This window comes from Delftia tsuruhatensis NBRC 16741 (genome assembly GCF_001571325.1).
In the GTDB taxonomy this organism is placed as follows: domain Bacteria; phylum Pseudomonadota; class Gammaproteobacteria; order Burkholderiales; family Burkholderiaceae_C; genus Comamonas; species Comamonas tsuruhatensis.
This window is the reverse complement of sequence record NZ_BCTO01000019.1, coordinates 1-56420: the sequence shown is the minus strand read 5'-3', so window position 1 is coordinate 56420 and position 56420 is coordinate 1. Positions and strand designations below refer to the sequence as shown.

Annotated in this window: 53 protein-coding genes (1 of these 53 running past the window's edge); 26 read left to right on the top strand and 27 right to left on the bottom strand. The window is 66.8% G+C overall.

The window, feature by feature from the left end; genetic code table 11:
• Positions 1 to 635 carry the 5' portion of an outer membrane protein assembly factor BamD gene (locus tag DTS01S_RS08255; RefSeq protein ID WP_016454842.1) on the bottom strand. It extends 157 nt beyond the left edge of the window, so only the first 635 of its 792 coding nucleotides appear in the window; it begins with the start codon at positions 633 to 635; its stop codon lies off the left edge, out of view.
• Positions 636 to 847: 212 nt separating this feature from the next.
• Between DTS01S_RS08255 and dnaE the strand changes: the two genes are divergently transcribed.
• From dnaE to sbcB, 5 genes are all read left to right on the top strand, one after another.
• Positions 848 to 4381 carry a DNA polymerase III subunit alpha gene (dnaE, locus tag DTS01S_RS08250; protein ID WP_017404787.1) on the top strand — a complete coding sequence of 1178 codons (3534 nt, stop codon included), beginning with the start codon at positions 848 to 850 and terminating at the stop codon, positions 4379 to 4381.
• Positions 4382 to 4514: 133 nt separating this feature from the next.
• Positions 4515 to 4892, top strand: coding sequence for an ATP-dependent Clp protease adapter ClpS (gene clpS, locus DTS01S_RS08245; RefSeq protein ID WP_016454840.1), 378 nt, complete (start codon positions 4515 to 4517; stop codon positions 4890 to 4892).
• A gap of 63 nt (positions 4893 to 4955) precedes the next feature.
• Entirely contained in the window at positions 4956 to 7292 is a 2337-nt protein-coding gene (gene clpA, locus DTS01S_RS08240) for an ATP-dependent Clp protease ATP-binding subunit ClpA (RefSeq protein ID WP_017404789.1), read from the top strand.
• Between the two features lie 83 nt (positions 7293 to 7375).
• Positions 7376 to 8830 (top strand): cardiolipin synthase, encoded by a 1455-nt coding sequence (cls, locus tag DTS01S_RS08235; RefSeq protein ID WP_017404790.1) that lies wholly within the window; start codon positions 7376 to 7378, stop codon positions 8828 to 8830.
• A gap of 37 nt (positions 8831 to 8867) precedes the next feature.
• Entirely contained in the window at positions 8868 to 10307 is a 1440-nt protein-coding gene (gene sbcB, locus DTS01S_RS08230; RefSeq protein WP_017404791.1) for an exodeoxyribonuclease I, read from the top strand.
• A 133-nt stretch (positions 10308 to 10440) separates the two neighbouring features.
• On the opposite strand, the gene DTS01S_RS08225 is transcribed toward sbcB, so the two are convergent.
• Positions 10441 to 11670 (bottom strand): nucleoside recognition domain-containing protein, encoded by a 1230-nt coding sequence (locus tag DTS01S_RS08225; RefSeq protein WP_017404792.1) that lies wholly within the window; start codon positions 11668 to 11670, stop codon positions 10441 to 10443.
• 148 nt (positions 11671 to 11818) lie between these two features.
• On the opposite strand from DTS01S_RS08225, the gene DTS01S_RS08220 reads away from it, so the two are divergent.
• The gene (locus DTS01S_RS08220; protein WP_017404793.1) at positions 11819 to 12214 is read left to right on the top strand and encodes a VOC family protein; all 396 of its coding nucleotides are present in this window, start codon (positions 11819 to 11821) and stop codon (positions 12212 to 12214) included.
• Between the two features lie 19 nt (positions 12215 to 12233).
• On the opposite strand, the gene tam is transcribed toward DTS01S_RS08220, so the two are convergent.
• Positions 12234 to 13007 (bottom strand): trans-aconitate 2-methyltransferase, encoded by a 774-nt coding sequence (gene tam, locus DTS01S_RS08215; protein WP_026062216.1) that lies wholly within the window; start codon positions 13005 to 13007, stop codon positions 12234 to 12236.
• 107 nt (positions 13008 to 13114) lie between these two features.
• Between tam and DTS01S_RS08210 the strand changes: the two genes are divergently transcribed.
• Positions 13115 to 14023, top strand: coding sequence for a LysR family transcriptional regulator (locus tag DTS01S_RS08210; protein WP_189354043.1), 909 nt, complete (start codon positions 13115 to 13117; stop codon positions 14021 to 14023).
• A 9-nt stretch (positions 14024 to 14032) separates the two neighbouring features.
• Here DTS01S_RS08210 and DTS01S_RS08205 read toward each other — a convergent pair whose 3' ends face one another.
• Positions 14033 to 14950, bottom strand: a complete 918-nt coding sequence (locus tag DTS01S_RS08205) for a LysR family transcriptional regulator (protein ID WP_016446874.1) — start codon at positions 14948 to 14950, stop codon at positions 14033 to 14035.
• Between the two features lie 75 nt (positions 14951 to 15025).
• Here DTS01S_RS08205 and DTS01S_RS08200 point away from each other — a divergent pair, with 75 nt between their 5' ends.
• The 5 genes from DTS01S_RS08200 (at position 15026) to DTS01S_RS08180 (ending at position 20104) form a co-directional block, all read left to right on the top strand.
• Positions 15026 to 15895 carry an HpcH/HpaI aldolase/citrate lyase family protein gene (locus DTS01S_RS08200; protein ID WP_017404795.1) on the top strand — a complete coding sequence of 290 codons (870 nt, stop codon included), beginning with the start codon at positions 15026 to 15028 and terminating at the stop codon, positions 15893 to 15895.
• A gap of 81 nt (positions 15896 to 15976) precedes the next feature.
• Positions 15977 to 16981: a tripartite tricarboxylate transporter substrate binding protein gene (locus DTS01S_RS08195; protein ID WP_017404796.1), complete on the top strand. Its 1005-nt coding sequence runs from the start codon at positions 15977 to 15979 to the stop codon at positions 16979 to 16981.
• A 58-nt stretch (positions 16982 to 17039) separates the two neighbouring features.
• On the top strand, positions 17040 to 18203 hold the full coding sequence (locus DTS01S_RS08190; protein WP_017404797.1) for a CoA transferase: 1164 nt from the start codon (positions 17040 to 17042) through the stop codon (positions 18201 to 18203).
• On the top strand, positions 18203 to 19048 hold the full coding sequence (locus tag DTS01S_RS08185; protein ID WP_017404798.1) for an amidohydrolase family protein: 846 nt from the start codon (positions 18203 to 18205) through the stop codon (positions 19046 to 19048). The genes DTS01S_RS08190 and DTS01S_RS08185 overlap by 1 nt, the downstream gene beginning before the upstream one ends.
• 63 nt (positions 19049 to 19111) lie before the next feature.
• Positions 19112 to 20104 (top strand): tripartite tricarboxylate transporter substrate binding protein, encoded by a 993-nt coding sequence (locus tag DTS01S_RS08180; protein ID WP_082774886.1) that lies wholly within the window; start codon positions 19112 to 19114, stop codon positions 20102 to 20104.
• Positions 20105 to 20124: 20 nt separating this feature from the next.
• On the opposite strand, the gene DTS01S_RS08175 is transcribed toward DTS01S_RS08180, so the two are convergent.
• On the bottom strand, positions 20125 to 21267 hold the full coding sequence (locus tag DTS01S_RS08175; RefSeq protein WP_017404799.1) for a PQQ-dependent sugar dehydrogenase: 1143 nt from the start codon (positions 21265 to 21267) through the stop codon (positions 20125 to 20127).
• Between the two features lie 275 nt (positions 21268 to 21542).
• On the opposite strand from DTS01S_RS08175, the gene DTS01S_RS08170 reads away from it, so the two are divergent.
• Positions 21543 to 22244, top strand: a complete 702-nt coding sequence (locus DTS01S_RS08170; protein WP_016446881.1) for a YebC/PmpR family DNA-binding transcriptional regulator — start codon at positions 21543 to 21545, stop codon at positions 22242 to 22244.
• Positions 22245 to 22325: 81 nt separating this feature from the next.
• On the opposite strand, the gene upp is transcribed toward DTS01S_RS08170, so the two are convergent.
• The 3 genes from upp to DTS01S_RS08155 form a co-directional block, all read right to left on the bottom strand.
• The gene (upp, locus tag DTS01S_RS08165; RefSeq protein ID WP_012205354.1) at positions 22326 to 22955 is read right to left on the bottom strand and encodes a uracil phosphoribosyltransferase; all 630 of its coding nucleotides are present in this window, start codon (positions 22953 to 22955) and stop codon (positions 22326 to 22328) included.
• A gap of 56 nt (positions 22956 to 23011) precedes the next feature.
• On the bottom strand, positions 23012 to 23989 hold the full coding sequence (locus DTS01S_RS08160) for a threo-3-hydroxy-L-aspartate ammonia-lyase (RefSeq protein WP_026062217.1): 978 nt from the start codon (positions 23987 to 23989) through the stop codon (positions 23012 to 23014).
• A gap of 147 nt (positions 23990 to 24136) precedes the next feature.
• Positions 24137 to 25660, bottom strand: coding sequence for a helicase HerA-like domain-containing protein (locus tag DTS01S_RS08155; RefSeq protein ID WP_016446883.1), 1524 nt, complete (start codon positions 25658 to 25660; stop codon positions 24137 to 24139).
• 78 nt (positions 25661 to 25738) lie between these two features.
• Here DTS01S_RS08155 and DTS01S_RS08150 point away from each other — a divergent pair, with 78 nt between their 5' ends.
• From DTS01S_RS08150 to DTS01S_RS08110, 9 genes are all read left to right on the top strand, one after another.
• Positions 25739 to 26458: a YebC/PmpR family DNA-binding transcriptional regulator gene (locus DTS01S_RS08150; protein ID WP_012205357.1), complete on the top strand. Its 720-nt coding sequence runs from the start codon at positions 25739 to 25741 to the stop codon at positions 26456 to 26458.
• Positions 26455 to 27738, top strand: a complete 1284-nt coding sequence (gene purD / locus DTS01S_RS08145) for a phosphoribosylamine--glycine ligase (protein ID WP_012205358.1) — start codon at positions 26455 to 26457, stop codon at positions 27736 to 27738. The genes DTS01S_RS08150 and purD overlap by 4 nt, the downstream gene beginning before the upstream one ends.
• 4 nt (positions 27739 to 27742) lie before the next feature.
• Entirely contained in the window at positions 27743 to 28717 is a 975-nt protein-coding gene (gene hemF / locus DTS01S_RS08140) for an oxygen-dependent coproporphyrinogen oxidase (protein WP_016446884.1), read from the top strand.
• Positions 28718 to 28966: 249 nt separating this feature from the next.
• The gene (gene rsfS / locus DTS01S_RS08135; protein ID WP_016446885.1) at positions 28967 to 29734 is read left to right on the top strand and encodes a ribosome silencing factor; all 768 of its coding nucleotides are present in this window, start codon (positions 28967 to 28969) and stop codon (positions 29732 to 29734) included.
• Positions 29735 to 29755: 21 nt separating this feature from the next.
• Complete coding sequence (gene rlmH / locus DTS01S_RS08130; protein ID WP_012205361.1) at positions 29756 to 30223, top strand: 23S rRNA (pseudouridine(1915)-N(3))-methyltransferase RlmH; 468 nt, start codon at positions 29756 to 29758, stop codon at positions 30221 to 30223.
• A 104-nt stretch (positions 30224 to 30327) separates the two neighbouring features.
• A complete protein-coding gene (locus DTS01S_RS08125) occupies positions 30328 to 30942 on the top strand; it encodes a Maf family protein (RefSeq protein WP_017406836.1) in 615 nt (204 codons plus the stop codon).
• Between the two features lie 136 nt (positions 30943 to 31078).
• Complete coding sequence (rng, locus tag DTS01S_RS08120) at positions 31079 to 32566, top strand: ribonuclease G (protein ID WP_016453532.1); 1488 nt, start codon at positions 31079 to 31081, stop codon at positions 32564 to 32566.
• 179 nt (positions 32567 to 32745) lie between these two features.
• Complete coding sequence (locus DTS01S_RS08115; RefSeq protein ID WP_061287561.1) at positions 32746 to 34647, top strand: LodA/GoxA family CTQ-dependent oxidase; 1902 nt, start codon at positions 32746 to 32748, stop codon at positions 34645 to 34647.
• A gap of 9 nt (positions 34648 to 34656) precedes the next feature.
• Entirely contained in the window at positions 34657 to 35892 is a 1236-nt protein-coding gene (locus DTS01S_RS08110) for an NAD(P)/FAD-dependent oxidoreductase (protein ID WP_254787905.1), read from the top strand.
• Here DTS01S_RS08110 and DTS01S_RS08105 read toward each other — a convergent pair.
• The 8 genes from DTS01S_RS08105 to lptF all read right to left on the bottom strand — a co-directional run bounded on the left by DTS01S_RS08105 (position 35828) and on the right by lptF (position 45478).
• Entirely contained in the window at positions 35828 to 36823 is a 996-nt protein-coding gene (locus DTS01S_RS08105) for a Bug family tripartite tricarboxylate transporter substrate binding protein (protein WP_017407653.1), read from the bottom strand. The genes DTS01S_RS08110 and DTS01S_RS08105 overlap by 65 nt on opposite strands.
• 420 nt (positions 36824 to 37243) lie before the next feature.
• Positions 37244 to 39463, bottom strand: a complete 2220-nt coding sequence (gene fauA, locus DTS01S_RS08100; protein ID WP_254787903.1) for a TonB-dependent alcaligin siderophore receptor FauA — start codon at positions 39461 to 39463, stop codon at positions 37244 to 37246.
• 77 nt (positions 39464 to 39540) lie between these two features.
• Positions 39541 to 40503: a helix-turn-helix transcriptional regulator gene (locus tag DTS01S_RS08095; protein ID WP_017407655.1), complete on the bottom strand. Its 963-nt coding sequence runs from the start codon at positions 40501 to 40503 to the stop codon at positions 39541 to 39543.
• 83 nt (positions 40504 to 40586) lie between these two features.
• Positions 40587 to 41753: a pyridoxal phosphate-dependent aminotransferase gene (locus DTS01S_RS08090; protein ID WP_016453527.1), complete on the bottom strand. Its 1167-nt coding sequence runs from the start codon at positions 41751 to 41753 to the stop codon at positions 40587 to 40589.
• 58 nt (positions 41754 to 41811) lie between these two features.
• Positions 41812 to 42753, bottom strand: coding sequence for a CysB family HTH-type transcriptional regulator (locus DTS01S_RS08085; protein WP_016445880.1), 942 nt, complete (start codon positions 42751 to 42753; stop codon positions 41812 to 41814).
• A gap of 64 nt (positions 42754 to 42817) precedes the next feature.
• Positions 42818 to 43231 (bottom strand): sirohydrochlorin chelatase, encoded by a 414-nt coding sequence (locus DTS01S_RS08080; RefSeq protein ID WP_016445881.1) that lies wholly within the window; start codon positions 43229 to 43231, stop codon positions 42818 to 42820.
• Between the two features lie 10 nt (positions 43232 to 43241).
• Complete coding sequence (gene lptG / locus DTS01S_RS08075; RefSeq protein WP_017407657.1) at positions 43242 to 44351, bottom strand: LPS export ABC transporter permease LptG; 1110 nt, start codon at positions 44349 to 44351, stop codon at positions 43242 to 43244.
• Positions 44351 to 45478 (bottom strand): LPS export ABC transporter permease LptF, encoded by a 1128-nt coding sequence (gene lptF / locus DTS01S_RS08070; protein WP_016445883.1) that lies wholly within the window; start codon positions 45476 to 45478, stop codon positions 44351 to 44353. Before lptF ends, lptG begins: the two co-directional genes overlap by 1 nt.
• Before the next feature lie 23 nt (positions 45479 to 45501).
• Between lptF and DTS01S_RS08065 the strand changes: the two genes are divergently transcribed.
• The 3 genes from DTS01S_RS08065 to DTS01S_RS08055 are packed head-to-tail and all read left to right on the top strand — an operon-like array spanning position 45502 to position 48399.
• On the top strand, positions 45502 to 47103 hold the full coding sequence (locus DTS01S_RS08065; protein WP_026062599.1) for a leucyl aminopeptidase: 1602 nt from the start codon (positions 45502 to 45504) through the stop codon (positions 47101 to 47103).
• A gap of 45 nt (positions 47104 to 47148) precedes the next feature.
• Complete coding sequence (locus DTS01S_RS08060; protein ID WP_026062598.1) at positions 47149 to 47580, top strand: DNA polymerase III subunit chi; 432 nt, start codon at positions 47149 to 47151, stop codon at positions 47578 to 47580.
• Between the two features lie 3 nt (positions 47581 to 47583).
• Positions 47584 to 48399 carry a hypothetical protein gene (locus DTS01S_RS08055; RefSeq protein WP_017406251.1) on the top strand — a complete coding sequence of 272 codons (816 nt, stop codon included), beginning with the start codon at positions 47584 to 47586 and terminating at the stop codon, positions 48397 to 48399.
• A 53-nt stretch (positions 48400 to 48452) separates the two neighbouring features.
• Here the strand turns inward: DTS01S_RS08055 and DTS01S_RS08050 are convergent, their stop codons facing one another.
• Positions 48453 to 49469 (bottom strand): D-2-hydroxyacid dehydrogenase family protein, encoded by a 1017-nt coding sequence (locus DTS01S_RS08050; protein ID WP_017406250.1) that lies wholly within the window; start codon positions 49467 to 49469, stop codon positions 48453 to 48455.
• 188 nt (positions 49470 to 49657) lie between these two features.
• On the opposite strand from DTS01S_RS08050, the gene DTS01S_RS08045 reads away from it, so the two are divergent.
• The gene (locus DTS01S_RS08045; RefSeq protein ID WP_061287560.1) at positions 49658 to 50932 is read left to right on the top strand and encodes a tyrosine-type recombinase/integrase; all 1275 of its coding nucleotides are present in this window, start codon (positions 49658 to 49660) and stop codon (positions 50930 to 50932) included.
• Here the strand turns inward: DTS01S_RS08045 and DTS01S_RS08040 are convergent.
• The 10 genes from DTS01S_RS08040 to rdgC all read right to left on the bottom strand — a co-directional run.
• The gene (locus DTS01S_RS08040) at positions 50919 to 51164 is read right to left on the bottom strand and encodes a helix-turn-helix transcriptional regulator (RefSeq protein ID WP_012205378.1); all 246 of its coding nucleotides are present in this window, start codon (positions 51162 to 51164) and stop codon (positions 50919 to 50921) included. The genes DTS01S_RS08045 and DTS01S_RS08040 overlap by 14 nt on opposite strands.
• Before the next feature lie 112 nt (positions 51165 to 51276).
• Entirely contained in the window at positions 51277 to 51501 is a 225-nt protein-coding gene (locus DTS01S_RS08035) for a hypothetical protein (protein WP_061287559.1), read from the bottom strand.
• Positions 51498 to 51680 carry a hypothetical protein gene (locus DTS01S_RS08030; RefSeq protein ID WP_061287558.1) on the bottom strand — a complete coding sequence of 61 codons (183 nt, stop codon included), beginning with the start codon at positions 51678 to 51680 and terminating at the stop codon, positions 51498 to 51500. The genes DTS01S_RS08035 and DTS01S_RS08030 overlap by 4 nt, the downstream gene beginning before the upstream one ends.
• A gap of 52 nt (positions 51681 to 51732) precedes the next feature.
• Positions 51733 to 52026 (bottom strand): hypothetical protein, encoded by a 294-nt coding sequence (locus DTS01S_RS08025; RefSeq protein ID WP_061287557.1) that lies wholly within the window; start codon positions 52024 to 52026, stop codon positions 51733 to 51735.
• On the bottom strand, positions 52023 to 53777 hold the full coding sequence (locus DTS01S_RS31140) for a hypothetical protein (protein ID WP_061287556.1): 1755 nt from the start codon (positions 53775 to 53777) through the stop codon (positions 52023 to 52025). The genes DTS01S_RS08025 and DTS01S_RS31140 overlap by 4 nt, the downstream gene beginning before the upstream one ends.
• A 151-nt stretch (positions 53778 to 53928) precedes the next feature.
• Positions 53929 to 54939 (bottom strand): DNA-methyltransferase, encoded by a 1011-nt coding sequence (locus tag DTS01S_RS08015; protein WP_061287555.1) that lies wholly within the window; start codon positions 54937 to 54939, stop codon positions 53929 to 53931.
• 101 nt (positions 54940 to 55040) lie between these two features.
• Positions 55041 to 55325, bottom strand: coding sequence for an H-NS histone family protein (locus DTS01S_RS08010; RefSeq protein WP_061287554.1), 285 nt, complete (start codon positions 55323 to 55325; stop codon positions 55041 to 55043).
• A gap of 29 nt (positions 55326 to 55354) precedes the next feature.
• Entirely contained in the window at positions 55355 to 55537 is a 183-nt protein-coding gene (locus tag DTS01S_RS08005) for a hypothetical protein (protein ID WP_061287553.1), read from the bottom strand.
• Positions 55534 to 55764 (bottom strand): hypothetical protein, encoded by a 231-nt coding sequence (locus DTS01S_RS08000; protein WP_061287552.1) that lies wholly within the window; start codon positions 55762 to 55764, stop codon positions 55534 to 55536. The genes DTS01S_RS08005 and DTS01S_RS08000 overlap by 4 nt, the downstream gene beginning before the upstream one ends.
• A gap of 1 nt (position 55765) precedes the next feature.
• Positions 55766 to 56420: recombination-associated protein RdgC (gene rdgC, locus DTS01S_RS29445; RefSeq protein ID WP_169804691.1), on the bottom strand; the 655-nt coding region annotated here is incomplete at its 5' end.

The following is a 56420-nucleotide window of genomic DNA, read 5'->3' as shown; positions in this document are numbered from 1 at the left end:
GCGGGCACGCCCTGGTAGTCCTTGACGGCGGTCTGCGCACGTGCGATGGCGGCCACGTAGGCGCCGCGTCCGTAGTAGTAGCGGGCCACGTGGACTTCGTACTGCGCCAGCGAGTTGACGATGTACTGCATGCGCAGCCGCGAGTCTTCGGCGTAGCGCGACTCGGGGAAGCGCGTCACCAGCTCGCGGAATGACTCGAAGGAGTCCTTGGCGGCCTTCTGGTCGCGCTCGGACAGATCCTGGCGCGACAGCCAGGAGAACATGCCCAGGTTGTCATTGAAGTTGACCAGGCCCTTGAGGTACAGGGCGTAGTCGGTGGCGGGGCTGGCCGGGTGCAGCTTCAGGAAGCGGTCCAGCGTGGCCGTGGCCTGGACCTTGTCGCCGCTCTTGTACTGGGCATAGGCCTTGTCGAGCTGGGCCTGTTGGGCCAGGGGCGTGCCGGCGGCACGGCCTTCGAGCTTCTCGAACAGCGGAACGGCCTTGTCGAACGCACCGGACGCGGCTTCGTCGCGCGCCTCGGTATAGATGCGGTCCGGGGTCCACTTGGCAGTAGGGTCTTGTTGCGTACTGGAGCAGGCTGTCAGGACGCCTGCGACCAGCACGGCGGGAACGATGGACAGGGGAATACGCTGCATGGTGGACGTTTCTCGGGCAATCGAAGGGCGGTGAGAGGGTTGGCGGGCAGGGACGCGGGCCGCGCTGAGGGGCCGCATGAAGCCTGATTTTCCCGCAACCGGGCCGAGGCATTGTAACGGCCTGCGATGCCCGCCCCGCAGGCGGGGGCGGCGGCAAAGGCATGGCCGCGAACGGGTCCCGGCATTGCGGAGCTTTCTACAATGGCGCCCATATGTTTGTCCATTTGCGCCTGCACACCGAATTTTCCGTCGTGGACGGAACCAACCGCATCAACGCCATCGTCAAGGCCGCCGCCGAGGATGGGCAGGTCGCACTGGCCGTCACAGACTTCAACAACCTGTTTGGCGGCGTCAAGTTCTATCGCGAAGGCCGGGCCAAGGGCGTCAAGCCCGTGCTGGGCGCGGAAATCCAGATCGAGGGCGAAAACGGCGCCGCGATCTCGCGCATCATCGTGCTGGTGCAAAGCCCGCTGGGCTACCACAACCTGTCCGAGCTGCTGGCCCGGGGCTGGACCCGCAATGTGGTCAAGGGCCAGGCCGTGCACACATGGGCCTGGCTGCAGGAGCTGGGCGAAGGTCTGATCGTGCTGGCCGGCGCCCAGGCCGGCCCGGTGGGCCAGGCACTGATGCGCGGTGACGAGGCCGGCGCAGCAGCCGTCGCCCAGCGGCTGGCGAGCATGTTCCCGCACCGCTTCTTCATCGAGCTGCAGCGCGCAGGCCGGCCTGACGACGAAGCCCATGTGCTGGCCGCCGTGCAACTGGCCGATCGCCTGAACCTGCCCGTGGTCGCCACGCACCCCATACAGTTCTTCGGCCCCGACGACTACGAAGCGCACGAGGCGCGCGTGTGCATCGCCGAGGGCGAGATCCTGGCCAACCCCAAGCGTGTGCGCCGCTTCACGCGCGACCAGCATTTCAAGACCGTCGCGCAGATGCAGGCGCTGTTCGCCGACATTCCCAGCGCCATCGCCAACACCGTGGAAATCGCGCGTCGCTGCAGCCTGACGCTGGTGCTGGGCAAGCCGCAGCTGCCCAACTTCCCCGTGCCCGAAGGCATGACCATGGACGAGTTCTTCCGCCAGGAGTCCTTTGCGGGACTGGAGGAACGCCTGGTCCATCTCTATCCCGACCCCGCCAAGCGCGAGGCCCAGCGCGAACGCTATGTCGAGCGACTGGAGTTCGAGATCGGCACCATCCTCAAGATGGGCTTTCCGGGCTACTTCCTCATCGTGGGTGACTTCATCAAGTGGGCCAAGCTCAACGGCTGTCCCGTGGGTCCGGGCCGCGGATCGGGCGCCGGCTCGCTGGTGGCCTACGTGCTCAAGATCACGGACCTGGACCCGCTGGAATACAACCTGCTGTTCGAGCGTTTCCTCAATCCCGAGCGTGTGTCCATGCCCGACTTCGACGTGGACTTCTGCCAGGCCAACCGCGACCGCGTCATCGACTATGTGAAGCAGCTGTACGGCCGCGACGCCGTCAGCCAGATCGCCACCTTCGGCACCATGGCCGCGCGCGCGGCCATCCGCGACGTGGGCCGCGTGCTGGACATGAGCTACACCTTCTGCGATGGCATCTCCAAGCTCATTCCCAACAAGCCTGGCCTGCACGTCACGCTCAAGTACCCGCCCAACCCCAAGAAGGAGGGCGACAAGTACACCTACGCCATCGAGGCCGAGCCCATGTTGGCCGAGCGCATCGACAAAGAAGAAGACGTCAAGACACTGATTGAAATGGCCCAGAAGCTCGAAGGCATGACACGCAACATCGGCATGCACGCGGGCGGCGTGGTGATTGCCCCGGGCAAGCTGGCCGATTTCTGCCCGCTGTACCAGCAGCCGGGCAGCGACTCGGCCGTGGCCATGTACGACAAGGACGATGTGGAGGCCGTGGGCCTGGTGAAGTTCGACTTTCTGGGCCTGGCCACGCTGACCATCCTGGAGATTGCGCGCGAGTTCATCATCAAGCGCCACAAGGGCCAGGAGAACTTCGCATTCGAGAACATCCCGCTGGACGATGCGCGCACCTACCAGCTGTTTTCCGAGGGCAAGACCGAGGCCGTGTTCCAGTTTGAATCGCGCGGCATGCAGGGCATGCTGCGCGACGCCAAGCCCAGCCGGCTGGAAGACCTGATCGCCCTGAACGCCCTGTACCGCCCGGGACCCATGGACCTGATTCCCAGCTTCGTGGCGCGCAAGCACGGCAAGGAAGTGGTGGAGTATCCGCATCCGCTGGTCGAAAAGGTGCTGGCCGAAACCTACGGGATCATGGTCTACCAGGAGCAGGTGATGCAGACGGCCCAGGTGCTGGGCGGCTACTCGCTGGGCGGCGCCGACCTCTTGCGCCGTGCCATGGGCAAAAAGAAGGTCGAGGAAATGGTCATGCACCGCGGGATCTTCCGCGAGGGCGCGGCCAAGCAGGGCATCAGCGAGGAAAAGGCCGACGAGGTCTTCGACCTGATGGAGAAGTTCGCGGGCTACGGCTTCAACAAGTCGCACGCCGCCGCCTACTCGCTGCTGGCCTATCACACGGCCTGGCTGAAGGTGCACTACACGGCCGAGTTCTACTGCGGGAACATGACCGTGGAAATGGACAACACCGACAAGCTCAAGGTGCTGTACGAAGACGCGCTCAAGATGGGCATCAGCTTCGAGCCGCCGGATGTCAACCGCGGCATGTACCGCTTCGAGCCCGTCACCGACAAGGTCATACGCTATGGCCTGGGTGCCATCAAGGGCACGGGCCAGCAGGCCATCGAGGCCATCATCGCGGCCCGTGAAGGCCGCGGTGTGGGCCCGCGCGGCGCTGACAAGGGGCCGTTCAAGAGCCTGGCCGACTTCTGCGTGCGCGTGGACCGCACGCGCCTGAACAAGCGCACGCTGGAAGCCCTGATCAAGGGCGGTGCCTTCGATGCCATCGAACTGAACCGCGCGGCCCTGGTGGCCTCCATCGACCATGCCTTCGAGTTCGCCAACAAGACGCTGGCCAATGCCAACCAGGGCGGGCTGTTCGACATGATGGGCGAGGACGCCGTGGGCTCCAGCACCCAGGAGCCGCCCCTGGCCGATGCCTTGCCCTGGGGCGTGAAGGAGAGGCTGACCCAGGAAAAGACCGCCGTGGGCTTTTACCTGTCGGGCCATCTGTTCGACGAGGTCGAAAAGGAGGTGCGCCGCTTCGTGCGCACGCCGCTGGCCGAGCTGCGCGACAGCCGCGAGCCCCAGACCCTGGCCGGCATCATCAGCGACTTCCGCGCCATCAATGGCCAGCGCGGGCGGCTGGGCCTGTTCAAGATCGATGACGGCTCGGGCGTGATCGAGGCCTCGGTGGACGAGAACACGCTCAATACCTATCGCGATCTGCTCAAGGACGACGAATTCGTCGTCATCACCGGGCGCCTGCAGCTGGACCACTTCAGCGGTGGCCTGCGCATGAAGGCACAGCAGCTGTTCAACCTGGCCGATGCGCGCTGCCGCTTCGCGCGCTACCTGCAGGTCAGCGTGGGCGAGAAGATGCCCGACGTGGTCGGCCTGCTGCGCCAGTTTCCCGCCGTGGTGGAGCAGGGTGAGCATGGCGAGCTGCAGCGCGGCATGAAAGTGCGCCTGGGACTGGTCTGCGAGGACGAGCGCGGCTCGGCCAGCTGCGAGCTGGCCCTGGGCGACGGCAGCCGCTTCTATCCCAGCGACGCAGCCCTGGCCGCCTGGTATGCCCAGGCGGGCAGCGCCCAGGTCAAGGTGGTCTACGAATGACGCGCAAGGTGGCGCAGCGCCCGGTGGCGGCAGACAGGCACTGCTTTGGTGCGTGCTGGCCAGCCCGGGCAGGCGCCGCGCTTGAATTCTTCAGGCACGCCTCGCATATCCCTTCCGGAAAACAGTGGCTCCGATGGCTAGAATGATTTTCATGGCAACCCAACCCCCTTCGACCCCTCCTGCCATTCCCACAGTGCGGCCCGTGTCCGATGACGACGGCGCCGTGGTGCTGGAGCGGCGGCGCCAGCGCGTGCAGCCGCCGCAGATGTACCAGGTCGTGATGCTCAACGATGACTTCACGCCCATGGAATTCGTCATCATCGTCCTGCAGGAACTCTTCGGCAAGGACCGCGAAACGGCCACCCAGATCATGCTCAAGATCCATCTCGACGGCCGCGGCGTCTGCGGCGTGTACTCGCGCGATGTGGCGGCCACCAAGGTCGAGCAGGTGCTGCAGGCCGCCCAGAAAGCGGGCCATCCGTTGCAGGCCATGTTCGAGCCTGTTGAATAAACCCGGGCCGCCCTGATTTATGGTTGCAGTCAATAATCCCCAGCAAGCGAAAAGGAGTCATCAATGATCGCCCAGGAACTGGAAGTCAGCTTGCACATGGCCTTTGTCGAAGCACGCCAGCAGCGCCACGAGTTCATCACCGTGGAACACCTGCTGCTGGCCCTGCTGGACAACCCCAGTGCAGCGGAAGTGCTGCGCGCCTGCTCAGCCAACATCGATGACCTGCGCTCGGCCCTGTCCAACTTCATCAAGGACAACACGCCCCAGGTCGCGGGCACCGACGAAGTGGACACGCAGCCCACGCTGGGTTTCCAGCGTGTGATTCAGCGCGCCATCATGCATGTGCAATCGACCGGCAACGGCAAGAAGGAAGTCACGGGCGCCAACGTGCTCGTGGCCATCTTCGGTGAAAAGGACTCGCATGCCGTCTACTACCTGCACCAGCAGGGCGTGACGCGCCTGGACGTTGTCAATTTCATCGCCCACGGCATCAAGAAGGGCGAGCCGCCCGAGCCTGCGAAGGCGGAGAACCCTGCGGAATCCGAAGAGGGTGCCGGTGGCGAACGCAACGAAAAGGCTTCGCCCCTGGAGCAGTTCACGCTGAACCTCAACCAGGCGGCCAAGGACGGCAAGATCGATCCGCTGATCGGGCGCGACTACGAGGTCGAGCGCACCATCCAGATCCTGTGCCGCCGCCGCAAGAACAACCCGCTGCTGGTCGGCGAGGCCGGCGTGGGCAAGACCGCGATCGCCGAGGGCCTGGCCTGGCGCATCACCGAAGGCAAGGTGCCCGAGGTGCTGACCGAGGCCGTGGTCTATTCGCTGGACATGGGCGCGCTGCTGGCAGGCACCAAGTACCGTGGCGATTTCGAGCAGCGCCTCAAGGGCGTGCTCAAGTCGCTGAAGGACAAGCCCAACGCCATCCTGTTCATCGACGAGATCCACACGCTGATCGGCGCGGGCGCCGCTTCGGGCGGCACGCTGGACGCGTCCAACCTGCTCAAGCCGGCGCTGTCCAGCGGCCAGCTCAAGTGCATCGGCGCCACCACGTTCACCGAGTACCGCGGCATCTTCGAGAAGGACGCGGCCCTGTCGCGGCGCTTCCAGAAGGTGGATGTGGTCGAGCCCACGGTGGCCGAGACCGTTGACATCCTCAAGGGCCTGAAGTCGCGCTTCGAGGAACACCACAGCGTGCAGTACGCCGCTGCCGCCCTGCAGGCTGCGGCCGAGCTGTCGGCCAAGTACATCAATGACCGCCACCTGCCCGACAAGGCCATCGACGTGATCGACGAGGCCGGCGCCGCGCAGCGCATCATTCCGGTGGAGCAGCGCAAGCAGACCATCGACAAGGCCGAGATCGAGGCCATCGTGGCCAAGATCGCGCGCATTCCGCCTGCCAACGTGTCCAACGACGACCGCAGCAAGCTGCAGACGCTGGAGCGCGACCTCAAGAGCGTGGTCTTCGGCCAGGACAAGGCGCTGGAAGCGCTGGCCTCCTCGGTCAAGATGGCGCGCTCGGGCCTGGGCAAGCCGGACAAGCCGATCGGCTCCTTCCTGTTCTCGGGCCCCACCGGCGTGGGCAAGACGGAAGCGGCCAAGCAGCTGGCCTACATTTTGGGCGTGGACCTGATCCGCTTCGACATGTCGGAGTACATGGAGCGCCATGCCGTCAGCCGCCTGATCGGCGCGCCTCCGGGCTATGTGGGCTTTGACCAGGGCGGCCTGCTGACCGAGGCCGTGACCAAGAAGCCGCATTCGGTGCTGCTGCTCGACGAAATCGAGAAGGCGCATCCGGACATCTTCAACGTGCTGCTGCAGGTCATGGACCACGGCACGCTGACGGACAACAACGGGCGCAAGGCCGATTTCCGCAACGTGATCCTCATCATGACCACGAACGCGGGTGCAGAGACCATCAACAAGGCCTCGATCGGCTTCACCAACCCGCGCCAAGCCGGCGACGAAATGGGCGACATCAAGCGCCTGTTCACGCCGGAGTTCCGCAACCGTCTGGACGCCATCGTCAGCTTCAAGCCGCTGGACGAGCAGGTCATCCTGCGCGTGGTCGACAAGTTCCTGCTGCAGCTGGAGCAGCAGCTTGCCGAAAAGCGCGTGGAGGTCACCTTCACCGACGCGCTGCGCAAGCACCTGGCCAGGAAGGGCTTCGATCCGCTCATGGGCGCCCGTCCCATGCAGCGCCTGATCCAGGACACCATCCGGCGCTCGCTGGCCGACGAGCTGCTGTTCGGGCAGCTGGTCGACGGTGGCCGCCTGGAAGTGGACTGGGTGGCCGATGCCGACGATGCCGACAAGGGCGAAGTCAAGCTCGACATCACGCCCCAGCCCAAGCAGGACCCGGCTTCCGAGCCGGCCGAGCCCAAAGAGGCCACCGCCGACTGATGTGCATCGCCTGATGCCCATCGCGCAAGCCGACAGCCCCCCGGGCTGCCGGCTTTTTCTTTGATCCGCCCGAAGGAGTCTTTGTGGAGTGGCTTCGTCAGTACCTGACCCATGAGAATGCGCTGCTGCTGCTGTCGGTGACCTGGTCGGTCTATGTGGTGATCGTCGCGGTGTGGATCCTTTTGCAGCGCAGCGCACCCGTGGCCACGCTGAGCTGGCTGCTGTCCATGGCGGCGATTCCCGTGGGCGGGCTGGCCATCTACTATTTCTTCGGCCCGCAGCGGCTCAAGCGCCAGCGCATCAAGCGGCTGCGTGCGCGAAAGACATCGCGTGTGCGAACAGGCGTGCAGCGGCTGCGCGAGCGCATGCCCGGCAGTCCCGAGCGCCTGCACCAGGTCGCGCGTCTGGTGGCCGCCACCAGCGACTTTCCGGTGAGCACGGCCACCGACCTGCGGCTGCTGGTCGGTGGCGCGGCCACCTTCGACGCCATCATCGATGCGGTGAATGCCGCACGCCACCACATCCACCTCGAGTACTACATCTTCGAGCCCGACCAGACCGGCACGGCCCTGCGCGACCTGCTGATACAGCGGGCCCGCGCAGGCATACAGGTGCGCCTGCTGGTGGATGCCCTGGGCTCCAAGAAGCTGGGGCGGCGCTTTCTGCAGCCGCTGGAGGATGCGGGCGCCGAGGTCGCGCTGTTCCATGGCACCAAGATCGGCCGGCGGCTGCGCCCGGTCATCAACTTCCGCACCCACCGCAAGATCCTGGTGTGCGACGGCAAGGTGGGCTTCACGGGCGGCGTCAACGTGACCGACGAAGAGAACGCGCGTGTCATGCCCGATGCCTACCACGACGTGCACCTGCGCCTGGAGGGCGCCATCGTCAACTGGCTGCAGACCGTGTTCCTCGAGGACTGGGCCTACGCCCTCGAAAAGGACCCCAAGAGCGAGCCCGCCGACATCGACCTGCTGCTGCCGGACGCGCCCGAGGGCCCGCTGCCCGTGCAGGTCATCACCTCCGGCCCCGACAACGGCCTGCAGGCCATCTACCGCGCCCATCTTGCGGCCATCAACGCGGCCGAGGAGCGTGTCTGGCTGACCACGCCGTACTTCGTTCCCACGGAGGCCGCGCTGGCCGCGCTCACCAATGCATCGCTGCGCGGCGTGGATGTGCAGCTGCTGGTGCCGCGCCGCTCCGATTCGGCCCTTGTTACGGCGGCCGCGCGCTCCTACTACGACGAACTGATCCGCTGCGGCGTGCGCGTCTACGAATACAAGGCGCGCATGCTGCACTCCAAGACGCTGGTGGTGGACGGCAGCATCTCCATCATCGGCACGGCCAACTTCGACTACCGCAGCTTCTTCCTGAACTACGAAGTCTGCGCCATCGCCTACGGGCCCCAGCTCAATGGCGACCTGGCGCGCCAGTTCGAGCTGGACTTGGAGCAGGCGCAGCGCGTGCATTTCAAGCGCGACCTGGGCTTCGCACTGCGCCTGTTCGACTCCGGCGCGCGCCTTTGCTCACCCTTGCTGTGATGTCCGGACGCACTTTTTTCGCAGGCATACTCGCCCGATGGCCCATACCTTCTTCTGGCACGACTACGAGACCTTCGGCGCCCAGCCGCGCTATGACCGGCCCGCGCAATTCGCGGGCATCCGCACGGATGCGGAACTCAATGAAATCGGCGAGCCCGTCATGTGGTATTGCCAGCCGGCAGGCGACTACCTGCCCGATCCGCAGTCCTGCCTGATCACCGGCATCACGCCCCAGCAATGCCTGGAGCAGGGCATGCCCGAGGCCCAGTTCGCCGCCCGCATCGAGGCAGAACTGGCCCAGGCCGGCACCGTGGGCGTGGGCTACAACACCATCCGTTTTGACGACGAGATCACGCGCTTCATGTTCTGGCGCAACCTCATCGACCCCTATGCGCGCGAATGGCAAAACGGCTGCGGGCGCTGGGATCTGCTCGACGTGGTGCGCATGGTCTATGCGCTGCGCCCAGAAGGCATTGTCTGGCCGAAAAAGGAGGATGGATCTCCAAGCTTCAAGCTCGAGGACCTGGCCCGCGCCAACGGCCTGCTGCACGAGAAGGCGCACGATGCCCTGTCCGACGTGCGTGCCACCATCGGGCTGGCCCGATTGATCCGCAAGGTCCAGCCCAGATTGTTCGACTTCGCCTTCTCGCTGCACAAGAAGGACCGTGTGCTGCAGGAAATGGGCCTGCCGGCCGAGCCGGCGCATGCCAGGCCCTTCCTGCACGTCAGCGGCATGATCCGGCCCGAGCGCGGCTGCATCGCCGTCATGTGGCCGCTGGCCACGCACCCCACCAACAAGAACGAGATCATCTGCTGGGATCTGGCGCAGGACCCGTCCGAGCTGGCCTCCATCGACGTGGACACGCTGCGCCTGCGCCTGTTCTCGCGCGCGGCCGACCTGCCCGAAGGCATGCAGCGCCTGCCCATCAAGAGCATCCACGTCAACAAGTCGCCCATGGTGGTCGGCAGCCTCAAGACGCTGAGCCCGGCCATGGCCGCGCAATGGGGCATCGATGTGGAGCAGTGCATGGGCCATGCGGCCATTGCACGGGACCTGCCCGACATGAGCGCGCTGTGGCGTGCCGTTCACCAGCGCCCTGCGCAGGAAGGGCTGGATGCCGACCAGGACCTGTACGGCGGTTTCGTGGGCAATGAGGACCGGCGCCGCCTGAACCACCTGCGCAGCCTGTCCGCGCAGGAGCTGGCGCTGGACCGCACGGGCTTCGACGATGCACGCCTGACCGAGCTGCTGTTCCGCTACCGCGCCCGCAATTTCCCCGCCAGCCTGAACCCGGCCGAGCGCCAGCGCTGGCTGCAGCACTGCGCGGCCTGCCTGATCGAAGGCAAGGGCGGCGCACGCACGGCCGAGCAGATGTTTGCCATGGTCGATCAGCTATCGGAAACTGCCGACGAGCGCGGCGAGGAGATCCTGGGGGCGCTGTATGACTATGCCGAGGCGATCATGCCGGAACTTTAGTTCCCCCTGAGCCGCTGCGCGGCTTCTCCCGAGAGGTGCGACACCCTCGCGGCGGGGCGGCCGGCGTAGGCACTTGCTCGGTCTTCCTCGCCTTGGGCCGCGTCGGCTTCAGGCGCAGCGCCCATTTGTGCCTTCAGCCAAAGAACTTGTAGCAGACCACGATGGCCGCCACCACGCCGGCCAGTTCGGCGATGAGGGCGCAGGGCACGGCGTGGCGGGCACGCTGTATGCCCACGGCGCCGAAGTAGACGGCCAGGACGTAGAAGGTGGTTTCGGTGCTGCCCTGGATGGTGGCGGCCACCAGGGCGGCGAAGCTGTCCACGCCCTGGGTCTGCATGGTCTCGATCAGCATGGCGCGCGCCGCGCTGCCCGAGAAGGGTTTGACCAGGGCCGTGGGCAGGGCGTCCACGAAGCGGGCGTCCATGCCCATGGCATCGACCACCCAGCGTATGCCCGACAGCGCATACTCCAGCGCGCCCGATGCGCGGAACACGCCCACGGCGCAGAGCATGGCCACCAGGTAGGGCAGCAGGCCCTTGGCCACGTCAAAGCCTTCCTTGGCGCCCTCGATGAAGCTGTCGTAGACCGCGACCTTGCGCCAGGCGCCCAGGGTGACGAACAGCACGATCAGGGCAAACAGCGTCAGGTTGCCCAGCAGCGATGACAGCTGGGCCAGTGCGGCCGCCGACAGCGTGGCCAGAAAGGCCATGAAGCCCGCCAGCGCCAGGCCCAGCGGCAGCAGATAGCCCAGCACCACGGGGCTCCACAGCGGCAGCCTCTGCACGGCGGCCACGGCCAGCAGGCCGACCAGGGTCGAGGCCGAGGTGGCCAGCAAGATCGGCAGAAAGACCAGGGTGGGATCGGGCGCACCCTGCTGCATGCGGTACATGAAGATGGTCACGGGCAGCAAGGTCAGCGACGACGCATTGAGCACCAGGAACAGGATCTGCGCATTGGTGGCGGTGTCGGGCCGGGGATTGAGCTCCTGCAGCGAGCGCATGGCCTTCAGGCCCATGGGCGTGGCCGCGTTGTCCAGTCCCAGCCCGTTGGCCGCGAAGTTCAGCGTGATCAGGCCCAGGGCCGGATGGCCGCGCGGCACCTCGGGCATGAGCCTGGCGAACAACGGGCCCAGCACGCGCGCCAGCCACTCCACCACGCCGGCCTTCTCTGCGATGCGCAGAAAGCCCAGCCACAGCGTCAGCGTGCCGAACAGCAGCACCATGACCTCGACCGACAGCCTGGCCATGGCAAACAGCGCCTGCACCATGGCCGAGAAAATCCCGGCCTGGCCACCGACCAGCCATTGGGCCAGCGCAGCCACGGCCGCCACCAGAAAAAAGCCCAGCCACAAGGCATTCAGCATGGATTCCCGTCCCTCACGAGGCAATTGCAAGCCGCCATTGTGGGGCCAGCCGCAGGGCTTACGGGCCAGGGCGGCAGGGCATTGACAGGGCTCCGTTATCCTCGCGGCCCCGCGGTCCGAGGACCGCACCATTGCTGCAAAGGATTCCATGCCCCAGGTGATAGGACAGGTGAGCGTCGCCGTGCGCGACTATGACGAGGCGCTGCGCTTTTATGTGGGCGCGCTGGGCTTCGTGCTGATCGAGGACGCCGCCCTGTCCGAGGGCAAGCGCTGGGTCACCGTGGCTCCCGGTGGCGGCGGTGTGCGCCTGCTGCTGGCCCGCGCCACGAATGAGGAACAGGCCGCGCGCGTGGGCAACCAGGCGGGCGGGCGCGTGTTCCTGTTCCTGCAGACAGACGACTGCCTGCGCGACTTCGAGGCCTACCGCTCGCGCGGCGTGCGCTTTGTGCAGGATCCCCAGCGCAAGCCCCACGGCACCGTGGCCGTGTTCGAAGACCTCTACGGCAATCTGTGGGATCTCATCGAGTTGCATCCGGCGCGCTGAGGGCCGAAGGCGCGCTGCTTCAGCGGCTGGCCACGATGAACAGCCTGGGGAAGGGCAGCAGCACCGTGCCATCGTCCAGCGCGGGGTAGGCCTGGGAGATGGCCTGCAGATACGCTGCGTAGAAGCCGGCCTTTTGCTCCTCGTCCAGCGGCGCGACGAAGGGACGCAGCGCCGAACCCTTGAACCACTCAACCACCGCGGCATGGCCGCCCGCCAGCGGGTGGAAGTAGGTGGTGCGCCAGACATCGACGTTGCTGCAGTGCGGGCGAAGCAGGGCGTAGTAGAAGTCCGCGCTGTGACGTGCGGGGTGGCGCACATCGCCAATCGTGGCGGCCCAGGGGCCGCTGGCAGCCACTTCGCGCGCCAGCCGGTGGGCCGGTTCTTCCAGGTTGTCCGGTGTCTGCACGGCCAGGCTGCCACCGGGTGCCAGGTGGCTGACAAGGCGCGGGTAAAGCTGCTGGTGGTCGGGCAGCCACTGCAGCGAGGCATTGGCCAGGATCACGTCCTGCGGCTGGTCGGGCTGCCAGGTGGCGATGTCGGCCAGGCAGAAGGCCGTGCCCGGCAGCCGCTTGCGTGCGGCATCCAGCATGTCCTCGGAATTGTCCAGTCCCGTCACGGTGGCGCCGGGGAAGCGCTGGGCCAGGACCTCGGTGGAGTTGCCGGGGCCGCAGCCCAGGTCCACGGCCAGCCGCACGGCGTGGCCAGGCAGATCGGGAATGGCGGCCACCAGGTCGCGCACGGGGCGGGTGCGTTCCTGCTCGAACGTTGTGTACTGCTTTGCGGACCAGGTCATCGTGTTGCCTTTCAGGTAGGTGTGTTTGTGGGGCGCGAGCGTAAATCCGTCCATTCATGATTGCAAATGCCACAATCGAAGCCTTCCCATACCTTGAAAGTATTGATGTGCCCGAGCTTCGCCAACTGCGCGCCTTTGTCGCCATCGCCGAGGAAGGCCACATCACGCGTGCGGCCGAGCGCCTGGGCATGCAGCAGCCGCCGCTGACGCGATTGCTGCAGGGCCTTGAGCACGAATTGGGCGTGGAGCTGGTGCAGCGCCTGCCGCGCGGCGTGCGGCCCACGGCGGCGGGGCTGGCGCTGCTGGAAGAGGCCAGGGCGCTGCTTGCCCGCTCCGATGGGCTGGCCGAAGTGGTGGGCCGTGCCGCCCGCGGCGAGACGGGCCGGCTGGCCGTGGGTTTCACCAGCTCTGCCGCACTGCATCCCTTTGTGCCCGGCGTGCTGCGCATGTTCCGCCAGCAGGTGCCCGGCGTCGCGGTGGCGCTGGAGGAGGCGGGCACGGGCGAGCTCATGGATGCATTGCTGCAAGAGCGGCTGGACGCGGCCTTTGTGCGCTCGCCCCTGCATGGCAGCCAGGGGCTGCAGGCTGTGCCGATTCTGGAGGAGCCCATGCTGCTGGCCCTGCCTGCAGGGCATGCGCTGGCACGCCCATTGCGCCGGCCCGTGCCTTTGCCGCAGCTCGCCTCGGAGGATTTCGTGCTGTACCGGCGCAGGGTAGGGCAGGGCCTGTACGACGCCATTCTCAAGGCCTGCCTGGAGGCCGGTTTCAGCCCGCGCGTGGTGCAGGAGGCGCCGCGCATGACGGCGACGCTGAGCCTGGTCTCGGCAGGGCTGGGGCTGTCCATCGTGCCGGCCTCCATGCGGCGCCTGCGCAGCGACGGCATTGCCTACCGCACGCTGTCGCAATGCCCGGGGCTGGCCGCTCCGCTGCATCTGGCCACGCGCGTGGGCGATGCTTCTGCGGTGCTGCGCAGGTTCCAGGACCTGGTTGCCACGGCGGCCGTGGCGGAGTCCTGAAGGTGCGGACTATGGTGACCTGGTTGCTGCGCGTGCGGCAGCGCGAGGACCGCCGCGCTGCCTGACCACGGTGCGCGCGCATTCCACCAGCTTGTGGATCAGCGGCAGGCGTGCCGAAGAGCGCAGCCACATCACACCGAAGCGCCGCGACTGCGATTCCTCGGGCAGGGCCAGCCGCACCACGCCCTGGCCATCGGGCAGGTTCAGGGCCGTGTCGGGCACCAGGGAGACGCCCAGGCCCCTGTCCACCATCATGGCAATCGCCACCAGCGAGCTCAGTTCAAAGCGCTCCTGTGGAGCGATCTGCGCGGCGCGCAGGTAGCGCTCCACCATCTGGCCGCCGCCCAGGCTGCGGTCATAGCGGATCAGCGGCTGGGTGCGCAGCAGCGTGTGCGGGTCCAGGTGCGCCAGCTGGCGCGGCACCAGCAGCACCAGCGGCTCCTCGCGCAGCAGTGTCCAGTCGAAGGTCTTGGCCAGGGCGAACGAGGGGTGCAGGCAGACCGCCGCATCCAGCTCGCCCTGCCGCACGGCCTCGTACAGCTCGCGCGTGGTGGCCGACCGCAGGAACACCTTGGCGTCAGGGCACTTCTTCACGAAGCCGGCCAGGATGTCGGGCAGCAGGCTGTGCAGCGCCGTGTTGATGGTGCCTATGACCAGTTCCCCGGCCGTGCCTTCCTGGCTGACATGGGTCTTGGCATTGGCCAGTTCGCGCAGCAACTGCGGCGCGGATTGGGCCAGGCGGTGGCCGGCCGGGGTGGGCAGCACGGTGCGGCCTGCGCGGGCCAGCAGGGGTGCGTCGAACTCGCGCTCGAGGATGCGGATCTGCTGGGCCACGGCGGCGGCCGTGATATCCAGGCGCCGCGCGGCCTCGGCCATGGAGCCGGTCTCCACCACAAGCAGGAAGCTGTGCAGGTAGCTGGTTTCCATAAACAAAGAATTTGTGTGGTTTGAACAAATATTACATGTGTTTCTCTTGGCTTTCTGCCGCCCACAATGCGGGCCATGAGAAGCAAACTGTTTGTTCCCGCATCGCGTCCCGAGCTGTTCGCCAAGGCACTGGCCGGCGAGGCCGACGCGCTGTCCTTCGACCTGGAGGACGCGGTGGCCGAAGCCCGCAAGGACGAGGCGCGCGGCCTGCTGCGCAGCTTCCTGCTCAGCCCTGAAAGCCGGGGCCACGGCAAGACGCTGATCGTGCGTGTCAACGCCATGGATACGCCGCATTTCGGCGCCGACATCGCCGAGATGGTGCGCGACGGCGTGCACCTCATCAACCTGCCCAAGCCCGAGACCGTGCAGCAGGTGCGCGAGGCCGCACAGCGCATTGCCGAGGCGGCAGATGCCAACGGCGTGCCCCAGGCGCCTGGCCTGCTGCTCAACATCGAAACACCCCGCGCCCTGCGCTGCGCTGCCGAACTGGCCAGCGCCCACGCCAGCGTGGCCGGCCTGCAGATGGGGCTGGGCGACCTGTTCGAGCCCTTTGGCGTGAACCGGCGCGAGCCCGCCGCCATTGCCCAGGTGCTGCTTGCCGTGCGCATGGCCGCTGCCGAGGCAGGCATCTATGCCTATGACGGCGCCTTTGCCGACATCCGCGACAGCGACGGCTTCAGCGCCGAGGCGCGGCTGTCGCGCGGCCTGGGCTTTCTGGGCAAGACGTGCATACACCCCAGCCAGGTTGCGCTGGCCAATGCGGTCTACCAGCCGACCGAGCAGGAGATTTCCCACTCGCTGAAGGTGGTCCAGGCGGCCCGCGAGGCTGACGCCAATGCGCTGGGCGCCTATGTGGTGGACGGAAAGATGGTGGACAAGCCCTTTGTGCTGCGTGCCCAGGCCATCGTGGCTGCGGCGCATGCACAGGGGCTGCTGGTGGCCTGAATAGGGTTCTGGCATTCCGGTGTACCGGCGTCCTGCATGCCGGGCACCACAACGACAAGAAGCAGTACAGGAGACAAAGACATGAGCATTTCGCATTGCCGCACGCGGCGCAAGCTGGCGGCGCTGGCGGCCACGGCAACGGTGGCCACGCTGGCCGGGCTGGCTTCGCCGGGATTGATGGCGCAGGGCGCCTTCCCGTCCAAGGCCATCACCATGGTGGTTCCCTATCCGCCGGGAGGCTCCAACGATGTGTTCGCACGCCAGGTGGCCAAGGAAATGGGCGATCTGCTCAAGCAGACCGTGATCGTGGACAACCGGCCCGGTGCCAGCGGCAACACCGGCACGGCCTCGGTGGCCAAGGCGGCGGCAGACGGCTACACGCTGGTGGCGGTGTCGTCGAGCGTGACCACGAATGCCGCGGTGCAGGCCAAGATGCCCTTCGATCCCGTCAAGGACCTGGCGCCCGTGGCCATGTTTGCCAAGGGCCCGCTGGTGGTGGCCGTGAACAACGAATTCCCGGCCAGGACGCCGCAGGATCTGGTGCGCGCCATCAAGGCCAGCCCGGGCCAGTTCAACTACGCCACCTCGGGCACCGGCAGCATCAACCACTTCGCGACCGAGATGATGCGCTCCATGGTGCCGGGCATGGACATCATGCATGTGCCCTACAAGGGCCAGGGTCCGGCCGTGACCGATGTGATCGGCAACCAGGTGCAGATGCTGGTCTCCAGTGGCCCGTCCATCCTGCCCATGGTGCGCAACGGCAAGCTGCGCGCCATCGGCATCACCAGTCTCAAGCCCAGCCCCATTGCGCCGGACCTGACGCCCATGGCAACGGCCATCCCGGGCTACGAATTCGATCTGTGGTGGGGGCTGCTGGCGCCTGCGGGCACGCCAGCCGACATCGTGGACCGCCTCAACCAGGCCGTGAACCAGGTGCTGGCCAAGCCGACCATCCAGGCCAGCTTCCTGCGCGAAGGCGCCATTGCCAACCCCGTGACGCCGCAGCAGTTCGCACAGGTGATCCGCAGCGACGTGGCGCGCTGGAAGCAGCTCGCCAAGGACCGCAATATCCAGGCCGATTGAACCCGGCCGCTCGCGGGAGGCGCCCCAGGCGTTCCCGCTTCCCTATCAGGAGAAACGAATGAGTTTTGTGCCCGGTGAACGCCAGGGGCCGAAAGGCCCGCTCAGCGGCGTGCGCGTGCTGGACCTGAGCGCCTATATCGCGGGGCCGTATGGCTGCTCGCTGCTGGCGGACCAGGGCGCCGAGGTGATCAAGGTCGAGCCGCCCGTGGGCGACAACCTGCGCAAGTACCCGTCCACGCTGGAGGCCGAAAGCCGCGCCTTCCTGGGCGTGAACCGCAGCAAGTGGGGCATGGTGCTGGACCTGAAGAACGAGGCCGACCACGCCGTGCTGCTGCGCCTGGTGCGCGAGGCCGATGTGCTGGTCCACAACTTCCGGCCCGGCGTGCCCGAGCGGCTGGGCATCGGTTTTGCGCAGTTGGCCGCCATCAACCCACGCCTCGTCTATTGCAGCGTCACCGGCTACGGCAGCCGGGGTCCGCTCAAGGCCAAGGCGGGTTACGACCAGGTGCTGCAGACCATGACCGGGATGTGCGCCATGCAGGGCAAGGCTGGCGGGCCGCCCGAGATTCTCTACGGCTCCGTGGTGGACTACTACGCCTCGGCCCTGGTGGCGGGCGGCGTGTCGTCGGCGCTGTACGAGCGCGAGAAAAGCGGGCTGGGCCAGCATGTGGGCGTGTCGCTGCTGCGCGCGGCACTGACCATGCAGTCCGCACGCATGGTCTGGGCCGAGGGCGAGCCGCGCGAGGTAGGGCGCGACATGCGCTCCGGCGGCATCACGGGCATCCACCCGACGCGTGAAGGACATCTCTACATCTCGGCCAATACCGCACATTTCTGGGAGGCGCTGTGCCGCAAGCTGGGGCTGCCCGAGCTGGCCGGCGACGAGCGCTACGACTCCGTGCGCAAGCGCGCCCAGCACCGCGACGTGCTGGTGCCGCTGCTGCGCCAGGCATTGGCAGGGCGCAGCGCGCTGGAATGGGAGGCCTTGTTCGGTGAGGAAGTGCCCTGCGCGGCGGCGCGCACGGTGGAAGACATGTTCGACGACCCGCAGGTGCAGGCCGAGGGCATGGTCACCCGCTTCGAGCACCCGACCCTGGGCAGCTACCGGGGCTTTGCCGGCGCCGTGGAGTTCGACCGCACGCCCGGCCCGCCGGCCTTTGCCGCGCCCACGCTGGGCCAGCATACCGAGGCCCTGAAGGCCGCCGCGCAAGAGGGCTGTTGATGCAGGCACTGCCCGCAGGCGCCTGCGACGCCCATCTGCACGTCTTCGATCCGCGCTTTGGTACGCGTTTTTGGGCCGAGGCTCCGCAGGCCATGCGCGCCCATGCCACGGCGGCCGACTATGCGCAGCTGCGCGGCGCCATGGGGCTGGAGCGCGCCGTCATCGTCCAGCCGCGTGCGCATGGCACGGACAACCGGGCCACGCTGCACGCCATCCAGTCGCTGGGCGCAGCAAGCACGCGCGGCATTGCCGTAGTGCACCCCGAGATCACCGACGCCCAGTTGCAGGCGCTGCATGACGGCGGCATTCGCGGCATCCGCTTTTCGCTGCATACCGAGCACGATGCAGCCGTGCGGCTGGACATGCTGGAGCCGTTGGCCGAGCGCATTGCCGCGCTGGGCTGGCATGTGCAGCTGCACTGGCTGGCCAGCCAGATCGAGGCCCATGCGGCGCTGCTGCAGCGGCTGCCATGCACCCTGGTGTTCGACCACATGGCGCGGCTGGCTGACAGCACTGACGGCGCAGGCGTGCACCAGCCCGCCTTCGGTGTGGTCCGTGGGCTGGTGCAGCAGGGCAGGGCCTGGGTCAAGCTCTCGGGCCCGTATCTGAACAGCCGGGCGGGCCTGGCCGCAGGCTATGCCGACTGCGACGCGCTGGCGCAGGCCTGGGTGGCCGAGGCCCCGCAGCGCCTGGTCTGGGGCAGCGACTGGCCCCATGTCACCGAAGCTGCCCATCCGCCGCAGACCCCGATGCTGCTGGCCTTGTTGTCACGCTGGATTTCCGATGCGGCGCTGCGCGCCCGCGTGCTGGTGGACAACGCCGCCGAGCTGTACGGATTCGATTGAGGGCGCGGGGCACGCAAGCCTCGCAGCCCAGGTTTTCACCATGGAGCAACAGGAGACAGAAACGTGAAGAAGATCAAGACATTGCGGCCCGCCATGACGGTGCTGGCCTTGGGGCTGGGCCTGGGACTGGGACTTTTCCAGGGCACGCTGCATGCGGCCGACTATCCGGCCGCGCAGGCCATCACGGTCGTCGTGCCGTTCTCGGCCGGCGGCGGTGCGGACAATGCGGCGCGCATCATCGCCAAGGCGCTGGGCGAGGTCTCGGGCCAGACCGTGGTGGTGGACAACAAGGCCGGCGCCAGCGGCGCCATCGGCGCCGCCCTCGTGGCGCGTGCCAAGGCCGACGGCTATACGGTGCTGTATGACGCATCGTCCTTCGCCATCAACCCCGCGTTGCGCAAGCTGCCCTATGACCCGGCCAAGGACTTCATTGCCGTGTCCCAGGCCATCAGCGTGCCCAACATCCTCGTGGCGGCGCCGTCCTCGCCCTACAACAGCCTGGCCGACTTCATGAATGCCGCGCGGCAAAAGCCCGGCAGGCTCACCTATGCCTCCTACGGCCCGGGCAGCCTGGCCCAGATGGCGACGGAACTGCTCAAGGCAGACGCCAAGTTCGATGCCGTCCACGTTCCCTACAAGGGCGGGGCGCCCGCCATCGTCGATGTCATGGGCGGCCAGGTCGATGTGTACTTTGCCAACGCCGCCTCCAGCATCAACTATGTCAAGGGCGGCAAGCTCAAGGCGCTGGCCGTGTCCTCGGCCAAGCGCATGCCGGACCTGCCCGACGTGCCCACGGTGGCGGAAAGCGGCATCAAGGGCTTCGAGGTCACGGAGTGGAACGGCTTCTTCCTGCCCGCCGGCACCGCGCCCGAGACCGTGCAGAAGCTGCAGGACCTGGTGCAAAAGGCCCTGGCCCTGCCGGCCACGCGCGCCAGCCTGGAGAAACTGGGCCTGACGCCCGTGGGCAGTTCCTCCGCCGCCTTCACGGGCTTCGTGGCCGCCGAGCGCGAGCGCTGGGATGCCGTGGTCAAGGCCAACGGCATCACCGTGCAGTGAGCCGCCGCGCGTGACGGGACTCAGGGCGTGGCGGTGACGCGCAGCAACTGCCCGCCCTGGGCGTCCGTCAGCAGGTAAAGCCAGCCGTCCGGTCCCTGGCGCACATCGCGCACGCGCTGGCCCAGGCGCGGCAGCACCTGCTCGCTGGCCGTCACCTTGCCGGACCTGATCGTCAGGCGCTCCAGCCGCTGGAACTTGAGCGAGCCCACGACCAGCGATCCCTTCCATTGCGCCCCATACCGGTCACTGGTCACAAAGGCCATGCCTGAGGGGGCGATCGACGGCACCCAGTAGTGCAGCGGCTGCTCCATGCCCTCCTTGCGCGTGATGCCGGCGCCGATCTTGCCGCCGCCATAGTTCTCGCCGTAGGTGATCGCGGGCCAGCCGTAGTTCTTGCCGGGCTCGGGCCGGTTGACCTCGTCGCCGCCCTGCGGGCCGTGCTCATGCATCCACAGGCTGCCATCGGGCGCCAGCGCCGCGCCCTGGGCGTTGCGGTGGCCGTAGCTCCAGATCTCGGGCCAGGCATCCGCGCGGCCGACAAAGGGGTTGTCCCTGGGTACGCTGCCGTCCTTGGCAATGCGCACGATCTTGCCCAGGTGGCTTTGCAGGTTCTGGGCCTCTTCCTTGTAGCGCGAGCGCTCGCCCAGCGCCAGGAACAGCGTGCCATCGCTCTTGCCGTCCACCCTACGCTCCACGATGCGGCAGCCGAAATGCAATGCGCTAGCGTACCTGGGGCGCTGCGAGAACAGCATTTTCACCTGCTCCAGCCGGCTGGCATCGTCGGACAGCCGGGCGCTGGCCAGCGCCGTGCTGTTCTTGCCGCTGTCGGCGCCGCTGCCGGGCTCGGAGTAGCAGAAGTACAGCTGGCGGTTGCGCGCGAAGTCGCTGTCCAGCACCACGTCCAGCAGGCCGCCCTGGCCTGCGGCCTCCACGGCCGGAAGGCCCGCCAGGGGAGCGCCCAGCCTTCCGTCGCCCTGCACGATGCGCATGCGGCCCGGCCGCTCGGTCACCAGGTAGCGCCCATCCGGCAGGAAAGCCATGGCCCAGGGGTGCTCCAGGCCTTCGGCGACGATTTCTGTGGAGAGGTTGGGGCTGGCGGCCCACAGTGCGCCGGACAGGCCCAGGGTGCTGATGGCGAGGGCGGCGGATAGGGATGGCGGCATGCCGATGCTCCTGTGATGAGGGGACAAGACGGGAAGCCGGATGCACCGCAGTTGACGTCGGCGGCGGTGCAGCGCAGGCAGGGGGCTTCGCACAAGCCAGCATCATGCACGACGCCACCAGAGCCTGCGGCGACCTGTCAACCACTGCGCAAAAAGCCCGCGCAGCCACTTGCGCGGGTGTATAAACAGCGCTCTTTCGGCGCCGGGCCGGGTCCCTGCGGGGGCGGGCGGCGGCGCCTCCTACCCACCAGAGAATCCGCAAGGGAAAAGCAGCCATGGGCGCGCAATGGAAAGCAAAGGGCAAGGCGCTGGTCGCCGACGCCAAGGGAAAGCTGTTTGGCAAGCTTGTCAAGGAAATCATCGTCGCGGCGCGCGCCGGCGCCGATCCGGCAGGCAACTCGCGCCTGCGCATGGCGGTGGAAGCCGCACGCAAGGCCTCCATGCCCAAGGACACGCTCGAGCGTGCCATCAAGAAGGGCTCGGGCGTGGGTGCCGATGCCGTCAACTACGAGCGCGTGGTCTATGAAGGCTACGGCCCCAACCGCGTGCCGGTGATGATCGAGTGCCTGACCGACAACGTGAACCGCACGGCGCCCAACATGCGCGTGTGTTTCCGCAAGGGCCAGATGACGGCCGTGGCCTGGGACTTCGACCATGTGGGCATGATCGAAGGCGAGCCCGAAGGCGGCGCCGATGCCGAACTGGCCGCCATCGAGGCCGGTGCACAGGATTTCGAGCCCGGCGAGGAAGAGGGCACGACGCTGTTCATCACCGACCCCACCGACCTCGATACCGTGAGCAAGGCGCTGCCGGCCCAGGGCTTCAAGGTGCTGTCGGCCAAGCTGGGCTACAAGGCCAAGACGCCGGTCAGCATGGCCAGCCTGTCGGCTGAGCAGCAGGAGGAAGTGCAGGACTTCCTGGCCGGCATCGAGAACGACGATGACGTGCAGAACGTCTACGCGGGCCTGGTGGATTGATGACGCTGTCCCCGCTGCCAAGCAAAAAAGCCGCACATCGTGCGGCTTTTTTGTGGGTGCAGGCGCCCAGCGCCCGGCGGCTCACTTGGTGCCGAAGATTCGGTCGCCCGCGTCGCCCAGGCCCGGCAGGATGTAGCCGTGGGCGTCCAGCTGGCGGTCCACGGCGGCCGTGTAGATGTCCACGTCGGGATGGGCCTTCTGCATGGTGGCCACGCCTTCGGGCGCGGCCAGCAGGCACATGAACTTGATGGACTTCGGGTTCAGCTGCTTCAGGCGCGCCACGGCGGCGGCGGCCGAATTGCCCGTGGCCAGCATGGGATCGACGACCAGCACGTCGCGCTCTTCCATCTCGGAGGGCATTTTGAAGTAGTACTCGACGGGCTGCAGCGTCTCGGGGTCGCGGTACAGGCCGATGTGGCCGATGCGCGCGCCGGGCACGACGTTGAGCATGCCGTCGAGGAAACCGTTGCCGGCGCGCAGGATGGACACCAGCACCAGCTTCTTGCCGTCGATGACCTTGCCGGTCATGGTCTCCAGCGGGGTCTCGATCTCGATGTCCTGCAGCGGCATGTCACGCGTGATCTCGTAGGCCATCAGCGTGGACAGCTCGCCCAGCATGCGGCGGAAGCTGTTGGTGCTGGCTTCCTTGCGGCGCATCAGCGTGAGCTTGTGTTGGACCAGCGGGTGGTCGATCAGGTGCAGAGTACTCATGGTTTTCTTCTGGAAAAAAGGGCGCCGGTATTTTGGGGCCGGCGCCAGGGGTCGGTTCAGTCGTGCAGAAAGCGCGCGTAGCGCGCCAGGTCCACATTGCCGCCGCTGATGAGAATGCCCACGCGTGCGCCCGACAGCGCAACCCCGCCATGCAGGGCGCCCGCCAGCGAGAGCGCACCCGTGGGTTCGACCACGATTTTCTTGCGTTCCGCGTAAAAGCGCATGGCCTGCACCAGATGCTCGTCCGCCACGGCCAGGATATCTTCGACATGCTCGCGGATGATGGCGAATGTGATATCGCCGATGGACTGGGTCTGCGCGCCGTCGGCAATGGTGTGGGGCGTGGGAATCTGCACGATCCGGCCTGCGCGCAGCGACTGGCGGGCATCGTCGCCGGCCTGGGGCTCGACGCCATAGACCTTGCAGCGCGGGGAGAGCTGTCCGGCTGCCAGCAGGCTGCCCGACAGCAGGCCGCCGCCGCCCAGGCAGACGAACAGGTAGTCCAGATCGGGCACCTCCTCGAACAATTCCTTGGCCGCCGTGCCCTGGCCGGCAATCACGTCGCGGTGGTTGAACGGCGGGATCAGCGTCATGCCGCGCTCGTCGGCCAGGCGCCGGGAGATGGCTTCGCGGTCCTCGGTGAAGCGGTCATAGGTCACGACCTGGGCGCCGTAGGAGCGGGTGGCCGCCATCTTGGAGGCAGGCGCATCCTCGGGCATGACGATGAGCGCGGGCATGTCCAGCATCTGCGCGGCCAGGGCCACGGCCTGGGCATGGTTGCCCGAAGAGAAGGCCAGGGCGCCGCGCTTGCGCTGCTCGGGCGTGAACTGCGACAGCGCGTTGTAGGCGCCGCGTATCTTGAAGGCACCCGTGCGCTGCAGGTTCTCGCACTTGAAGAACAGCTGGGCGCCCAGCAGCTCGTCGGCGGTGCGGCTGCGCAGTATGGGGGTGCGGTGGGCCACGCCCTCCAGCCGGCCGGCTGCGGCGGCAACGTCGTCATAGGTGGGCAGCGAGGGAGGGCTGTTCGTCGTCATGGCGTGCGGTTCCGCAAAGTGGATGGAGGCGGTTTCGATCATAGCCGCATGCGCAGGCTTTCAGCGCCCTGAAATGCGCCAGCCGTTGCATGGCAACGGCTGGGTGCTATGGTGTTTGATGCGGCGCAGTGCCGGTGCGCCAGCGCTTCAGCGCTTCTTGTTGCCCAGGATGCCGCCGAGCACGCCGCGCAGGATTTCCTTGCCCAGCGAATTGCCCATGGTGCGCATGGTGGACTTGGCCATGGTCTGAACCAGGCCGTCGTGCTTGCCTCCGCGCGGGCCTGTGGTGCCGAACAGAAGGTCCTTGAGCCCGTCCATCATGGCGCCGCCGCCTTCGCTGGCGGCGGGTGCGGCTCCGGCAGGGCCTGCCGGCGAGGCCCCGTCGCCGGATGCTGCCGTGCGTCCGCGCAGCACTTCGTAGGCCGATTCGCGGTCCACCGCCTTTTCATAGACACCTGCCACCAGCGATTGCGCCAGCAAGACCTTGCGCTGCTCCTCGCTGATCGGACCGATCTGGCTGCCCGGTGGAATGACATAGGCGCGTTCGGTGATGCCGGGGCGGCCCTTTTCATCGAGGAAGCTCACCAGGGCCTCGCCCACGGCCAGCTCCGTGATGGCGGCCTCGATGTCCAGCCCCGGCTTGGGCCGCATCGTGGTGGCCGTGGCCTTGACGGCCTTCTGGTCGCGCGGCGTGAAGGCGCGCAGCGCATGCTGCACGCGATTGCCCAGCTGGGCCAGCACGGTGTCGGGCACGTCCATCGGGTTTTGCGTGACGAAATACACGCCCACGCCCTTGGAGCGCACCAGGCGCACCACCAGCTCGATGCGTTCGAGCAGCACCTTGGGTGCATCGTTGAACAGCAGGTGGGCCTCGTCGAAGAAGAAGACCAGCTTGGGCTTGTCGGGGTCGCCGATCTCGGGCAGGCGCTCGAACAGCTCGGACAGCATCCACAGCAGGAAGGTGGAGTACAGGCGCGGCGAATTCATCAGCTTCTCGGCCGCCAGGATGTTGACCACGCCCTTGCCGCCTGCATCGGTCTGCATCAGGTCGTTGATGTCGAGCATGGGCTCGCCAAAGAATTTGTCGCCGCCCTGCGACTCGATGGCCACCAGCCCGCGCTGTATGGCCCCCACGCTGGCGGCACTGATGTTGCCGTACTCGGTGGTGAACTGCTTGGCGTTGTCGCCCACGTGCTGGAGCATGGACCGCAGGTCCTTGAGGTCCAGCAGCAGCAGTCCGTTGTCGTCGGCAATCTTGAAGACCAGGTTGAGCACGCCCATCTGCGTGTCGTTCAGGGCCAGCATGCGCCCGATCAGCAGCGGCCCCATGTCCGAAACCGTGGCGCGCACCGGATGGCCCAGCTCGCCGAACACGTCCCACAGCGTGGTGGGGCAGGCCAGGGGCTGGGGAATCTCGATGCCGCGCTCCTGCAGCGAAGCCGCCATCTTGGCGCCCGTGCTGCCGCTTTGGCTGATGCCCGACAGGTCGCCCTTGATGTCGGCCATGAACACCGGCACGCCGATTTCGGAGAAGCCTTCCGCCATTTTCTGCAGCGTCACGGTCTTTCCGGTGCCCGTGGCGCCGGTGATCAGGCCATGTCGATTGGCCAGTGCGGGCAGCAGCAGGCATTCTGTGGCAGAGTGGCGAGCGATCAGAAGTGGAGCGGCCATTTCGGGTTTCCTCGGGGGAGCATGCGGTCAAAAGTAAAATCCCAGCCGCAAGGTTAAATCAATATCAAAGGACAGCCTGTGGCAGGACACAGTAAATGGGCCAATATCCAGCACCGCAAAGGCCGCCAGGACGAAAAGCGCGGCAAGGTCTGGACTCGCATCATCCGTGAAATCATGGTGGCGGCACGCACGGGAGGGGGCGATCTCAGCGCCAACCCGCGCCTGCGCCTGGCGGTGGAAAAGGCCAAGGCGGCCAACATGCCGGCCGACAACATCAAGCGCAACATCGACAAGGCCACGGGCAATCTCGAAGGCGTGACCTACGAGGAAATCCGCTACGAAGGCTACGGCATTGGCGGAGCGGCGATCATCGTGGACACCATGACCGACAATCGCGTGCGCACTGTGGCGGATGTGCGTCATGCCTTCAGCAAGTACGGTGGCAACATGGGCACGGAGGGTTCCGTGTCCTTCCAGTTCAAGCATGTCGGACAACTGATCTTCGCTCCCGGAAGCGACGAGGACCAGATCATGGAAGTGGCGCTGGAGGCCGGTGCCGAGGACGTGATCACCGATGATGAGGGGGCCATCGAGGTGCTGACCGCACCCGCAGAGTTCGAAACCGTGCGCGACGCGCTGCAGGCCAAGGGCCTGACGCCGGAGGTGGCTGAAGTCACCATGCGCCCGGAAAACACCATCGCCCTGCAAGGCGATGACGCAGCCCGCATGCAAAAGCTGCTGGACATGATCGAAGACCTGGATGACGTACAGGACGTCTACCACAACGCTGAACTATGAAAATTCTTGTGATTGGTGGCGGAGGCCGCGAGCACGCCCTGGCGTGGAAACTGGCTGAATCGCCGAAATCGACCAAGGTCTATGTGGCCCCCGGCAACGGTGGCACGGGCCTGGCCGGCGGCAAGGTGGAGAACCTCAACATCACCGACCCGCAGGCGCTGCGCGAGTGGGCGCAGGCCGAGAAGGTCGCGCTGACCGTGGTCGGCCCCGAGGCGCCTTTGGCGGCCGGCGTGGTCGATGAGTTCCGTGCCCATGGCCTACGCATCTTCGGCCCCTCCAAGGCGGCCGCCCAGCTGGAAAGCTCCAAGGCGTTTTCCAAGGACTTCATGGCGCGCCACGGCATCCCCACGGCGCTCTACGAGACTTTCACCGACCCGGTTGCTGCCCACGCCTATGTGGATCGCCTGGGTGCGCCCATCGTGGTCAAGGCCGATGGCTTGGCCGCAGGCAAGGGCGTGGTCGTTGCGACAACGCTGCAGGAAGCCCACGACGCCGTGGACTTCATGCTCGTGGACAACAAGTACGGCGTGGCCCACAACGACGGCGGTGCCCGCGTGGTGATCGAGGAATTCCTCGCCGGCGAGGAAGCCAGCTTCATCGTGCTGTGCGACGGCAAGAACGTCCTGGCCCTGGCGACCAGCCAGGACCACAAGCGCCTGAAGGACGGCGACCAGGGCCCGAACACGGGCGGCATGGGCGCCTACTCGCCCGCGCCCGTGGTCACGGCCGACGTGCATGCCCGCGCCATGCGCGAGATCATCCTGCCGACCATCCGCGGCATGGAAAAGGACGGCATTCCCTACACCGGCTTCCTGTATGCGGGCCTGATGATCGATGCATCCGGCCATCCCAAGACGCTGGAGTTCAACTGCCGCATGGGCGACCCCGAGACCCAGCCCATCATGATGCGTCTCAAGAGCGATCTGGTGGACGTCATGCTGGCGGCCACCGATGCCAAGCTCGACCAGGTCGAGCTGCAATGGGACCGCCGCACGGCGCTGGGCGTGGTCATGGCCGCAGCAGGCTACCCCGAGGACCCGCGCAAGGGCGATGCCATCAGCGGGCTGCCGCAGGACGCCGCCGATGCCATGGTCTTCCATGCCGGCACCCAGCTCAAGGATGGCGTTCCCGTCACCAGCGGTGGCCGCGTACTGTGCGTCACCGTGCTGGCCGACAGCGTCAAGCAGGCCCAGCAAAAGGTCTATGACGTGGCGCGCGGCATCCATTTCGATGGTGCCCAGTACCGCCGCGACATCGGCTTCCGTGCCGTGAAGAACTGAGTCCATGGCAGAGCAATCGACCGGGCAGGCGCTGCCCGTGGCCCAGGTGCGCGAGTACCTGACGGGCCTGCAGGCCCGCATCACGCAGGCGCTGGAACAGGTGGAAGGCGAGGGCGGTGCACGCTTTCTGTCCGACGCCTGGAGCAAGGGCCCCGGCGAGCGCCTGCAGGGCGATGGCATCACCCGCATCATGGAAGGCGGCCGCGTGTTCGAGCGCGCGGGCTGCGGCTTCTCGCATGTGCGCGGGCCGCAGCTGCCGCCCTCGGCCACGCAGCACCGGCCTGAGCTGGCCGGTGCGCCGTTCGAGGCCATGGGCGTGTCCCTGGTCTTCCATCCGCGCAATCCTTTTGTGCCTACGGTGCACATGAATGTGCGAATGATTGCAGCCGGCTCAGGTGCGGCCGGCTCAGGTGCGGCAGGGCAGCCGGGCAACGAACCCACCTGCTGGTTCGGCGGCGGCATGGACCTGACGCCGGTCTACGGCTTCGAGGAAGATGCACAGCACTTTCACCGCGTCTGCCGCGATGCGCTGGCGCCTTTTGGCGACACGCTCTACCCGCGCTTCAAGACCTGGTGCGACGAGTACTTCCGCCTGAAGCACCGCAACGAGCAGCGCGGCATCGGCGGCATCTTCTTCGACGACTTCTCGGAACTGGGCCAGGCGCGCAGTTTCGACATGCTGCGTTCGGTGGGCGATGCCTTTCTGGAGTCCTACCTTCCCATCGTCGAGCGCCGCCAGGCCATGGACTACGGGCAGCAGCAGGTCGATTTCCAGCGCTACCGCCGCGGCCGCTATGTGGAGTTCAACCTGGTCTGGGACCGGGGCACGCACTTCGGCCTGCAGTCCGGCGGGCGTACGGAGTCCATCTTGCTGTCCATGCCACCGCATGCGAGCTGGAGCTACCAGCGCGAGGACGCGCCCGGCACCCCCGAGCGCGCTTTGCTGGAGCAATTCCTGGTGCCCCGCGACTGGCTTTGAGCCCGAGAGCCGCCCTCCCGAGCGGCGTGGCGAAATCCGCGCGTGCAAGGGAATAGGCGGCAAAACTATAATTTCAATAGCTTGAGGCGCAGCGTTGGCTGCGTTCTCCACTTTCTTCGGCGCGAAATCTTCCGGCGATCTGTGGGCGAACTCCATGCATTTTGGAGCGCCGCTACAGCCCAGCCCTCTACGGGCCGCACGGCGCTCGCGCTATATTGATCCCATTCCTATTCCATTGATCACCGCCTGATGACCACTTCCACCAAATCGGATTCCGCAGCCAAGCGCGACGTGACCAAGCTGCAACGCGCCATTGTTGACGGCCTCGAAAACGTCAAGGCCCAAGACATCCAGGTCTTCAATACCGAAAAGCTCTCGCCGCTGTTCGAGCGCGTGATCGTGGCTGCGGGCACCTCCAACCGCCAGACCAAGGCGCTGGCCTCCAGCGTGCGCGACGCCGTCAAGCAGGCCGGGTTCCCCGTGCCGCGCCAGGAAGGCGAAGAAAACGGCGAGTGGATCATCGTGGACTGCGGCCAGGCCGTGGTCCATGTCATGCAGCCGGCCATCCGCCAGTACTACCGCCTGGAAGAGATCTGGGGCGAGACGCCTGTGCGCCTGAAGCTGGGCGCTCCCAAGCCCACGCGCTCGGCTGCCACCGACAAGGCGGAAGAAAAGGCCAAGAAGGCTGCAACCAAGAAGGCGGCGGCAACCGCTGCCAAGCCTGCAGCCAAGAAGGCCGCTTCTGGCGCAGCCTCCGCCGCCGCCAAGAAGCCCGCTGCCAAGAAGGCGGCCCCTGCCAAGGCCGCTGCACCCCGTTCCGCAGCGGCAAAGCCGGCCGCCGCAAAGTCGGCTGCTGTGAAGTCGGCCGCAGCCAAGTCGCCGGCCGGCAAGACGGCGGCGCCCAAGGCCATCAAGACCGTGGTGGTCAACCGCGCCCCCGCCAAGGCCAAGGCTGGCGCCGCTGCCAAGCCTGTCGCCAAGCCGGCAGCCAAGCGCGCTCCCCGCGCCAAGGCCTGAGCGGTTCAGGGCTGACGCTGCATGAAGCTGTTGATCGTGGCCGTGGGCCAGCATGTGCCCGACTGGGCGCAGACAGCCTACGACGACTACGCCAAGCGTTTTCCTCCGGAACTCAAGGTGGAGCTCAAGGCCGTCAAGACGGAGCCACGCGGCTCCAAGACGGTCGAGACCCTGTACGCGGCCGAGCGCAAGCGCATCGAGGCCGCCATTCCGCGCGGCACGCGCATCGTCGTGCTCGATGAGCGCGGCACCAATCTGACGACCAAGGCCCTGGCCCAGCGCCTGCAGGGCTGGCAGCTGGAGGGCGATGACGTGGCCCTCATCATCGGAGGCCCGGACGGTCTGGACCCCGCCTTCAGGCAGGCCGCACACGAGCGCATACGCCTGTCGGACCTGACCCTGCCGCATGCCATGGTGCGGGTGCTCCTTATCGAGCAGCTGTACCGTGCCTGGTCGGTCAACGCCGGCCATCCCTACCACCGGGAATAGCGGCAGCGGCGGTGTCATGCGGATCGGAAGATCTCGTGATACTATGATTTTGATAGCCTTCGGCGCTTTGATACAAAGGGCTGAAGGCATTTCTCATTTTCATCATGCCGCCCTTCATCTACCTAGCCTCCCAAAGCCCCCGCCGCCGCCAACTGCTGGAGCAGCTGGGCGTGGCCCATGAGCTTTTGCTGCCCAATGCGGATGGCGACATCGCCGAAGATGCCGAGGCCATGGAAGCCGAGCTGGCCGGCGAGGCAGCGCGCGACTACGTGCAGCGCGTGACCGCACTCAAGCTCGACGCTGCCGTGGCCCGCCACGCGCGCCGTGCGCTGGCTGCCGCTCCCGTGCTCTGCTCGGACACCACGGTGGCGCTCGACGGCCGCATTCTGGGCAAGCCCGCCGATGCCGACAATGCACGCCGCATGCTGACGGGGCTTGCCGGCCGAGAGCATGAGGTGCTGACAGCCGTGGCCATACAGCATGGCGCGCGGCGCCTGGCTGCGCTGTCGGTCTCCCGGGTTCGCTTTGCGGCCATGAGCGCTCAGCAGATCGATGCCTACGTGGCCTCGGGCGAGCCCATGGGCAAGGCCGGTGCCTATGGCATACAGGGCCGTGCGGCGGCCCATGTGCAGTGGCTGCAAGGCAGCTACTCGGGCATCATGGGCCTGCCGCTGTTCGAGACGGCGGCGCTGTTGCGCGAGCTGGGCTGGGCGCTGTAGGCCAGCTCCCCGACCTGGGCCCCGAGGGGCGTGCAGGCAGGCGCGCACGGCCGATGGCAGCGCGCGGCACGGCAAGATGTCTGCCGGGCCGCTCCGGCCGAGAAATACAAACGACAAAGCACACCACAGGCACAGCATGCAGCAAGACATTCTGATCAATTGGTCGCCACAGGAAACGCGCGTGGCCATCATCGAGAACGGCGCCGTCCAGGAACTGCACATGGAGCGCCCGCTGGAGCGCGGCCTGGTCGGCAACGTGTACCTGGGCAAGGTCTCGCGTGTGCTGCCGGGCATGCAGTCGGCCTTCATCGACATCGGCCTGGAGCGCGCGGCCTTCCTGCACGTGGCCGATGTCTGGCAGCGGCAGGAAGGGGGCGAGGCCCCCATGTTCGCGCGCAAGGACATGCCTGTCGTGCCCATCGAAAAGCAGGTTTTCGAGGGCCAGACCATCATGGTGCAGGTCATCAAGGATCCGATCGGCACCAAGGGCGCGCGCCTGTCCACGCAGATCAGCATTGCGGGACGCCTGCTGGTGCTGCTGCCGCAGGACGACCACATCGGCATCTCGCAGAAAATCCCGCAGGGCGAGCGCGACGCGCTGCGCGCCCGGCTGCAGGGCCTGGTCGGCACCAAGGAAACCGGCGGGGGCGGCGGCTTCATCCTGCGCACCAATGGCGAGGACTCCAGCGACGCCGAGCTGGCCGACGACATCCGCTACCTGCGCAAGACCTGGAGCCGCATCAAGGAGGCCTCGGTGCGCCTGCCGCCCATGTCGCTGCTGCACCAGGACCTGAACCTGCTGCAGCGCGTGCTGCGCGATCTGGTGGGCGAAGGCACCCAGAGCATCCGCATCGACTCCAAGGAGCAGTTCGCCCTGCTCATGACCTTCGGGCAGGAGTACATGCCGGCGGCCGTGCCCAAGCTGCAGCATTACCGCGGCGAGCGGCCCATCTTCGATCTGTTCGCCATCGACGAGGAAATCGCCCGCGCGCTGGGCCGGCGCGTGGACCTCAAGTCGGGCGGCTACTTGATCGTGGACCAGACAGAGGCGCTGACCACGGTGGACGTCAATACCGGCGGCTACGTGGGCGCGCGCAACTTCGACGACACCATCTTCAAGACCAACCTGGAAGCCGCCCATCAGATCGCGCGCCAGCTGCGCCTGCGCAACCTGGGCGGCATCATCATCGTGGATTTCATCGACATGGTGCGCGACGACCACCAGGCCGAGGTGCTGTCCGAATTCAAGCGCCAGCTCGGGCGCGACCGGGTCAAGACCATGGCAGGTGGCTTCTCGCAGCTGGGCCTGGTGGAGATGACGCGCAAGCGCACGCGCGAATCGCTGGCCCACATGCTGTGCGAATCCTGCCCTGTCTGCCAGGGCAAGGGCCATGTGAAGACCGTGCGCAGCGTCTGCTACGAGGTGCTGCGCGAAATCCTGCGCGAGGCGCGCCAGTTCAACCCGCGCGAGTTCCGCATCGTGGCCTCGCCCAAGGTGGTCGAGATGTTCCTGGACGAGGAAAGCCAGCACCTGGCCGGCCTGTCCGACTTCATCAAGAAACCCATCTCGCTGCAGGCCGAGACCGCCATGGCACAGGAGCAGTACGACATCGTGCTGCTGTGAACCGGTATTTATCTTGCCAATTCATTATCAATAGCGATTCGGCATCTTTTGCGCAAATGGGTTCATATGAATCGATTTGCGCCCTGCTATGGATTGTCGATTCCCGATAATTAACTTTGTCTCGGCATTTTTGATACCGTTTGTTGCAATCAGTGCCTCAGCAACTGAAAGGGCGACAAATGGGAATCGACTCCACCATTGTGCGTGCTGCCATACACCCGGGAATTGGTGTGGCGCGTATTGGCAATAGCCCGGATGAGTACTATGTCGGCCCCGAGCTGATGCATGTGCCGCCCATGGCGCCGGGCAGCCTGCGTGATGCGCAGGGCGCGCTCAAGCGCCAGGCTGCGCGCTTTCGCATCTACGGCTACAACGCCGCGGGCGAGGTGGTGCGTGAACTCACGGCCGACCAGGACGAAATCGAATGGGAAGTCGAACTTGCCAATACCAAGGCTGCCTGGTATCAATTTCAATTGGCGCTGGACGTGCCTGAAGCCGCAGCGGCCGATCCCACGATTTTGCGCAATGCCAAGGTGAAGGACCGGAAAAGCCTGGCAATTCGGCCGGGAGCCCGCCGAATTGCCAAAGGCTCGGCCCCGGTGGCATTCGATAGCGGTAGTTTCTGCGGCAAGCCGGTTTATCTGGGCGAATTGCGCATTGAAAAGACGGGCCAGCTTCTCGTGCTGGGAGGCCGTGGCGTCTCTGCCTCCGTGGATGGCTCCAAGGCCACCACGTTTGCGAACAACGAGGGCTGGCATGACGATGTGGCCGACGGCCCGGTGCGCGCGAAGGTCGTCGTGGACGGCGTTTCCGTGCCGGTGGATGCGGCATGGGTCACGGTTGCGCCGCCCAACTATGGCCCGCAGATGAAGTCGGTGCGCACCATGAAGGACCTGATGGAGGATGTTTTCATCCGCTCGGGTATGGCTGCGTTTCCGCTGCAGGTCTCCTTCAGCCGGCACATCCTGCCCATACTCCAGCGCCAGAGCAGCCTGCAGTGGGCGAACAAGGGCTTTGCCGCCCAGTTCGGCTGGGGTGCCGCCGCCAGTGCGGATGACGAGGCGTGGATCGCCAGGCTCAACAGCCCGGGCACGACCTGGGCCGAGCTGCGCCAGCAGGTGGCCAATGCCTTCCGGCGCTTTGACCGGGACGGCGCATCCCCCCAGCCCTGGCCCTGGCTGTATGGCGACGCCATGGCCGTGCCGCCGGCCGACACGCCGCGCCAGCATGCGGCGCTGACGGCCACGCAGCTGAGGATGCTGGACCTGTGGGCCGCAGGCCACTTTCTCTCCGACTGGACGCCCGGCCAGAAGTACCCGGCCCAGCTGTCCGATGTGCCGCTGCAGGAGCAGCCCACCATGCTCGACCATGCCGCCATGGACGACTGCCTGGCCGATGCCTTTCACCCGGGTTGCGAGATCACCTGGCCCATGCGCCACGCCAGCATGTACCGGGCGCCATTTCGCATCCGCGAGGCGGCCGAGAACCCGCCCGAGCTGCAGCTCTACGGCTCGCGGCTCACCCCCGCCGTGGCGCTGTCCGAGAGCGGGCCGCTGTATGCACAGGTGGCCGGTGACCTCACGCGCTGGATGGCCGTTCCCTGGCAGACCGACACCGCCAGCTGCCGCAGCGGCTACTACGCCGGCTACGGCCCGCGCTACGACCCCTACCTGCCCACGTTCTGGCCGGCCCGCGTGCCCAACCAGGTGCTGACGCAGGAGGCCTATGAAAAGGTCATCGATACCGAACTGCCGCGCGAGCAGCGTGTCGCCGCCTTCAACCGGCGCGAGTCGTGGTTCCGCACCCTGGGCGAGGGAGGCTATGAGAGCGAGATCAACCGCATGATCAGCCACTTCGGTGACATGGGCGTCATCGAGAATCGGCCGGGCCCGCGTGGCGACAAGGACTTCCCGCCGGTGATGCAGGTGGAAAACCGCATCGCCCCGGCGCCGTCGCACATGCTCAAGACTGCCGTGCAACCGGCCGGGCAGGAAGCGCCTCCCCGCATCGAGCCCTTCGACGCAGACAACGAAGAGCAGCTGCGCGCCCTGACGCAGCGCGGCCCGGTGCTGCCGCGCTGAATGGCGGCCATGTCTATGTCTGCGCATGCCATGGCCACCGCGCCGCTGCCGGATGAACTGGATGTGCTCGTCGTGGGCGCGGGACCGGCGGGCGCGGCCGTTGCCGCGCAACTGGCAGGGCATTGCCGCGTGGCGCTGGTAGGACGCGCCGTGCAGGCAGGGCGGGCCATTGGCGAAACCCTGCCCGCTGCGGCCCGGGTGATTCTGTCCGACCTGGGCGTGTGGGATGCGTTCGCGGCACAGGGCCACCGTCCTGCCTGGTCGCGGCGGTCACTGTGGGGAAGCTCCGAGGTCATCTTTCAGGACGCACTGTTCGACCCGCATGGCGCGGGCTGGCACCTGGACCGCAAGCGCTTCGACGCCATGCTGCTGGAGGCTGCGCGCAGCCGTGGCGTGCCCTGCCTGGTGCCCGCCACGCTGCGCAGCCTGCAGCGCCAGCCACCGGGCGCGCCCATGCGCTGGCGCTGCCTGATCGATAGGGCGCAGGGCGACCCGGCGCACGGCCCGTTGGAGCTGTCCTGCCGCATCGTGGTCGATGCCACGGGCCGCGCGGCCCGGGTGGCCCGGCAGGCGGGTGCCGAGGTCCGCCGCGACGGCCGCCTGGTCTGTTTTCACGCCTGGGTGGAGCCGCCATCGCATGAGCATGCAGGCACCACCATGATCGAGTCGGATGCCGAAGGCTGGTGGTACAGCGCCGATCTGCCTGATGGCAGTTGCGTGATTGCCTGGCAGACCGATATCGACCTGCCCGAAGCCCGCCGCCTGCGCAGCACGGCGGATCTGCTGGACATGGCCGATCGCACGGCCCTGGTGGGCGCGCGCAGCGTGGGCAGCCAGGTGCTGGAGCCGTTGCGGGTGGCCGCCGCCCACGAGCAATGGCTGGATGCAGCCAGCGGGCAGGATTGGCTGGCCGTGGGCGATGCCTGCCTGTCCTTCGATCCGCTGGCATCGCAGGGCCTGCTCAACAGCCTGGTCACCGGCAGCGAGGCCGCCCTGGCCGTGCGCCGCAGCCTGGCGGGCGACGCCGGTGCGTTGCCTGCCTGGGATGCGTGGATCCGGTCGATACGCGCCGCGTACCGCAGCCATCACGAGCACTACTATGCGCTGGAGCCGCGCTGGGCGAACGAGACGTTCTGGGCCCGCCGCCAGCGGGCGCCGGAGGCGGAGACCGGAGCCGGCGTTATTGCCGCTCCAGCTTCGCCGTCTGAACGATGGCATTCCAGCGCTGGTACTCGGCCCGCGTGAATTCGCGGAAGGCCTTGGAGTCCAGCAGGCGCACTTCGCCGCCCAGCGCCGTCACCTTGGACTTGAAGTCGGCATGGCCCGCCACCTTGAGCGTGGCATCCTCCAGCCGCTTGACGATGGCTGCCGGCGTGCCCTTGGGCGCCAGCACGCCGTTCCAGGTGCCGGTCACGAAGGCGGGGTAGCCGCTTTCCTTCATGGTCGGCACATCGGGCAGGGCGGGCAGGCGCTGCTCCGAGGTCACGGCCAGGGCCTTGAGCTTGCCCGACTGCACGAAGGGCAGGGCGGGCGTCACGTTCTCGAAGATGAAATCGATCTGGCCGCCCAGCAGGTCGGTCAGGGCCGGCGCGCTGCCCTTGTAGGGCACATGCACCATGTCCAGCTGGGTGGCGCTCTTGAACAGCTCGCCCGACAGGTGGACCGTGGAGCCGCTGCCCGGCGAGCCATAGCTCATGCCGGTCTTTTGCGCGGCGGCGCGTGCCACCAGGTCCTTCACCGTCCTGGCGGGCGTGCGCGCCTCGTTGACCACCAGCACGTTGGGGATGGTGGTGACCAGGGCCACGTATTCGAAATCGCCCAGGTTCTTCTCGCTCAGGTTCTTGTACAGGCTCTGGTTGATGGCCTGGGTGCCGGCCGTGCCGAACAGCAGGGTATAGCCATCATTGGCCGCCGAAGCCACGCGGCTGGCGCCGATGGAGCCGTTGGCGCCGGAGATGTTTTCCACGATCACGGGCTGGCCCAGCGATTCGGACAGGCCCTGCGCCACCATGCGCGCCAGCACATCGGTATTGCCGCCAGGGGCGAAGGGCACGACCAGCTTGACCGGCCGGGTGGGATAGGCATCCGCCCAGGCCTGGGGCAGGGGCAGCAGCGTAGTGGCGCCAAGCAGCGCGGCCGCGCGCAGGAATTGCTTGCGTGAAAGGGTACGGGGCATGGGGGATGTCTCCTTGTCGATGTTCTGGTGGCGCAGCGGCTGGGGCCAGCGGCGGATTTTTCAGGCGGGCCAATGCTGGGCGGTGGCTGTCTTGACGTCAATCAATGTTTTGGCAGGACGTCATGCGGCGGGCGAATGACCTGTCCGGCCTTGCTCGGCAAATGAGAAGGATTGCGTTGACATGCGCCCGTCATTGCGCCTGCCATCACGGCGCAAGGCTCCTGGACTCGCCTGTGGCAAGGACCGCACCGCTGCTGAATCCGCCTCCGGCGCTGCCGTGCAACTGCCCGCGAACATGCGGCTTTGCGGCGCCTGCGTGGACGTGCACGATGCGCCCCATGGCATGGGCCGGCGCCCGTTACGGCGCCGGGGTGGGGCGGGCATTGCCGATGTCCATGTCGACGCCAATGCCGATGCAGCTCAGAAATCCGCCTTCAGGCTCACCGTCAGGTTGCGCGGCTCGCCCCACCAGCCCTGGTTGTAGAAGCCGATCTGGCTGTAGTACTGGCGGTCCAGCAGGTTGTTGAGCTGCACGCTGGCCGACCAGGTGGGGTCGAGGCGGTAGTGGGCCGAGAGGTTGACCACCAGGTAGCTGCCCTGGCCTACCTGCACGCTCTGGCGCAGCGGGTTGGTCACGTTCTGCCAGATGCGGCTTTGCCAGCGCAGGTTGCCGCCCAGGCTCAGGCCTTGCAGCGCACCCTCGAAGCTGCGCATGGCCGTGAGCTTGACCAGGCTGCGCGGGTGCGTGGTGTTGAAGGCGGCGCCGCTGGCGCTGCGTGCCGTGTAGTGCGTGTAGCTGGCGCCCATGCGCCAGCCCCGGGCCGGCTCGCCGCTGAGTTCCAGGTCGATGCCGCGCACCTGGGCGCCCTTGACTCGCCGGTAGGCCTTCTGGTCCGTGGTGCCGTCGATGAATTCGCCCGTGTCCTGCGCCAGGTTGTCCTGGCGGGTCTGGAACAGCGCGGCAGAACCCTGCAGCCGGTCCTGCAGCCAGGAGCCCTTGAGGCCCAGCTCGAAGGCCTGGCCGGTGACGGGGTCCAGGATGCTGCCTTGCTTGTCGCGGTAGTTCTGGGGTGTGAAGATTTCCGTGTAGCTCAGGTAGGCCGTGTGCCGGGCATCGATGTCCCACAGCAGGCCGGCGTAGGGCGTGATTTCGTTGCTGTAGCGGTAGTCGCGCAGGCTGCCGAAGTAGTTCTGGCGCGTGGACCAGCGGCTCAGCCGGGCACCGGCCACGGCCGTCCAGCCATCGGCCAGCGACAGGCGCCCCACGGCATAGCCGCCGCTTTGGCGCATGCGGCTGTCGTCGCCGCCGTTGGAGACGTCGGACCAGCCGGGCTCGGCCAGGCTGCCGTTGCGCCAGTCGAGGAAGTTGTCCGTGGCAAGCGGCGTGCCCAGCGGTGCGTAGCGGCGGATGTCGATGTCGTCGCGCACATGGTTCCAGCCCACGGCAATCTCGTGCTGGCGCCCGAACAGCGCGACCGGGCCGCTGGCCGTGAGGTGCAGGCTGTCGCGCGAGCGGTCGCCCCGGTACTTGATGAAGGAGTTGGCCATGCCCAGGCCGGTGCTGGCGTCCGGCGCGCCGCCCCGGTAGACGTAGCGCATGTCGTAGTTGCCGTCGTTGCGGCTGTAGGCGGCGCGCAGCAGCCAGCGGTTGTCCAGCCGGTGCGTCAGGTCCAGCGTGGCCGTGGTGTTCTCTGTGCCGAAATGCGACCAGCGCGTGTTGTTGGACACCGAGCGGTCGAAGGCCGTGCGGCTGCCGTCCGCATGGAACAGCGGAAAGCCGGCGCCCATGCCGGGACTGGTGTTCTTCTGGTATTCGAGGCTGGTGACGAGCCGGGTGGCGGGCGTCAGGGCCGCGCTGACCACGGCGTACAGGCCCTGCCTGCGCTGGCCGAAGTGGCTGACGTAGCTGTCGCTGTCCGATTGCACAGCCACGACGCGGCCATGCACGCGGCCTTCGCGGTCCAGCGGCAGGGACAGATCGGCCTCGGCGCGGCGCAGGTTCCAGCGGCCCAGCGTCAGCGATGCATGGCCCCCCGCCGTCTCGCGCGGCTGCTTGCGCACGAAGTTCACCGTGGCCGACGGATCGCCCGAGCCATTGAGCAGGCCCGTGGCGCCGCGCACGATTTCCACGCGGTCGTAGAAGGCCGTGTCCATGTCGGTGGCGCCGAAGTTCCACAGGCTGTTGATGGGCGAGGCCAGACCGTCGAACTGGAAGTTGCTGACGCCAAAGCCGCGCGAGGAAAACTGGTAGCGGTTGCTGTCGCTGCGGCTGACCGACAGGCCGGGGGCGGAGGCCTCCAGCGTCTGCGAGACCGTGAGCTGGCCTGCATCGTCCATGAGCTGGCGCGTGATCACGCTGACCGACTGCGGAGTTTCACGCGCCGACAGTTGCAGGCCCGTGGCCGTGCCTGTGGCGCCGCTGGTGTAGCGCGCCGTGCCTTCGGTGGTGCCGGCATCGGCGGCGGCGCGCACGGTGACGGTGCCCAGTTCGGTGTCGCCTTTCCTGGCAGGGGGCCTGTCCTCGTCGGCGGCCCAGACTGCTGGCGCAGGGGCTGCACAAAGGGCGCAGATCAGCAGGGACAGCGGGGTCCGCGCGCCTTTGGGGTGTCGCGGGGCGGGGTTTTGAATGCGAATGCTCATCATTTCCATGGTCCTGGGCGTGAGCCCGGATTGTGGGAAATGTGCGCCGCCGCCGCCTGTTCCCGGCGACGCCAGACCTATGGTTTGCGACGCAGGCTGCCTTGGCTGGGCGCGTGGCCGAAGCGCTGGCGAAAGGCCGTGGCGAAATTGCTGGCGTGCTGAAAGCCCACGCAGTCGGCCGCTTCCTGCACGCTCCAGCCCTGTGCCAGCCGCTCGCGCGCCAGCTGCATGCGGCGCTCGCGCAGCCAGCCGAACACGGTCTGGCCGTAGGCGGCCTGGAATTTCTCGCGCAGCGTGGTCGGGCTCATGCAGGCCAGGCGCGCCAGGTCGTCCAGGCTGTGCGCCTGGCCCGGCGCTGCATCCATGCACTCGCGTACGCGCTCCAGGCCGCGCCTGTCCCGGGGATGGATGCGCGGCAAGGGCGCAGGCCGCGGCTGCGCATGTGCCTGCAGTGCGCAGGCCAGCAGCTGCAGCGCAATGCCTTCGCGGTGCAGCCGGGCCAGGCTGCCGCTCCAGACGCCATCGAGCAGCTGGCGCAGCGAGACGGCCAGGTGCTCGGGCAGCGACCAGGCATGCAGCGGCGGGCCGGGTTGCCGCAGGGCCTGGTGCAGCAGCTCGGCCAGTTCGGCATCGGCGCAGGCCTCGGGCGCCTCGATGGACAGGTTGAAGCCGCGCACCGTCTGGCCTGCGGCATGGGTGGCCTTGAGAATCTCGGTGTCGCCGCACGAGAATGCCGCCGCCGCATGGCGCGTCACGCTCAGTGCACGGCGGGCGCCCGGCAACTGCAGCTCGGCCTGGCCGTCCAGCAGGACCACGGCGGTGAAGCGCCGCGGGTGCTCGGATGTGGATTCATAGCCGTGGTCGATGCGGATGTCGGAGCTGACCATTTGCAGGCCCGAGGGCAGCTGGTGCTCCTGCACCTGCCCCTCGAAGATGCAATCGCTTTCGGAGACGGCAGAGAGAAAGCGCACGCTGAAACCGTGGCGCTGGCGCATGGCGTCGAGCTGCGCGGTGGTGTAGCGCTGGGAGGAGGAGGGCATGGGTGAGCGGAACAAAAGGCCCGCAGCTGGATTCGAGAATGCTTCTCATTATCCGGGGCTGCAGGCCCGCTCGCCCACAAACCTCAGAGTTTGCGCAGCCGATCCAGTGCCGCGCGCAGCGTGCTGTCCTGCTTGGCAAAGCAAAAGCGCACCACGCGCTGGTCGAAGCCGTCGCCATAGAAGGCCGACAGCGGGATGGCGGCCACGCCGTGTTCCTTGACCAGCCACTGGCAGAACGCGGCTTCGTCCAGGTCCGACACGGCCGAGATGTCGGCGCAGACGAAGTAGGTTCCCGCCGTGGGCAGCAGGCGCAGGCGCGAGCCTTCCAGGCCCTGGCGGAACAGGTCGCGCTTGGCCTGGTAGAAGGCGGGCAGCTGAAGATAGGGCGCGGGGTCGGCCATGTAGCTGGCCAAGCCCGCCTGCATGGGCGTGTTGACGGTGAAGACGTTGAACTGGTGGACCTTGCGGAACTCGGCCGTGAGTGCGGCCGGCGCGGCGACGGTGCCCACCTTCCAGCCCGTGACATGGTAGGTCTTGCCGAAGCTGGAGACGATGAAGGCGCGCGCCGCCAGGCCGGCAAAGCGCGCGGCGCTCTGGTGCTGGCGGCCGTCGTAGACCATGTGCTCGTAGACCTCGTCGCTGATCAGCAGCACGTCGGTGGGCGCCAGCAGCTCCTGCAGCTGCAGCATCTCGGCATCGCTCCAGATGGTGGCGCTGGGGTTGTGCGGGCTGTTGATGATCAAAAGCCGGGTGCGCGGCGTGATGGCGGCGGCAATTTTGGCGAAGTCGGGCTTGAAGCTGCCCGGCGTCAACGGTACGCGCACGGGCACGCCGCCGGCCAGCTCGATGTTGGGCACGTAGCTGTCGTAGCAGGGGTCGAGCACGATGACCTCGTCGCCAGCATGCACGGTGGCCAGGATGGCGGTGAGGATGGCCTGCGTGGCGCCGGCCGTGACCGTGATCTCGGTGCCCGCATCGTAGCTGCGGCCGTACAGCGCCTGCATCTTGTCGGCCATGGCCTGGCGCAGCTGGGGCAGGCCGGGCATGGGCGGGTACTGGTTGTGGCCGGCCTGCATGGCGGCCGTGACGGCATCGACCAGCCTGGGGTCGCAGCCGAAATCGGGAAAGCCCTGGCCCAGGTTCACCGCTTGGTGCTCGGCGGCCAGGGCCGACATGGTGGTGAAGATGGTCGTGCCCACATGGGGCAGGCGGCTGGGGAAGGCGGGCGTGCGGGGCGTGGCAGAAGTCATGGCGGAAACAGCGGACAGCGGGAGCGGACCCGCACTGCAGGTCCGGTGGGGCGGAGGATCAGAGTTCGTAGTCGTGCACGTGGCCGTTCATGGCGCGCATGATGAGATCGCGCGTCAGGCGGTCGCTGAGCAGTTCGGCGAATCGGTAGACGAAATTGCGCAGGTAGGCGCCGCGCTTGATGGCCACGCGTGCCACGCTCTGGCCGAACAGGTGGCCCATGGGGCGCACGACCAGGTCATTGACCGGGTCGTCGCGCATGGCCATTTCGGCCACGATGCCGATGCCCAGGCCCAGGCGCACATAGGTCTTGATCACGTCGGAGTCAATGGCCTCCAGCACGATGCGCGGACGCAGGCGGCGCGTGGCAAAGGCCTGGTCGATCTTGCCGCGACCCGTGAACGAAGGGTGGTAGGTGATCAGCGATTCGTGGGCGATGTCGTCCAGCGTGATGCGCTCTTTCTGCGCCAGCGGGTGGCCTGTGGGCATGACCAGCACGTGCTGCCATTCGTAGCAGGGCAGGGTGACGAGATCGGGGTAGTCGGCCAGGGATTCGGTGGCCATGCCGATGTCGGCCACCTCGTCGATGACCATGCGCGCCACCTCTGCCGGAGTGGCCTGGTGCAGGCTGATCGTGACCTTGGGATACAGGTCGCGCAGCCGTGCCACGGCAGGCGGAAGCACGTAACGGGCCTGTGTGTGGGTGGTGGCAATCGACAGCGTGCCGCTGTCCTGGGCGCTGTACTGCTCGCCGATGCGCTTGAGATTTCCGATCTCGCGCATGATGAGCTCGATGCTCTTGAGCACCTCCAGGCCGGGTTCGGTGATGCGCTTGAGGCGCTTGCCGTGGCGCGCAAAGATGTCGATGCCCAGCTCTTCCTCCAGCTCGATGATGGCCTTGGAGACGCCGGGCTGCGAGGTATGCAGGGCCTTGGCCGCCTCGGTGAGGTTGAGGTTGCGGCGCGCCGCTTCTTGGACGAATCGGAATTGGTGCAGGTTCATGGCGGTGACAGCAGGGTGCTGCGCGCCATTATGCTGCATTTATATAAAGAAGCGATTCGTTATTTCAGCTTCCCGGTGCGCCACGGGGCTCCGTGGCCACCAGTGCCAGTTCTGCCAGCAGGGCCGTGACACGCGGATGCTCGCCCACGGCCGGCTGCAGGTCCACGGCCACCTGCGGATGGGTATCGCTTATCTCCTGCACCAGCTTCGGGATGTCCTCGCGCGCATGCTTGCCCGTGCCAAGGAACAGGGGCAGCACGGTGATGTGCGTGGCGCCGGCCTCGACCAGCCCGCGCGCGGCAGTGGGCAGGTCGGGCGCGCAGGCCTCCAGGTAGGCGCAGGCGGCCAGGGATTGGGGATGCGTCTGCTGAACGGCCTTCAGCACGGCCTCGATGGGTTGGCGCCACAAGGCGTCGCGCGAGCCGTGTGCCAGCAGGATCAGTCCGGTCCTGCCGGCAGATGTTGTCTCGTTTTGCACGGCAACGGTCCTAGCGGCGCAGCACCAGCCAGGTGAAGGCCGTCAATGAAAGAAGGCTGTAGAGCAGGCCCGGCGCCGCAGCGGTCAGCCAGGGCGACCAGGTCTGCAGCGTGCCGATGTAGCCGAACACGTTGTTCAGCAGGAAGAAGCTGATGCCGGCCATGACGCCGCCGAACACATAGGCCGCGATGCCGCCCGAGCGGAAATGCAGGTAGGCGAAAGGCAGGGCCAGCACCACCATCACCAGGCAGCTCATCGGGTAGAAGACCTTGCGCCAGAACTCGATCTCGTACTTCTGCGCAGCCTGGCCGTTGGCTTCCAGGTGGCGCACATACTGGAACAGCGAGATGGTGGACATGCGATCGGGCTTGAGCAAAGCGGCCGAGACCATCTCGGCGCTGATGCCCGTCTTCCAGTTCATGCTGTCTTCTTTCTCGCGCTGCAGCACCATGCCGCCGTCGGGCTTGGCCGTCAGGCGGCTGGCCTGCACGCCCTGGAGCATCCAGGATTCTCCGTCTTCGCTCACCTGCGCCGATTCCGCATGGATCTGGGCAGAGATGCGGCCCTGGCCGTCAAAGTCGAAGATGCGCACATTCGAGAAATCGCCCGGCCCGCGAATGGCACGCACGTTGATGGCAATGGAATGATCGCCCTGGCGCTCCTTGAGCCAGGCACCCGTGGCCCCGCGTGACAGCTGGGCCAGGTGGATGGCGCGTATGTTCTGGCCCGCGTTCTCGGCCGCAGGTGCCAGGTAGTCGCCGGTGCCGAAGGTGACCAGCACAAAGCCCAGGCCCAGCACCATCAGCGTGCGCAGCGCCAGCCAGGGGCCCATGCCGCTGGTGCGCATGATGGTGAATTCCGAACTCTGGGCAAAGCGCGCCATCACGTAGATGGTGCCGATCAGCACGGTGATGGGCATCAGCTCGTACAGGTGGCTGGGAATGCGCAGCACCACGAAAAGCAGCGCGTGCGTGATCTTGTAGCCGTTGTCGCCGCCGCGCCCGACCCATCGCAACTCATCGACCAGATCGAAGAAGAAGAACAGCGCCAGGAAGGCCAGCGTCACATAGCCGACGGCCGCGATGATGTCGCGGTACAGCAGGTTTCTCAGAACTCTCATCATGGCACCGCCTTCGCGTCGTCCAGGGCAGTCGGCTTGCAGGGCCTGCGCCACAGATCGCGCGGCGACCAGCGCCTGTGCCGCACCAGCAGCACCAGCAGCGCCAGCAGCAACGTGCCGCCGTGCAGCAAGGCCGTCATGGCGGGCATGCTCAGCTTGCCCGAGGCCACCCAGTTCTCGCCCAGCGTCATGAGGTTGTAGTACACGATGAAGGCGAACAGCGCGAGCATGAGGCTGCCGCTGCCACCGGCACGCGGGTTCACGCTGGCCACGGCCAGGCCCAGGATCACGAAATTCAGCGCCGCCAGAGGCAGGCCTATGCGCCAGCCCAGTTCGGCGCGGTAGATGGGTTCGGTGCGCGGCAGCAGCTCATGCGTGTACGTGCTGCGCGCGGCCATTTCCTCGGCGGCGGCCAGATTGTTGCCGCTGCCGAGCTGCGTGCCGTATTCCTTGAACTCGCTGATCTTCACCGAGCCGTCGCTGGTCTGCGTCTCCATGCGCTGGCCGTCGGTCAGCACGGCCATGCGTTCGCCCTTGACCACTTCCAGCCGCGCCCCGCGCGCCGAGGTCACGGACTCGCGCCCGCGCTCATTGGCCACGATGAACACATTGTTGGCAGCGGTGGCGCTGGGCACGTCCTTGTCGATGAAGAACACGCGCGAGCCGCCGGCAGACTCCTGGAACTCACCGGGAGCGATGCGGTCGATGTCGCTGCGCTGCTCGAACTGGGTCTTGATCTGCTCGATCTGCTGATTGGCCCAGGGCAGGATGCCCAGGCCCAGCACGGCGATCACGGCCAGTACCGGCCAGGCAAAGCGCAGCAGCGGGCGCAGCAGGCTGGCCAGTCCCTGGCCTGCGGCGAACCAGATCACCATCTCGCTGTCGCGGTACATGCGCGACAGCGAGCCGACCACGGCCACGAAAAGTCCCAGGCCCAGGATGGTGGGCAACTGGCCAAGCACCGTATATCCCATGACCAGCAGAACGTCGGAAGGGCTGACATTGCCCTTGTAAGCCTGACCCAACGTGCGGATCAGCATCATGGTCATGACGACCGTGATCAGCACCACGACCGTGGCACCGAAGCTGCGGGCCAGCTCTTTGCGTATGGATGAATCGAATAACATTGGCTGAAAGGAAAACGCCGATTATGAACTTTGAACTGAAGCCGTTGACGACTGCCGCTGCAGTACGTGAAAAGTGTGACCTGTTGTTGGTGCTGGTGACCGAAGCCACGGCCACGGGCAGCGACGCGCTGTCCACCCTGGTCGCTCACGCGGTCAAGGCCGGAGATTTCGAAACGGCAGCCGGCAAGCAGTTGGCACTGTACGGCCTGCCGGCCGTGGCCGCCCGCCGCGTCGTGCTGCTGGGCGCGGGCAGCGGCTCGGCCCGCGACGTGCGCCAGGCGGTGGCAGGCGCAGGCTCGGCCCTCAAGGCAAGCGGCGTTGGCAAGGCCGTGCTGTGCTTCGGCTTCGAGGCCACGGGTGGCGCTGTTGCAGCAGCGGTGGTGGCCGCGGCCGATGCCTGCTACAGCTATACCCACACCAAGCCCCAGGCCAAGCCTGTGGCGCTCAAGAAGCTGGTGATCGCGGCGACGGGCGCCAGTGCCGCGTCCGGCAAGTCCGGCGACAAGAGCGGGGACAAGGGCGGGGACAAGGGCGGCATCGCCGCCGCTTTCAAGATCGCCGTGGCCCAGGCCGAAGGCATGGCCCTGGCGCGCGAATGGGCCAATCGCCCGGCCAACCACGCCACTCCCATGCTGCTGGCCGACGCAGCCCGTGCCCTGGCCAAGCTGCCCGGCATCAGCTGCAAGATCCACGGCCCCGCCGAAGTCGCCAAGCTCGGCATGGGCGCCTTCATGGCCGTGGCCCAGGGGTCGGAGCAGCCGCTGCGCTTCATCGAGCTGCACTACAACGGCGGCGCCAAGGGCGCCGCGCCCGTGGTGCTGGTGGGCAAGGGCATTACCTTCGATACCGGCGGCATCTCGCTCAAGCCTGCCGCCGAAATGGACGAGATGAAGTTCGACATGGGCGGTGCCGCCAGCGTGCTGGGCGTGTTCCAGGCGCTGGCCCAGCTGCAGCCGGCCATCAACGTGGTCGGGCTCATTCCGGCCTCCGAGAACATGCCCGGAGGCGCAGCCGTCAAGCCGGGCGACGTGGTCACCAGCATGAGTGGCCAGACCATAGAAATCCTCAACACCGATGCCGAAGGCCGCCTCGTGCTCTGCGATGCGCTGACCTACGCCGCCCGCTTCAAGCCCCGCGCCATGGTGGACATCGCCACGCTGACCGGTGCCTGCGTCATCGCCCTGGGCGGGCTGCGCAGCGGCATGTTCTCGCCCAGCGACGAGCTGGCCCGTGCGCTGGAGCAGGCGGGCGATGCCGCGCTCGACCCGTGCTGGCGCATGCCGCTGGACGAGGAGTATGGCGAAGGCCTCAAGAGCAATTTCGCCGACATGGGCAATGTGGCAGGCCGCGCAGGTGGTGCGGTCACGGCGGCCAAGTTCCTGCAGCGCTTCGTGGGAGACATTCCCTGGGCTCATCTGGACATCGCCGGCACGGCCTGGAAGAGCGGCGCCGCCAAGGGCGGCACGGGCCGCCCCGTGGGCCTGCTGCTGCACTACCTGCTGGCCAGCGTCGATGCCGGCAAGGCGCCATCCAGGGCCGGCGCGCCCAAGTCGGTTGCGGCGCCCAAGGCCGGCTCTGCCAGCCGCCGCAAGGCAGCCGCAGCAGTCCAGCCGGAGCAGGCCTGATGGCATCGTCCCCATCCGCACGGGCCTGCGCGAAAGGAGCGTCGCTTGACTGAAGTGGCGTTCCATTTCAACGCGCCCGACAAGCTGGCCTATGTGTGCCGTCTTGCGCGCAAGGCACTGCGGCATCGCACGCAACTGGTGGTGCTGGGATCTTCCGCGTCGCTCAAGACCTTGTCGCCCAGGCTCTGGAGTGTCTCGCCCACCGATTTCCTTGCCCACGCCGTCGAAGGCGATGGGGCCGGCATTGTGGCCTTCTCGCCCATTGTGCTGCTGGAGCGGCTGGACAGCGCGCCGCACCACGACATGCTGGTCAATCTGGGCGGCGATGTGCCAGAAGGATTCGAGCGCTTTGCGCGTGTCGTTGAAGTGGTGTCTGCCACCGATGAGGAAGACCGGCATCTGGCCCGGCAGCGCTGGAAGCATTACGTGGCGCAGGGGATCTCCATCAAGCGCCATGACCTGGTCCTCAAGGAGTAAGCCATGAGTGCTCCCTCCAAAACCCCGCCACGCTTTGTTCCCACGCTCACCGATGTCGTGCCGGTCGATGCAGTGCAGTCGCCGGTGGCAGAACCGCCTGCTGTCGCTGCGTCCGAACTGCCGCACAGCGGCGAGACCGATTCCTGGGCGAGCGAAGGCATGCTTGCGCCACGCCGCGGCCTGGTTTCCATGCCCGCGTCCCTGCCGCCGCTGCCCCTGGATCTGCAACCCCAGCGGTCCATGGTCGCCGAGCCTGCGCCGCCTGGACAGGGCCCGCGGCCTGCAGTGCAGCCCGTGCATTCCGACTATCTGCCGCCCAGTGCGCCGTCCGTGGAAATGCAGCTGGCCCAGGAGAGCCGTCTGCTCGAAGTGGCCGAAGTTGCCGAACCGGCCGATGTGCCAGAGGTGGCCCCGGCCGCACCGATCGAGGACGTTATTCCTGCCGCGCCGGTGGTGCAGGCCGACGCTGCCACGCAAGGGGTCGAGCCGGATCCGGCATCTGCGGCACCTGGAGCACCTGGGGCATCACCCGCCTGTGCATTGCCCACCATGGAGTCCATCTGGGACAGCCACGCGCAGCAGGTCACCGAGGAGTATCTGGTCCATCGCCTCATGCAGCGCGTGGACCTGGTGCTGGACCAGCGCCTGCGCGATGCCATCGCCACGGTGGTGCAGCAGCAGACGCGATCCATCGTCGTGCGCCTGCGCGAAGAGGTGGAGTCGGTGGTGCGCCAAGCCGTCTACGAGGCCGTGGCCGACGAACTGGCCCACCGGGCGAGTGCCGCACGCGGCGATGCTGTACAGGGCGGGGGGCGTTGATCCGTGATCGGGTAGGCGGGTGAAGGGTGAGAGGTGCCCGCCTGACCCGGCCTTCAGCCTGCGCGTGCCGGGCCTGAGAACACCTCGGGATTGAGGATGTTGCTGGGCTGGCCTGCAGCGAAGTTCACCACATTGTCGAAGGCGGCGCGGAAATACAGCTCATAGCTGTCTTGCTCCACATAGCCGATGTGCGGCGTGCAGATGCAGTTCTCCAGCCGCAGCAGTGCGTGGCCCTGGAGAATGGGCTCGCTCTCGAAGACATCCACGGCCGCCAGGCCGGGGCGGCCACGGTTGAGCGCGCCCAGCAGTGCATCGGCCTCCACCAGTTCGGCGCGCGAGGTGTTCACGAACAGGGCTGTGGGTCTCATGCGCGCCAGATCCTGGGCGGTGACGATGCCGCGTGTGGCCTCATGCAGGCGAAGATGCATGGACAGCACATCGGATTCGGCAAAGAAATCCTCGCGCGAAGCGGCGGCCGAAAAGCCGTCGGCCTGTGCCTTCTGGCGCGAGGACTCGCTGCCCCAGACCAGAACCTTCATGCCGAAGGCATGGCCATAGTGGCCCACCAGCCTGCCAATGCGGCCATACCCCCAGATGCCCAGCGTGCGCCCGTGCAGCACGCTGCCTAGCCCGAAATTGGCGGGCATGGACGCCGCCTTGAACCCCGATTGCTGCCATGCGCCGTGCTTGAGGTTGGCGATGTACTGCGGCAGCCGCCGCGTTGCCGCCATGATCAGCGACCAGGTCAGCTCGGCCGGTGCGATGGGTGAGCCCACGCCCTCGGCAATCGCAACGCCCTGGTCGGTGCAGGCCTGCACATCGATATGGGCGCCGGCCTTGCCGGTCTGCGCGATCAGCTTCAGGCGCGGGAGTTTTTCCAGCAACTGCCGGCTGATCTGCGTGCGTTCGCGGATCAGCACGATGATGTCCGCATCGCGCAACCGCACCGACAGCTGGCCCACACCCTTGACGGTATTGGTGAAGACCTTGGCGTTGAACGGCTCCAGCAGCCGCGCACAGTCCAGCTTGCGTACGGCGTCCTGGTAGTCGTCAAGAATGATGATGTTCATTGCCTGTGAATCTCTCATAAGCCTTTGATTTATCTCCGGGTTGCCGCGCAAGAGGTTGTCGGCAAATGATTTATTCCATTCGTGCGCTTACCTTTGTGCTTCATCTGCACTTGCCTGGACTCGTCTACACTTCACCGCTCGGTATAGGTTTTGTGTAGGTTTTTACGGCACTCAAGGTATAGCTTCAGATGTTCTTTGACGCGCGTGCAGCCAAGGCCCTAAAGCAGGGCGAACACATTGTCGTACAAGGTTGTCCGGGCCTGAGGCTCGAGGCATCGGCCAGTACGAAATCATGGACCTATCGTTACAGAAGCTTGGCGGATTCGGCAAAGCTCAAGCAGGTCAAGCTTGGGCAGTGGCCGGCCATGTCTCCTGCTCAGGCCGCAGCCGAATGGCAGGCAGCACGGGACTTGCGTGAGCAGGGGCGGGATCCTGCTGACGAGCGCAAGCTGGCGCGCAAGGCAGTGGCGCAACCGGTTGCACAGGTTTACACACTGAGCATGCTGGTTGACGACTATGCCGCACGGTATCTCAGGGTCAATCGTGAGGCCAAGGGCGCCCGCAACATAGAGCAGCGGCTGCGCAACGCGATATCGGGACGCGAATCGACATCCGTGGCCGAGGTGGGGCGCTCTTTCGTGTACGACGTCATTGAAGGCCTGGCTGACCGGCCCGTGCTGGCCAAGTCCGTGAAGACGGAGATGGCGGCCGCGTGGCGCGTAGGGTTGGAGTCGGGGAAGATCCCGGATGGCCTGCCGAATTGGTGGGCGGAACGCACTTCCCACAAGCTACGCAGCAAAGGCGCGGTGCGCGATGGCAAGCACAAGGGCACCAGCAAGCGTGTGCTGAGCGGTGCGGAAATCAAGACGCTGATCGGTGGCGAGCTGTCGATGTTCAGCCAGCAGGTTCAGGATTTCCTGACGCTGCAGCTGTGGACATGCACGCGCGGCGGGGAGATCTGCCAGATGCAGAAGAAGCAATTGTCGGAAGAGGGGGGTGTGCTTTGGTGGACCGTGCCCAAGGAGGCAATGAAGATTCGACACGTTGAGGTCGCGCATGACCTGCGTGTGCCTTTGTTCGGTCGGGCCGAGCAGATCGTGCGACGTCTGCTGGCGAATGAGGGGCAATGGCTGTTCCCGAGCATCGGGCGCGATGGTGTGCTGAAAGGGCAGACCCAGGCCTACATGCAGACCAAGGTGCATTATCTGCAGCCCTACAGCAAGACGAAGCCCGAGCACAAGCGGGCGCGGCTGACCGTGACGCATTGGTCACCGCATGATCTTCGGCGGACGGGGCGCACCATCCTTGCGTCGATGGGCTGTCCGCATGAGGTTGGAGAGGCGATCCTTGGCCACGTCCTCCCTGGCGTGGCCGGCGACTACAACCTCTACAGGTACGACGCAGAGCGCCGCCAATGGCTGGCAGCGCTCGATGCGAAGTTGGAGGAGTTCATCGGGGCTTAGGGGCGCCGGTGTTCTCTGGTGGCAGCAGCTCAGACGCTGGCCGCCGGGCGGACCAGTCATCGAGTTCCGCGCGCAGCCAGCCCACGCGCCTGGCAGACAACTGGCGTGGCTGGGGTATCTGGCGCTCACGCACCAGTTGTTCGAAGGAACTGACGCTCAGCGCCACGTAGGCTGCGGCATGCTCGCGGCCGAGCACGGCAGGTGCAAAGTTCAGAGTGATGCTCTTGGACATGGGCGTCCTCAATGAAAAAGGCCCGCGGGTGCGGGCCAGGTGGGTGGTTCGTCGTTGTCGGGGAGCGGCGCGCGCTTGTCGCGCCAGTGCTCGGGCTTCTTGCTGGGCATGGCTATGCCGGTCCTTTCTGCTGCGCCTGGGCGCGCTGTGCAAGCCACTTGGCCTCGGTGGCCACGGCAGTTGCGCGGTCGGTGGCAATCACCGGGAGTTGCAGGAGTGGGTAGCGTTCTCCAAAGCCAGCGCACGCCAGGACAGCCCCGGATTCGTCCTGGATCACCCGGCCAAAGCCTGCGGGCCATTTCGTCATGTACTGCGCCAGAATTTCAAGCAAGGTCATGTGCTCTCCTTGTGCCCAGTGGGGCGCTGTGCCTCGGCGAGGCGGGGCATGCCGCGCTCATCGAACAGGTGTTCGGGCAGGACTTCATCGCGCATGCACATGGGTACATGGTCCGAATGCCCGCAGTTGGAGCAGGCGGTGATGGCATCGCCCAGGCCTTTGCAAGAGAGGATCTGCACGAAACCATTGCGACAGATCGTCCCGGGCAGCGTTGCGCTGCATGCGTTGGCTTTACTCATCGTGTTCCCCCTTGGCTGCTGCCTGGGCTGCGACACGGGGCAGAGGCCATGCCGCGTACTCGCCTTCGGGCAGTTCGTCGGTCACGTCGCGCTCGGCCCACTTCTGGAAGTCGGCGAGGCTGGCTTTGGGGTAGCGCGCGCCATCGCGCACGGCTGGCCCGTCGTACTGCACCGAGCCGTCGAACGCACTCTGCCAGATGACCGTGCGGTCGTTCACAAGACCGCCAGCGTTGCCAGGGCGCTTGCCGCGATAGGTGCGGCCCACCCTGATTTCGAGCGCGCTCATGCATCACCGCCTTCCTTGGCCTGGGCTGCGACAGCTGCGCGGGCGGCGTCGAACATGGCGCGCACGTCATCGATGGTCGCGTCGTCTCCAAGTTCGGGGTACTGTCGCAGCGCGAGATCGAATGCCTCGTCATCGGTGAGAGCAGCATCCACGATCGCGCGGAAGCGGGCGGCGTCCTCGATCGTCTCCACGTCCACTGCAGGCGCAGCAGGTGCTGCCTGTGCACGTAGCACACGCGCCGCCCGGGACGGTCCGCTCAGAATCACGCCTTCGGACTCTGGTGCGTCGGGAAGGCTGTCGAAGAATTCGAGGATCTCTTCCAGCTTGTCGGCCTCTTCCTTGTGGAAGATGACCTCCAGAGAGTCGTCTTCCTTCGTCTCGCCCCAGTCCTCCACTGCCGTGTTCACGATGCGGGCCAGCTGCAGTAGGTTCTCGATGACCTGCGCAGCAGGTGCCTGGGGCGCTGCTGCCAGCGCGGCACGAGCCAGGGCGCGAACAAGGCCTGCAGGGTGGCTACGCGCCAAGGTCGCGAGACGGCCGGGCTCGGCCAAATACGAATCCGCCTGCTCGTCTCCAACCAAGGTCGGGGCTGCAGGCGCTTCCTGTGCTGGGGCCTGGGGGGCGGTGGGCGCGGCAGCCATCGAGTGGAATGCAAAGGCGCCATCAAGGAACGCCCCTGCAAACTTGCGCGCCATGTTCTGGCACTCGACCTCTCGGCCGACATAGAGCTGCTGCGCGCCGTCTCCTGCAACTACCGCGTGGCTCCAAAGCATGCTTGCGTGAGAGGGCACGACTTTGTAGCGAGCGAGCGCCATGGCATCCATTTGCTCGTGCGGGTATTCGCCCTGGGGCGCTTCCAGGGCGCGGGACAGGTCGCCGGTTGTGTACCGGCGCAGCTCTGCAAGGGTCTTCGGAGCATCGCGCTTCTTGTCGATGGCACTGCATGCCGAGGCGATCAGGTCAAACGGAACGGCGATCATGCTGCCGGGCTTCGCGGCGGCGAGAGTAGCCGCGCCATTGGCGAATTCCTCGACCTCGGTGTAGCGAGGATGGTCTGGCGCAACGATGAACGACTGATCGTCCACCAGCGTCAGGCCCACGTCCTGGATTTCATCCGTCAGCCAGCCCCCACGGTCGTGGTCGTAGCGCTCGCACTCGAAAGACCCATCCGAACCCTTGACCGGCAGCGTGTAGCTATCGAACGGGCCGCCATAGGTCGGCACTTTCACGCCAGTTTCGTGATGCGTGATCCACATGAAGAAGGGGCGGCCTGTGATCGGGCACACATCCGGGCACCAGGGCGCGGACTCTGGGGCTGCAGGCGCTTCCAGGGCGGGCGCTGCAGCGGCGCGCATCTCGTGAGCAACGCCCTCGGTCGGCTGATCTGCAGCGATGGTTGCCGCGTCGATCAACCCGATTCCTTGAGCCCAGGCCGGGCCGTTATCAACGGCGAACTGCTGTAGAACGTCGCTGGTCCCGTCCAGCCAGCTCGAGAGCACCTGGTCTTCAGGGCGCCGGCCGTGGCACAGCAGAGCGATCGCGTCACCAAATCGCTTCAGGTAGGTCGTCGGCCTGCGCCACTCCTCGCCCTGGGGCGCCACAGCGGCAGGAGCTGCCCCGGCGTAGAGCGGCGTTCCGTACTCAAAGCCGCTGATGTCGCACAGAGGCTTGATCGCGCGCTCGCCGAACTGCGCGTCGTCGTGGCTTGCTGAGCAGATCTCAGCCACGGGCTGTTGGTTCGTTGCTGTCATGAGACTTCCTTGGGGATGCGCCACCAGGTGGCAGTGGTGTTGATGACGTGGCCTGCGCGCTGCAGCAGCGGGCACACGGCCTGGATTGGTTTGGAATTCACGGGATGCAGAAACAGGAAAGCCCTCGCGGCATACCGGGAGGGCTTCGGGATCAAAAAAGCCCGCGTTGTGCGGGCTCTGGTTCGGGTGGTCGTGTGGCGCGGCGCTGGGGCCTGGCCGTGGGCGGCGGTGCAGCAGAGGCCTCGATGCGCTCGCGCTGCAGGGGCTCGTAGTCGGGATTCAGCTCGCAGCCCAGGTACTGGCGGCCGAGCTGTAGCGCGACGGCGGCCGTGGTGCCGCTACCCATGAATGGGTCCAGCACGACATCACCTGGCCGGCTGCCGGCGCGAATGCAGGGCTCGATGAGCGCGGGCGGGAACGTGGCGAAGTGGGCGCCCTTGTATGGCCGGGTGGCCACGGACCACACGCTGCGCCGGTTGCGCATCTCGCGCGGGCCAATCTCATGCAGCGAGCCCCGAACATTGGCGTTGGTGCCGCTCACCCGCTCTCCTGGCAGATGCAGGAGAGGCCTCACGTTGCCTGGCCCGCGCGGGCACGCGGATACCTCCCTGACAGCCTCGTTGTCGAAGAAGTAGCGCGGCCCCTTGGACAGCAGGAACAGGTACTCATGCGCCTTCGTGCAGCGGTCCGTCACGCTCTCCGGCATCGGGTTCGGCTTGTGCCAGATGATGTCCTGGCGCAGATACCACCCATCGGCCCGGAGCGCGAAGGCCAGCATCCAGGGGATGCCGATGAGGTCTTTGGGCTTGATGCCCTGATCAGGCCATTTGCGCTGGTCGGCCAGGGTCACCTGCGTGTGCCGCCGGCCGAAGCGCTGACCGCGCGCGCCTTGAGCGCCCGTGCCGCCACCGCTGGCATAGCTGTCCCCGATGTTGAGCCACAGCGTGCCGTCGTCTGCGAGCACGTCGCGCACGCAGCGGAACACCTCGACCATGGCCGCGATGTACTGCTCCGGCGTCTGCTCCAGGCCCAGCTGGCCGGCATGGCCGTAGTCGCGCAGGCCGAAGTAGGGCGGCGAGGTGACGCACATCTGGGCGCGGACGCCCTGGACCGCCCAGGCGCGCATGGTGTCTCGGCAGTCGCCGAACTCGATGGTGTTCATGGGACTCCAGAAACGAAAAAAGCCTGGCGGCATTACCCGGGCAGGCTTTGGAAGGGGGAGGGGAGGTATCAGGACAGCGCCCATGCGCTGTGCTCATGCCTCTACTGGGTGGCGATCAGGAACGGAGCGCGGTCCTTGCCCACGATCCAGTTCGGCGGCTTGCCCCGGCCTGTCCAGGTCGCACCGGTGGCGGGGTCGCGGTACTTCGGGGTGCCCCCGCTGCCTTTTGTCTTGGAGGGCGGGAAGACATCGGCAGCGGTCAGGCCGTGCTCTGCGATCAGCGCGCGGGCTTCGGTCACAGCCTTCGCCTTGGCTTCGGCCTGGGCTTGGGCGATCTGGGCTTCGAGGGCGGCTTTCTGGGCCAGCAGGTTCTGGTAGTCGGTCATGTCAGGGGTTCCTTTCTTGGACGGGGTGATCAGTGGCCGCAGGGCAGGGCATCGCCGCGGTTGTGGTCTTCGGGCAGTTCGGCGCCACAGCCGAAGCAGTGCGTGGGCTTCTGCTCTTCCCACCAGATGGCGCGGGCACGTTCGGCGGCGCGGCGCGCGGCTGGCAGATCGCGCTCGGCGCGCGTGGGCTGGTGTTCTGTGTCTTGGTTCATGCTGTTGAGGCTGGGGCCGCCGGCCGCATCCAGATGCTGGCGAGCACATCGGTGGCGCGCGGGCGGGAGGGGTTGCGGATGCGATAGCGGCGGTACTTGTCACACACGCAGGCGTTGCACTGGTCGGCCAGCCCGTCGGGGCTTTTGACCAGGGCGCGGAAGAAGCCCACGTGGGCGGGCCAGGGCTCTCTGCAGGTGGTGCAGACCTTTTCGGAGGCGGTGGCCATGTCAGAACGGCACATCACCTGCCTGCAGGCCAGGAGCTCCAACGGCTTTCACGCCATGTCCTTGTCCTGGGAGAACAGACCGACGGCCATCAGCGTCCTGCGCGGAAACCACGCCCTCCTTCTCCATGCGCTCCAGCAGACGGGCCGCGCGGTTGTAGCCGATGCGCAGGTGCCTCTGCAAAAAGGAGATCGACGGTTTGAGGTGCTGGTGCACCAGTCCCGCCGCCTGCTGATAAATCGGGTCCGGGCTGTCCGCCTCATAGTGCGCGGCTGGCTCGGACGACGCAGCGAGCGATGCCGGCAGGGCTTGCCCCACGCCTGTTCGACCCTCGCCGCCCAGCGCTTCAATCAGGGCGGGGATGAGCTTCGACAGCTCGCCCGTCGTGATCGCCACGTCGGCATCGAAACCGCCATCGCCATCCTTGGATTCGGTCACGACATCCAGCATCGCAACCTTGCGCAGCTGCAGGCCATGGGTCAGCACGAAGCTCACGCGGTCGTCCCAGGTCATGGCGACGCACGTGGGCAGTTTCCCGTGCTCGATGTGCTGCTGCACCTCGGCGATGTCCAGCGGGTGGCGTCCGTAGCGCACCACGGCCTTGGATTCGTCGGCGGCCTTGAGCTCGCATTCACGGTCAATCGAGAATCCGGCGGGG

Coding starts and splice junctions, on each gene's coding strand:
- DTS01S_RS08090 (WP_016453527.1), bottom strand. CDS start 41,753: ATGACTTCTGCCACGCCCCGCACGCCCGCCTTCCCCAGCCGCCTGCCC.
- fauA (WP_254787903.1), bottom strand. CDS start 39,463: ATGAGCATTCGCATTCAAAACCCCGCCCCGCGACACCCCAAAGGCGCG.
- DTS01S_RS08200 (WP_017404795.1), top strand. CDS start 15,026: ATGAGAAGCAAACTGTTTGTTCCCGCATCGCGTCCCGAGCTGTTCGCC.
- DTS01S_RS08050 (WP_017406250.1), bottom strand. CDS start 49,469: ATGAACATCATCATTCTTGACGACTACCAGGACGCCGTACGCAAGCTG.
- DTS01S_RS08110 (WP_254787905.1), top strand. CDS start 34,657: ATGTCTATGTCTGCGCATGCCATGGCCACCGCGCCGCTGCCGGATGAA.
- DTS01S_RS08220 (WP_017404793.1), top strand. CDS start 11,819: ATGCCCCAGGTGATAGGACAGGTGAGCGTCGCCGTGCGCGACTATGAC.
- DTS01S_RS08035 (WP_061287559.1), bottom strand. CDS start 51,501: ATGACCTTGCTTGAAATTCTGGCGCAGTACATGACGAAATGGCCCGCA.
- DTS01S_RS08160 (WP_026062217.1), bottom strand. CDS start 23,989: ATGACGACGAACAGCCCTCCCTCGCTGCCCACCTATGACGACGTTGCC.
- sbcB (WP_017404791.1), top strand. CDS start 8,868: ATGGCCCATACCTTCTTCTGGCACGACTACGAGACCTTCGGCGCCCAG.
- DTS01S_RS08205 (WP_016446874.1), bottom strand. CDS start 14,950: ATGGAAACCAGCTACCTGCACAGCTTCCTGCTTGTGGTGGAGACCGGC.
- DTS01S_RS08055 (WP_017406251.1), top strand. CDS start 47,584: ATGAGTGCTCCCTCCAAAACCCCGCCACGCTTTGTTCCCACGCTCACC.
- clpA (WP_017404789.1), top strand. CDS start 4,956: ATGATCGCCCAGGAACTGGAAGTCAGCTTGCACATGGCCTTTGTCGAA.
- rng (WP_016453532.1), top strand. CDS start 31,079: ATGCAGCAAGACATTCTGATCAATTGGTCGCCACAGGAAACGCGCGTG.
- purD (WP_012205358.1), top strand. CDS start 26,455: ATGAAAATTCTTGTGATTGGTGGCGGAGGCCGCGAGCACGCCCTGGCG.
- DTS01S_RS08225 (WP_017404792.1), bottom strand. CDS start 11,670: ATGCTGAATGCCTTGTGGCTGGGCTTTTTTCTGGTGGCGGCCGTGGCT.
- dnaE (WP_017404787.1), top strand. CDS start 848: ATGTTTGTCCATTTGCGCCTGCACACCGAATTTTCCGTCGTGGACGGA.
- rsfS (WP_016446885.1), top strand. CDS start 28,967: ATGACCACTTCCACCAAATCGGATTCCGCAGCCAAGCGCGACGTGACC.
- lptG (WP_017407657.1), bottom strand. CDS start 44,351: ATGAGAGTTCTGAGAAACCTGCTGTACCGCGACATCATCGCGGCCGTC.
- DTS01S_RS08190 (WP_017404797.1), top strand. CDS start 17,040: ATGAGTTTTGTGCCCGGTGAACGCCAGGGGCCGAAAGGCCCGCTCAGC.
- DTS01S_RS08095 (WP_017407655.1), bottom strand. CDS start 40,503: ATGCCCTCCTCCTCCCAGCGCTACACCACCGCGCAGCTCGACGCCATG.
- DTS01S_RS08115 (WP_061287561.1), top strand. CDS start 32,746: ATGGGAATCGACTCCACCATTGTGCGTGCTGCCATACACCCGGGAATT.
- DTS01S_RS08045 (WP_061287560.1), top strand. CDS start 49,658: ATGTTCTTTGACGCGCGTGCAGCCAAGGCCCTAAAGCAGGGCGAACAC.
- hemF (WP_016446884.1), top strand. CDS start 27,743: ATGGCAGAGCAATCGACCGGGCAGGCGCTGCCCGTGGCCCAGGTGCGC.
- DTS01S_RS08195 (WP_017404796.1), top strand. CDS start 15,977: ATGAGCATTTCGCATTGCCGCACGCGGCGCAAGCTGGCGGCGCTGGCG.
- DTS01S_RS08105 (WP_017407653.1), bottom strand. CDS start 36,823: ATGCCCCGTACCCTTTCACGCAAGCAATTCCTGCGCGCGGCCGCGCTG.
- DTS01S_RS31140 (WP_061287556.1), bottom strand. CDS start 53,777: ATGACAGCAACGAACCAACAGCCCGTGGCTGAGATCTGCTCAGCAAGC.
- DTS01S_RS08125 (WP_017406836.1), top strand. CDS start 30,328: ATGCCGCCCTTCATCTACCTAGCCTCCCAAAGCCCCCGCCGCCGCCAA.
- rlmH (WP_012205361.1), top strand. CDS start 29,756: ATGAAGCTGTTGATCGTGGCCGTGGGCCAGCATGTGCCCGACTGGGCG.
- DTS01S_RS08010 (WP_061287554.1), bottom strand. CDS start 55,325: ATGACCGACTACCAGAACCTGCTGGCCCAGAAAGCCGCCCTCGAAGCC.
- DTS01S_RS08015 (WP_061287555.1), bottom strand. CDS start 54,939: ATGAACACCATCGAGTTCGGCGACTGCCGAGACACCATGCGCGCCTGG.
- clpS (WP_016454840.1), top strand. CDS start 4,515: ATGGCTAGAATGATTTTCATGGCAACCCAACCCCCTTCGACCCCTCCT.
- DTS01S_RS08175 (WP_017404799.1), bottom strand. CDS start 21,267: ATGCCGCCATCCCTATCCGCCGCCCTCGCCATCAGCACCCTGGGCCTG.
- DTS01S_RS08085 (WP_016445880.1), bottom strand. CDS start 42,753: ATGAACCTGCACCAATTCCGATTCGTCCAAGAAGCGGCGCGCCGCAAC.
- DTS01S_RS08170 (WP_016446881.1), top strand. CDS start 21,543: ATGGGCGCGCAATGGAAAGCAAAGGGCAAGGCGCTGGTCGCCGACGCC.
- DTS01S_RS08185 (WP_017404798.1), top strand. CDS start 18,203: ATGCAGGCACTGCCCGCAGGCGCCTGCGACGCCCATCTGCACGTCTTC.
- DTS01S_RS08155 (WP_016446883.1), bottom strand. CDS start 25,660: ATGGCCGCTCCACTTCTGATCGCTCGCCACTCTGCCACAGAATGCCTG.
- upp (WP_012205354.1), bottom strand. CDS start 22,955: ATGAGTACTCTGCACCTGATCGACCACCCGCTGGTCCAACACAAGCTC.
- DTS01S_RS08040 (WP_012205378.1), bottom strand. CDS start 51,164: ATGTCCAAGAGCATCACTCTGAACTTTGCACCTGCCGTGCTCGGCCGC.
- tam (WP_026062216.1), bottom strand. CDS start 13,007: ATGACCTGGTCCGCAAAGCAGTACACAACGTTCGAGCAGGAACGCACC.
- DTS01S_RS08025 (WP_061287557.1), bottom strand. CDS start 52,026: ATGAGCGCGCTCGAAATCAGGGTGGGCCGCACCTATCGCGGCAAGCGC.
- DTS01S_RS08000 (WP_061287552.1), bottom strand. CDS start 55,764: ATGGCCACCGCCTCCGAAAAGGTCTGCACCACCTGCAGAGAGCCCTGG.
- lptF (WP_016445883.1), bottom strand. CDS start 45,478: ATGTTATTCGATTCATCCATACGCAAAGAGCTGGCCCGCAGCTTCGGT.
- DTS01S_RS08065 (WP_026062599.1), top strand. CDS start 45,502: ATGAACTTTGAACTGAAGCCGTTGACGACTGCCGCTGCAGTACGTGAA.
- DTS01S_RS08005 (WP_061287553.1), bottom strand. CDS start 55,537: ATGAACCAAGACACAGAACACCAGCCCACGCGCGCCGAGCGCGATCTG.